General features: G+C 37.5%; 72 protein-coding genes and 4 pseudogenes (1 of these 76 only partly in view). 39 read left to right on the top strand and 37 right to left on the bottom strand.

Annotation, left to right across the window (positions count from 1 at the left end; all coding sequences use genetic code 11):
- A protein-coding gene (locus VB797_RS03660) for an ABC transporter ATP-binding protein (RefSeq protein WP_323236270.1) crosses the window boundary here: on the top strand, positions 1-401 show its 3' portion. It extends 1,438 nt beyond the left edge of the window; 401 of the gene's 1,839 nt are visible here — the last part of the coding sequence; its start codon lies off the left edge, out of view; it ends in the stop codon at positions 399-401.
- Positions 402-403: 2 nt separating this feature from the next.
- Complete coding sequence (locus VB797_RS03655; protein WP_323236269.1) at positions 404-1,576, top strand: glycosyltransferase family 4 protein; 1,173 nt, start codon at positions 404-406, stop codon at positions 1,574-1,576.
- Here the strand turns inward: VB797_RS03655 and VB797_RS03650 are convergent.
- The 5 genes from VB797_RS03650 to VB797_RS03630 form a co-directional block, all read right to left on the bottom strand.
- Positions 1,538-1,930, bottom strand: coding sequence for a type II toxin-antitoxin system death-on-curing family toxin (locus VB797_RS03650; protein ID WP_323236268.1), 393 nt, complete (start codon positions 1,928-1,930; stop codon positions 1,538-1,540). The genes VB797_RS03655 and VB797_RS03650 overlap by 39 nt on opposite strands.
- Positions 1,927-2,157, bottom strand: coding sequence for an AbrB/MazE/SpoVT family DNA-binding domain-containing protein (locus VB797_RS03645; RefSeq protein WP_323236267.1), 231 nt, complete (start codon positions 2,155-2,157; stop codon positions 1,927-1,929). Before VB797_RS03645 ends, VB797_RS03650 begins: the two co-directional genes overlap by 4 nt.
- A 47-nt stretch (positions 2,158-2,204) precedes the next feature.
- Positions 2,205-2,651, bottom strand: coding sequence for a type II toxin-antitoxin system YhaV family toxin (locus tag VB797_RS03640; protein WP_323236266.1), 447 nt, complete (start codon positions 2,649-2,651; stop codon positions 2,205-2,207).
- A complete protein-coding gene (locus VB797_RS03635) occupies positions 2,644-2,979 on the bottom strand; it encodes a hypothetical protein (protein ID WP_323236264.1) in 336 nt (111 codons plus the stop codon). The genes VB797_RS03640 and VB797_RS03635 overlap by 8 nt, the downstream gene beginning before the upstream one ends.
- A gap of 201 nt (positions 2,980-3,180) precedes the next feature.
- A complete protein-coding gene (locus tag VB797_RS03630; protein ID WP_323236262.1) occupies positions 3,181-3,324 on the bottom strand; it encodes a hypothetical protein in 144 nt (47 codons plus the stop codon).
- Between the two features lie 212 nt (positions 3,325-3,536).
- On the opposite strand from VB797_RS03630, the gene VB797_RS03625 reads away from it, so the two are divergent.
- Positions 3,537-3,938 carry a PqqD family peptide modification chaperone gene (locus VB797_RS03625; protein ID WP_323236381.1) on the top strand — a complete coding sequence of 134 codons (402 nt, stop codon included), beginning with the start codon at positions 3,537-3,539 and terminating at the stop codon, positions 3,936-3,938.
- Here the strand turns inward: VB797_RS03625 and VB797_RS03620 are convergent.
- From VB797_RS03620 to VB797_RS03610, 3 genes are read right to left on the bottom strand one after another with little or no spacing between them, the layout of a single operon-like run.
- Complete coding sequence (locus tag VB797_RS03620) at positions 3,935-4,108, bottom strand: hypothetical protein (protein ID WP_323236260.1); 174 nt, start codon at positions 4,106-4,108, stop codon at positions 3,935-3,937. The genes VB797_RS03625 and VB797_RS03620 overlap by 4 nt on opposite strands.
- Before the next feature lie 33 nt (positions 4,109-4,141).
- Positions 4,142-4,549 (bottom strand): type II toxin-antitoxin system tRNA(fMet)-specific endonuclease VapC, encoded by a 408-nt coding sequence (gene vapC / locus VB797_RS03615; protein ID WP_323236258.1) that lies wholly within the window; start codon positions 4,547-4,549, stop codon positions 4,142-4,144.
- Positions 4,546-4,773 carry a hypothetical protein gene (locus VB797_RS03610; RefSeq protein WP_323236256.1) on the bottom strand — a complete coding sequence of 76 codons (228 nt, stop codon included), beginning with the start codon at positions 4,771-4,773 and terminating at the stop codon, positions 4,546-4,548. Before VB797_RS03610 ends, vapC begins: the two co-directional genes overlap by 4 nt.
- 197 nt (positions 4,774-4,970) lie before the next feature.
- Between VB797_RS03610 and VB797_RS03605 the strand changes: the two genes are divergently transcribed.
- From VB797_RS03605 to VB797_RS03590, 4 genes are all read left to right on the top strand, one after another.
- A complete protein-coding gene (locus VB797_RS03605) occupies positions 4,971-5,159 on the top strand; it encodes a hypothetical protein (RefSeq protein WP_323236255.1) in 189 nt (62 codons plus the stop codon).
- Between the two features lie 87 nt (positions 5,160-5,246).
- Positions 5,247-5,402, top strand: a complete 156-nt coding sequence (locus VB797_RS03600; protein WP_323236254.1) for a hypothetical protein — start codon at positions 5,247-5,249, stop codon at positions 5,400-5,402.
- Positions 5,403-5,640: 238 nt separating this feature from the next.
- Positions 5,641-6,114: a PIN domain-containing protein gene (locus VB797_RS03595; RefSeq protein WP_323236253.1), complete on the top strand. Its 474-nt coding sequence runs from the start codon at positions 5,641-5,643 to the stop codon at positions 6,112-6,114.
- Positions 6,107-6,334, top strand: coding sequence for a hypothetical protein (locus VB797_RS03590; protein ID WP_323236252.1), 228 nt, complete (start codon positions 6,107-6,109; stop codon positions 6,332-6,334). Before VB797_RS03595 ends, VB797_RS03590 begins: the two co-directional genes overlap by 8 nt.
- Before the next feature lie 350 nt (positions 6,335-6,684).
- Here the strand turns inward: VB797_RS03590 and VB797_RS03585 are convergent.
- The 4 genes and pseudogenes from VB797_RS03585 to VB797_RS03570 form a co-directional block, all read right to left on the bottom strand.
- Positions 6,685-7,563: pseudogene (locus VB797_RS03585) on the bottom strand (Rpn family recombination-promoting nuclease/putative transposase).
- A 278-nt stretch (positions 7,564-7,841) separates the two neighbouring features.
- Positions 7,842-8,177, bottom strand: a complete 336-nt coding sequence (locus VB797_RS03580; RefSeq protein WP_323236251.1) for a XisI protein — start codon at positions 8,175-8,177, stop codon at positions 7,842-7,844.
- Positions 8,165-8,584 carry an element excision factor XisH family protein gene (locus tag VB797_RS03575; RefSeq protein WP_323236250.1) on the bottom strand — a complete coding sequence of 140 codons (420 nt, stop codon included), beginning with the start codon at positions 8,582-8,584 and terminating at the stop codon, positions 8,165-8,167. Before VB797_RS03575 ends, VB797_RS03580 begins: the two co-directional genes overlap by 13 nt.
- A 55-nt stretch (positions 8,585-8,639) precedes the next feature.
- Positions 8,640-9,641 carry a serine/threonine protein kinase gene (locus VB797_RS03570; protein WP_323236249.1) on the bottom strand — a complete coding sequence of 334 codons (1,002 nt, stop codon included), beginning with the start codon at positions 9,639-9,641 and terminating at the stop codon, positions 8,640-8,642.
- A 454-nt stretch (positions 9,642-10,095) separates the two neighbouring features.
- On the opposite strand from VB797_RS03570, the gene VB797_RS03565 reads away from it, so the two are divergent.
- Positions 10,096-11,310, top strand: coding sequence for a 50S ribosomal protein L11 methyltransferase (locus VB797_RS03565; RefSeq protein ID WP_323236248.1), 1,215 nt, complete (start codon positions 10,096-10,098; stop codon positions 11,308-11,310).
- A gap of 444 nt (positions 11,311-11,754) precedes the next feature.
- Here the strand turns inward: VB797_RS03565 and VB797_RS03560 are convergent, their stop codons facing one another.
- A complete protein-coding gene (locus VB797_RS03560; protein ID WP_323236247.1) occupies positions 11,755-11,973 on the bottom strand; it encodes a hypothetical protein in 219 nt (72 codons plus the stop codon).
- A 42-nt stretch (positions 11,974-12,015) separates the two neighbouring features.
- Between VB797_RS03560 and VB797_RS03555 the strand changes: the two genes are divergently transcribed.
- Genes VB797_RS03555 through VB797_RS03545 form a run of 3 tightly spaced genes read left to right on the top strand, consistent with a single transcriptional unit; the run spans position 12,016 to position 12,636 of the window.
- Positions 12,016-12,246, top strand: a complete 231-nt coding sequence (locus VB797_RS03555) for a hypothetical protein (RefSeq protein WP_323236246.1) — start codon at positions 12,016-12,018, stop codon at positions 12,244-12,246.
- A complete protein-coding gene (locus VB797_RS03550; protein ID WP_323236244.1) occupies positions 12,234-12,425 on the top strand; it encodes a hypothetical protein in 192 nt (63 codons plus the stop codon). Before VB797_RS03555 ends, VB797_RS03550 begins: the two co-directional genes overlap by 13 nt.
- Positions 12,406-12,636 carry a PIN domain-containing protein gene (locus tag VB797_RS03545; protein WP_323236243.1) on the top strand — a complete coding sequence of 77 codons (231 nt, stop codon included), beginning with the start codon at positions 12,406-12,408 and terminating at the stop codon, positions 12,634-12,636. The genes VB797_RS03550 and VB797_RS03545 overlap by 20 nt, the downstream gene beginning before the upstream one ends.
- Before the next feature lie 108 nt (positions 12,637-12,744).
- Here the strand turns inward: VB797_RS03545 and VB797_RS03540 are convergent, their stop codons facing one another.
- From VB797_RS03540 to VB797_RS03530, 3 genes and pseudogenes are all read right to left on the bottom strand, one after another.
- Entirely contained in the window at positions 12,745-14,613 is a 1,869-nt protein-coding gene (locus VB797_RS03540; RefSeq protein ID WP_323236242.1) for an asparagine synthetase B family protein, read from the bottom strand.
- Positions 14,614-14,672: 59 nt separating this feature from the next.
- Positions 14,673-14,999 carry a PqqD family protein gene (locus VB797_RS03535; RefSeq protein WP_323236241.1) on the bottom strand — a complete coding sequence of 109 codons (327 nt, stop codon included), beginning with the start codon at positions 14,997-14,999 and terminating at the stop codon, positions 14,673-14,675.
- A 2,060-nt stretch (positions 15,000-17,059) separates the two neighbouring features.
- Positions 17,060-17,176 (bottom strand): annotated as a pseudogene (locus tag VB797_RS03530) (DUF4277 domain-containing protein); the annotation flags it as partial.
- 526 nt (positions 17,177-17,702) lie between these two features.
- Here VB797_RS03530 and VB797_RS03525 point away from each other — a divergent pair.
- From VB797_RS03525 to VB797_RS03515, 3 genes are all read left to right on the top strand, one after another.
- Positions 17,703-17,963 carry a hypothetical protein gene (locus tag VB797_RS03525; protein ID WP_323236240.1) on the top strand — a complete coding sequence of 87 codons (261 nt, stop codon included), beginning with the start codon at positions 17,703-17,705 and terminating at the stop codon, positions 17,961-17,963.
- 6 nt (positions 17,964-17,969) lie between these two features.
- Positions 17,970-18,170 carry a DEAD/DEAH box helicase gene (locus VB797_RS03520; protein WP_323236238.1) on the top strand — a complete coding sequence of 67 codons (201 nt, stop codon included), beginning with the start codon at positions 17,970-17,972 and terminating at the stop codon, positions 18,168-18,170.
- 489 nt (positions 18,171-18,659) lie between these two features.
- A complete protein-coding gene (locus tag VB797_RS03515) occupies positions 18,660-19,421 on the top strand; it encodes a hypothetical protein (RefSeq protein ID WP_323236237.1) in 762 nt (253 codons plus the stop codon).
- 325 nt (positions 19,422-19,746) lie between these two features.
- Here VB797_RS03515 and VB797_RS03510 read toward each other — a convergent pair whose 3' ends face one another.
- Positions 19,747-20,187 carry a carbamoyltransferase C-terminal domain-containing protein gene (locus VB797_RS03510; protein ID WP_323236236.1) on the bottom strand — a complete coding sequence of 147 codons (441 nt, stop codon included), beginning with the start codon at positions 20,185-20,187 and terminating at the stop codon, positions 19,747-19,749.
- A 91-nt stretch (positions 20,188-20,278) separates the two neighbouring features.
- Here VB797_RS03510 and VB797_RS03505 point away from each other — a divergent pair, with 91 nt between their 5' ends.
- Complete coding sequence (locus VB797_RS03505) at positions 20,279-20,521, top strand: hypothetical protein (protein WP_323236235.1); 243 nt, start codon at positions 20,279-20,281, stop codon at positions 20,519-20,521.
- On the top strand, positions 20,521-20,820 hold the full coding sequence (locus tag VB797_RS03500) for a nucleic acid-binding protein (RefSeq protein WP_323236234.1): 300 nt from the start codon (positions 20,521-20,523) through the stop codon (positions 20,818-20,820). Before VB797_RS03505 ends, VB797_RS03500 begins: the two co-directional genes overlap by 1 nt.
- A gap of 94 nt (positions 20,821-20,914) precedes the next feature.
- Here VB797_RS03500 and VB797_RS03495 read toward each other — a convergent pair whose 3' ends face one another.
- Both VB797_RS03495 and VB797_RS03490 read right to left on the bottom strand, forming a co-directional pair.
- Positions 20,915-21,607 carry a hypothetical protein gene (locus VB797_RS03495; RefSeq protein WP_323236233.1) on the bottom strand — a complete coding sequence of 231 codons (693 nt, stop codon included), beginning with the start codon at positions 21,605-21,607 and terminating at the stop codon, positions 20,915-20,917.
- Positions 21,597-22,058: a hypothetical protein gene (locus VB797_RS03490; protein ID WP_323236232.1), complete on the bottom strand. Its 462-nt coding sequence runs from the start codon at positions 22,056-22,058 to the stop codon at positions 21,597-21,599. Before VB797_RS03490 ends, VB797_RS03495 begins: the two co-directional genes overlap by 11 nt.
- 510 nt (positions 22,059-22,568) lie before the next feature.
- Between VB797_RS03490 and VB797_RS03485 the strand changes: the two genes are divergently transcribed.
- Entirely contained in the window at positions 22,569-23,399 is an 831-nt protein-coding gene (locus VB797_RS03485; protein ID WP_323236231.1) for a hypothetical protein, read from the top strand.
- A gap of 69 nt (positions 23,400-23,468) precedes the next feature.
- Here VB797_RS03485 and VB797_RS03480 read toward each other — a convergent pair whose 3' ends face one another.
- Positions 23,469-23,651 (bottom strand): hypothetical protein, encoded by a 183-nt coding sequence (locus VB797_RS03480; protein WP_323236230.1) that lies wholly within the window; start codon positions 23,649-23,651, stop codon positions 23,469-23,471.
- 219 nt (positions 23,652-23,870) lie between these two features.
- Here VB797_RS03480 and VB797_RS03475 point away from each other — a divergent pair, with 219 nt between their 5' ends.
- On the top strand, positions 23,871-24,269 hold the full coding sequence (locus tag VB797_RS03475) for a hypothetical protein (RefSeq protein ID WP_323236228.1): 399 nt from the start codon (positions 23,871-23,873) through the stop codon (positions 24,267-24,269).
- A 136-nt stretch (positions 24,270-24,405) separates the two neighbouring features.
- Here the strand turns inward: VB797_RS03475 and VB797_RS03470 are convergent, their stop codons facing one another.
- Positions 24,406-26,109, bottom strand: a complete 1,704-nt coding sequence (locus VB797_RS03470; RefSeq protein WP_323236227.1) for a lasso peptide biosynthesis B2 protein — start codon at positions 26,107-26,109, stop codon at positions 24,406-24,408.
- 179 nt (positions 26,110-26,288) lie between these two features.
- On the opposite strand from VB797_RS03470, the gene VB797_RS03465 reads away from it, so the two are divergent.
- Entirely contained in the window at positions 26,289-27,095 is an 807-nt protein-coding gene (locus VB797_RS03465; RefSeq protein WP_323236226.1) for a sulfotransferase domain-containing protein, read from the top strand.
- Positions 27,096-27,153: 58 nt separating this feature from the next.
- Here the strand turns inward: VB797_RS03465 and VB797_RS03460 are convergent, their stop codons facing one another.
- The 5 genes from VB797_RS03460 to VB797_RS03440 all read right to left on the bottom strand — a co-directional run bounded on the left by VB797_RS03460 (position 27,154) and on the right by VB797_RS03440 (position 29,535).
- Positions 27,154-27,420, bottom strand: a complete 267-nt coding sequence (locus VB797_RS03460) for a type II toxin-antitoxin system RelE/ParE family toxin (protein WP_323236225.1) — start codon at positions 27,418-27,420, stop codon at positions 27,154-27,156.
- Positions 27,417-27,626: a hypothetical protein gene (locus VB797_RS03455; protein WP_323236224.1), complete on the bottom strand. Its 210-nt coding sequence runs from the start codon at positions 27,624-27,626 to the stop codon at positions 27,417-27,419. Before VB797_RS03455 ends, VB797_RS03460 begins: the two co-directional genes overlap by 4 nt.
- Before the next feature lie 82 nt (positions 27,627-27,708).
- A complete protein-coding gene (locus tag VB797_RS03450; protein ID WP_323236223.1) occupies positions 27,709-28,743 on the bottom strand; it encodes a serine/threonine protein kinase in 1,035 nt (344 codons plus the stop codon).
- Positions 28,744-28,885: 142 nt separating this feature from the next.
- Positions 28,886-29,218: a type II toxin-antitoxin system HicB family antitoxin gene (locus VB797_RS03445; RefSeq protein WP_323236380.1), complete on the bottom strand. Its 333-nt coding sequence runs from the start codon at positions 29,216-29,218 to the stop codon at positions 28,886-28,888.
- 107 nt (positions 29,219-29,325) lie between these two features.
- Entirely contained in the window at positions 29,326-29,535 is a 210-nt protein-coding gene (locus VB797_RS03440; RefSeq protein ID WP_323236222.1) for a type II toxin-antitoxin system HicA family toxin, read from the bottom strand.
- A 199-nt stretch (positions 29,536-29,734) separates the two neighbouring features.
- Here VB797_RS03440 and VB797_RS03435 point away from each other — a divergent pair, with 199 nt between their 5' ends.
- The 4 genes from VB797_RS03435 (at position 29,735) to VB797_RS03420 (ending at position 31,737) form a co-directional block, all read left to right on the top strand.
- Positions 29,735-30,046 carry a PqqD family protein gene (locus VB797_RS03435; RefSeq protein ID WP_323236221.1) on the top strand — a complete coding sequence of 104 codons (312 nt, stop codon included), beginning with the start codon at positions 29,735-29,737 and terminating at the stop codon, positions 30,044-30,046.
- A 352-nt stretch (positions 30,047-30,398) separates the two neighbouring features.
- Entirely contained in the window at positions 30,399-30,824 is a 426-nt protein-coding gene (locus tag VB797_RS03430) for a hypothetical protein (protein WP_323236220.1), read from the top strand.
- Positions 30,825-31,070: 246 nt separating this feature from the next.
- A complete protein-coding gene (locus VB797_RS03425) occupies positions 31,071-31,271 on the top strand; it encodes a DEAD/DEAH box helicase (RefSeq protein WP_323236219.1) in 201 nt (66 codons plus the stop codon).
- A 160-nt stretch (positions 31,272-31,431) separates the two neighbouring features.
- Positions 31,432-31,737, top strand: a complete 306-nt coding sequence (locus VB797_RS03420) for a hypothetical protein (protein ID WP_323236218.1) — start codon at positions 31,432-31,434, stop codon at positions 31,735-31,737.
- Positions 31,738-32,309: 572 nt separating this feature from the next.
- On the opposite strand, the gene VB797_RS03415 is transcribed toward VB797_RS03420, so the two are convergent.
- The 3 genes from VB797_RS03415 to VB797_RS03405 form a co-directional block, all read right to left on the bottom strand.
- The gene (locus VB797_RS03415) at positions 32,310-32,579 is read right to left on the bottom strand and encodes a Txe/YoeB family addiction module toxin (RefSeq protein WP_323236217.1); all 270 of its coding nucleotides are present in this window, start codon (positions 32,577-32,579) and stop codon (positions 32,310-32,312) included.
- Positions 32,572-32,826, bottom strand: coding sequence for a type II toxin-antitoxin system prevent-host-death family antitoxin (locus VB797_RS03410; protein WP_323236216.1), 255 nt, complete (start codon positions 32,824-32,826; stop codon positions 32,572-32,574). The genes VB797_RS03415 and VB797_RS03410 overlap by 8 nt, the downstream gene beginning before the upstream one ends.
- A 234-nt stretch (positions 32,827-33,060) precedes the next feature.
- Positions 33,061-33,798, bottom strand: a complete 738-nt coding sequence (locus VB797_RS03405; RefSeq protein WP_323236215.1) for an Rpn family recombination-promoting nuclease/putative transposase — start codon at positions 33,796-33,798, stop codon at positions 33,061-33,063.
- Positions 33,799-34,413: 615 nt separating this feature from the next.
- On the opposite strand from VB797_RS03405, the gene VB797_RS03400 reads away from it, so the two are divergent.
- Together VB797_RS03400 and VB797_RS03395 are read left to right on the top strand one after the other, a co-directional pair.
- The gene (locus VB797_RS03400; RefSeq protein WP_323236214.1) at positions 34,414-34,608 is read left to right on the top strand and encodes a hypothetical protein; all 195 of its coding nucleotides are present in this window, start codon (positions 34,414-34,416) and stop codon (positions 34,606-34,608) included.
- A pseudogene (locus VB797_RS03395) lies at positions 34,599-34,814 on the top strand (PIN domain-containing protein); the annotation flags it as partial. The gene VB797_RS03400 and the pseudogene VB797_RS03395, both read left to right, overlap by 10 nt.
- A 260-nt stretch (positions 34,815-35,074) precedes the next feature.
- On the opposite strand, the gene VB797_RS03390 reads toward VB797_RS03395, so the two are convergent.
- Positions 35,075-36,538, bottom strand: a complete 1,464-nt coding sequence (locus VB797_RS03390) for an ISLre2 family transposase (RefSeq protein WP_323236213.1) — start codon at positions 36,536-36,538, stop codon at positions 35,075-35,077.
- A gap of 167 nt (positions 36,539-36,705) precedes the next feature.
- Between VB797_RS03390 and VB797_RS03385 the strand changes: the two genes are divergently transcribed.
- Positions 36,706-36,912: a hypothetical protein gene (locus VB797_RS03385; protein ID WP_323236212.1), complete on the top strand. Its 207-nt coding sequence runs from the start codon at positions 36,706-36,708 to the stop codon at positions 36,910-36,912.
- A gap of 336 nt (positions 36,913-37,248) precedes the next feature.
- Here the strand turns inward: VB797_RS03385 and VB797_RS03380 are convergent, their stop codons facing one another.
- From VB797_RS03380 to VB797_RS03370, 3 genes are all read right to left on the bottom strand, one after another.
- Positions 37,249-37,743 (bottom strand): PqqD family protein, encoded by a 495-nt coding sequence (locus VB797_RS03380; RefSeq protein WP_323236211.1) that lies wholly within the window; start codon positions 37,741-37,743, stop codon positions 37,249-37,251.
- A 52-nt stretch (positions 37,744-37,795) separates the two neighbouring features.
- Positions 37,796-40,042, bottom strand: coding sequence for a GumC family protein (locus VB797_RS03375; RefSeq protein ID WP_323236210.1), 2,247 nt, complete (start codon positions 40,040-40,042; stop codon positions 37,796-37,798).
- 245 nt (positions 40,043-40,287) lie between these two features.
- Positions 40,288-40,998 (bottom strand): metallophosphoesterase family protein, encoded by a 711-nt coding sequence (locus tag VB797_RS03370; RefSeq protein WP_323236209.1) that lies wholly within the window; start codon positions 40,996-40,998, stop codon positions 40,288-40,290.
- A gap of 214 nt (positions 40,999-41,212) precedes the next feature.
- Between VB797_RS03370 and VB797_RS03365 the strand changes: the two genes are divergently transcribed.
- The 4 genes from VB797_RS03365 (at position 41,213) to VB797_RS03350 (ending at position 46,232) form a co-directional block, all read left to right on the top strand.
- Positions 41,213-41,998 (top strand): class I SAM-dependent methyltransferase, encoded by a 786-nt coding sequence (locus VB797_RS03365; protein ID WP_323236208.1) that lies wholly within the window; start codon positions 41,213-41,215, stop codon positions 41,996-41,998.
- A gap of 5 nt (positions 41,999-42,003) precedes the next feature.
- Complete coding sequence (locus VB797_RS03360; RefSeq protein WP_323236207.1) at positions 42,004-43,461, top strand: hypothetical protein; 1,458 nt, start codon at positions 42,004-42,006, stop codon at positions 43,459-43,461.
- Between the two features lie 150 nt (positions 43,462-43,611).
- A complete protein-coding gene (locus VB797_RS03355; RefSeq protein WP_323236206.1) occupies positions 43,612-44,931 on the top strand; it encodes an O-antigen ligase family protein in 1,320 nt (439 codons plus the stop codon).
- 47 nt (positions 44,932-44,978) lie between these two features.
- A complete protein-coding gene (locus VB797_RS03350) occupies positions 44,979-46,232 on the top strand; it encodes a glycosyltransferase (protein ID WP_323236205.1) in 1,254 nt (417 codons plus the stop codon).
- A 55-nt stretch (positions 46,233-46,287) separates the two neighbouring features.
- Here the strand turns inward: VB797_RS03350 and VB797_RS03345 are convergent, their stop codons facing one another.
- Positions 46,288-46,410 (bottom strand): hypothetical protein, encoded by a 123-nt coding sequence (locus VB797_RS03345; protein WP_323236204.1) that lies wholly within the window; start codon positions 46,408-46,410, stop codon positions 46,288-46,290.
- A 291-nt stretch (positions 46,411-46,701) separates the two neighbouring features.
- Between VB797_RS03345 and VB797_RS03340 the strand changes: the two genes are divergently transcribed.
- The 4 genes and pseudogenes from VB797_RS03340 to VB797_RS03325 all read left to right on the top strand — a co-directional run bounded on the left by VB797_RS03340 (position 46,702) and on the right by VB797_RS03325 (position 48,300).
- Positions 46,702-46,953, top strand: coding sequence for a transposase family protein (locus VB797_RS03340; protein ID WP_323236203.1), 252 nt, complete (start codon positions 46,702-46,704; stop codon positions 46,951-46,953).
- Positions 46,916-47,362: pseudogene (locus tag VB797_RS03335) on the top strand (transposase family protein). The gene VB797_RS03340 and the pseudogene VB797_RS03335 overlap by 38 nt, the downstream one beginning before the upstream one ends.
- A gap of 84 nt (positions 47,363-47,446) precedes the next feature.
- A complete protein-coding gene (locus tag VB797_RS03330; protein WP_323236202.1) occupies positions 47,447-47,644 on the top strand; it encodes a hypothetical protein in 198 nt (65 codons plus the stop codon).
- A 317-nt stretch (positions 47,645-47,961) separates the two neighbouring features.
- A complete protein-coding gene (locus VB797_RS03325; protein WP_323236201.1) occupies positions 47,962-48,300 on the top strand; it encodes a hypothetical protein in 339 nt (112 codons plus the stop codon).
- A gap of 456 nt (positions 48,301-48,756) precedes the next feature.
- Here VB797_RS03325 and purH read toward each other — a convergent pair whose 3' ends face one another.
- Entirely contained in the window at positions 48,757-50,295 is a 1,539-nt protein-coding gene (gene purH / locus VB797_RS03320; protein WP_323236200.1) for a bifunctional phosphoribosylaminoimidazolecarboxamide formyltransferase/IMP cyclohydrolase, read from the bottom strand.
- A gap of 288 nt (positions 50,296-50,583) precedes the next feature.
- Here purH and VB797_RS03315 point away from each other — a divergent pair, with 288 nt between their 5' ends.
- From VB797_RS03315 to VB797_RS03295, 5 genes are all read left to right on the top strand, one after another.
- Complete coding sequence (locus tag VB797_RS03315) at positions 50,584-51,219, top strand: alpha/beta hydrolase (protein WP_323236199.1); 636 nt, start codon at positions 50,584-50,586, stop codon at positions 51,217-51,219.
- A gap of 153 nt (positions 51,220-51,372) precedes the next feature.
- A complete protein-coding gene (locus VB797_RS03310; RefSeq protein ID WP_323236198.1) occupies positions 51,373-51,585 on the top strand; it encodes a DUF2555 domain-containing protein in 213 nt (70 codons plus the stop codon).
- 177 nt (positions 51,586-51,762) lie between these two features.
- Complete coding sequence (coaBC, locus tag VB797_RS03305) at positions 51,763-52,962, top strand: bifunctional phosphopantothenoylcysteine decarboxylase/phosphopantothenate--cysteine ligase CoaBC (RefSeq protein WP_323236197.1); 1,200 nt, start codon at positions 51,763-51,765, stop codon at positions 52,960-52,962.
- A 185-nt stretch (positions 52,963-53,147) separates the two neighbouring features.
- Positions 53,148-53,327 carry a hypothetical protein gene (locus tag VB797_RS03300; protein WP_323236196.1) on the top strand — a complete coding sequence of 60 codons (180 nt, stop codon included), beginning with the start codon at positions 53,148-53,150 and terminating at the stop codon, positions 53,325-53,327.
- A complete protein-coding gene (locus VB797_RS03295) occupies positions 53,317-53,478 on the top strand; it encodes a type II toxin-antitoxin system HicB family antitoxin (RefSeq protein WP_323236195.1) in 162 nt (53 codons plus the stop codon). The genes VB797_RS03300 and VB797_RS03295 overlap by 11 nt, the downstream gene beginning before the upstream one ends.
- Positions 53,479-53,495: 17 nt before the next feature.
- On the opposite strand, the gene VB797_RS03290 is transcribed toward VB797_RS03295, so the two are convergent.
- Together VB797_RS03290 and VB797_RS03285 are read right to left on the bottom strand one after the other, a co-directional pair.
- On the bottom strand, positions 53,496-53,708 hold the full coding sequence (locus VB797_RS03290) for a type II toxin-antitoxin system HicB family antitoxin (protein ID WP_323236194.1): 213 nt from the start codon (positions 53,706-53,708) through the stop codon (positions 53,496-53,498).
- On the bottom strand, positions 53,665-53,988 hold a 324-nt coding region (locus tag VB797_RS03285; RefSeq protein ID WP_323236193.1), incomplete at its 5' end, for a type II toxin-antitoxin system HicA family toxin. The genes VB797_RS03285 and VB797_RS03290, both read right to left, overlap by 44 nt.

The raw sequence follows: 53,988 nt of genomic DNA, 5'->3' as shown, positions 1-53,988 counted from the left end.
CAGGAGCAGATATTACTATTCGGCAATTACCAGCAGGATATGACACTTTGCTGGGAAAACGCTTTGGTGGCACAGAACTGAGTGGAGGACAGTGGCAACGTTTGGCACTAGCTAGAACATGGTTGCGTTCTGCACCGATAGTTATTTTGGATGAACCAACCAGTGCAATGGATACCTGGGCAGAAAATAATTGGCTGGGAAGTTTGCGGCAATTAGCCCAGGGAAAGACGGTAGTAATAATTACTCATCGTTTGACTACAGCCCAGCACGCAGACACGATCCATGTAATGGCACAGGGAAAGATTGTCGAATCAGGAACCCATCAGCAGTTACTAGCTAAGGGTGGTAATTATACTCAATCTTGGCAGTTACAATTGGAAGCAGAAAAAGCGTTGAGTTAATTATGCCAAAAACCAAAGCAGTTATCCTCACAGAAATTATTTCCCCTTACCGCATTCCACCTTTTAATTACTTGGCTCAAGATGAAGAGATTGATTTAACAGTCTTCTTTTTCGCAGAAACGGAAAGCAGAAGAAGCTGGTTGGTAGAAAAAGAAAAAATACAGTTTAGTTATCAAGTCTTATGGGGTTTACAACTGGGTAAATCTTATCAAAGTGCGCCTGTTTTTCTCAATCCCGATGTCATTTATCAACTGTGGAAGCAGCAACCCGATGTCATCATCTGCGGGGGATGGCATCATTTTACTCATTGGTTGGCTTTGATGTATGCACAGATGACGAAAACTCCTTTATTAATTTGGAGTGAAAGTACGCTCAAAGATGAGCGAATACTTAGTAGTATTAAGTACAAACTAAAAGAATGGATTGTCAATCAAGCTGATGGATATATTATACCGGGCAAAGCCCAGAAAAATTACTTAGCTGAATTGGGAGCTAGGGAAGATAGAATTTGGACTGCTCCGAATGCCGTGGACAGCGTTTTCTTCGCGAACGAAGCCCAGTACTACCGTCAGCAAAAGGCAATTTTGAAAGAAAAATTAGACATTGCCGGATGTGTGATTCTATACGTTGGTCGATTAATTGATGAAAAAGGTATTCCCGAGCTACTTGAAGCATTTACAAAGCTCTCACCACAGAAGCAGGTAACATTAGTTATTGTTGGTGATGGTTCGCGATCGCAAAATTATCATTCATATACTCAGCAAAACCAACTTGATAATGTTGTGTTTGCAGGATTTCAACCCCAAACTGCTTTACCGCAGTATTACGGGATAGCGGATATTTTTGTTTTCCCCACCAGAAGCGATACCTGGGGGCTGGTGTTGAATGAAGCGATGGCTGCTGGTTTACCGATTGTCTGTTCCGATGCTGCGGGTGCTGCTCCTGATTTGGTTGTGAATGGGGAGAATGGCTATCTTATACCAGTGGGAGATGTTGAAAAGTTAAGTGAGAAGTTGCAGATATTGGTCGAAGATGAAAACTTGAGGGAAAAGATGGGTTTGCATTCCCAAGAGATTATTGCTAATTATACCCCCCAGAAGATGGCGCTGGGGTTGAAAGAGGCGATTTTGGGGTCATTACAGCACAACAGAATTACGAGTCAACCAAGATCCTAACTCATTTTGAGAGATATTTCCTTGTGCTAGGTTAATCATTATATCAACGGCTTCTAATTCAGTAGCGATTAGTTCATATCCATTTCTCAACAAGAAAACTGCCATCACCACAAAGCCTATTCGTTTATTTCCATCGACAAAACAATGATTTTTCACCAATCCATATCCATAGGCTGCTGCTAAATCGCAAATATTAGATAATGGTTCATAGTATGCTAATTGTTGAGGACGGTAGAGGGTTGATTCCAAAGCTCCCTCATCCAAGATACCAGAACATCCCCCATAGTCTTTGATGACTTCTATCTGGAGAGCAATAACTTCTTTTATCGCCAACCAGTAATAGGTTTCGGTCATTCATCTGCTAGGGTTTTTAAAGTATTGCGATATCGCTTTTTAACTTTTTTATAAGCTTCCATCGTTGCTGCAAAATCTGGATCGTAGGTCGTTAAAACGATTCGACCATCGGCTTCTTTGATGATAAAAACCTCATCTCCTGATTCTACACCTAAATGTTTGAGGTATTCTTGAGGGAAGGTTGCACCAACAGAGTTACCAATTTTTCGGAATTTTATGGTGTCCACTTTGGCAGTTGGGAGTATTGTAACTACATTATTATAACATCTTATTCCTATTCCTCATTCCCTATCAATTCATCCAAACTATCCGGAAAAGTTCCTCCTTCAACCATTTTTGTAAATACTTGATAGCAATCATTCTTTGCTCCTTCCTTACGGGGAAAACCCAACCATACAATCACAATAGCCTTTAATTCTGGAGTATCAAAAGTCCGAAAAAATAACCTATACCTTTGGGGTAAACCCATCTTCTTCACTCTTCCATAGCGTTTTAAGGCTCCTGTCAAAGCGAAATAGCTGGCAATTGGGTCATTTGGTATTTTAGTTTCAATTGCAACAGTAATCGCTGCAAATAGCTTCACAGTCGCATGGGTTTTAAACTCAGCTTCTGACAGCTTCTCGCGTAAATCGGCAACCCGATTTAATAATTCTTGATACTTAACTCCAAATAACTGGGGGTGAAAATAAATTTCCCAATTGTTGCTGACAAACTTAGCCATCTTCCTGGGAATCTGACTCTAGTTCCACACTCTCAATCAATTCGCGAGCAGCTTTAGACATCTCGGCTGTATAAGGCACTAATGTATTATTTTTCAATGCTTCTGTCATCGCAAAATCGAGAAACAGTCGCATCATCAGCGAATCTTCCTCCGAATCATCATCATCAGATTCAGGAATAATTCTGAGAATCGCAGTATCGGGGGACAATACCTCTATCCAGCCCGAAGCATTAGTAAATTGGGGGTGTTCGCGGTAAAAATCCGCAGGTAGCCGAAATCCAGTACTATTACCAATTTTGGTACTGCGAATCCTGTAGGAGTTACTCATATTTATGTATGTACATTATGTAATTACATGATAGAACATATGAGGGAATAGGGAATGGGGAATAGTGTTTTGTTGAGTGTATAACGCGATTAAAAAAATTTGAACGTAGTAATAAGTTATTGCAGAATCACGCACTAACTCAAGCCAATTTACAAAGCTGATTAGCGTATAAAAACTAAAGCTTATAGCAAGTAAAAACACTCAATTATTTTTGACGAAAGCCATTTTATCGCGCAAAATATGAATAGTTATATCATGTCCGGTTGAATAGTTGTCATTATTCACTGCGCGATCGCGGAGTGAAGTAATCGCAAAATCCAGCGATGAGCCGCAGCTTCGTTTCACTCCCAATGACATATCGTAACTAATTTAGCGGACATGATATTAAAAGACGAAATTCTAACTCCAAAAATTCAGGAGTTGGCTTTTAGAATCGTCTTTAATATGTAGACACGTAAAACCCACAAGAGGATATTTCAATGAATCAAGCAACATCTATTCTTAACCAAAAACTAACTATCTCAGAAAACGCCCTCGCACAAGAAGTTAATGGATAAATAGTTATATTACATTTCGAGTCAGAATTTTATTACACCTTAAATGCTGTGGGAAGTAAGGTTTGGCAATTGTTAGCAGATTCGGAAAATGTAGAGACGATACTGAGGTGGATGGGTGAAAACCCCACCGAAGCTGAAGATGCGCTGAGTCTAGCAATGGTTAAGGCTTGGGAGAAGATACAACAATATGCAGGGAAGGTTAATAATTATAAAGGATGGTTGACACTAATTTTCGCAAAATCGTATACCCGTAAGGCTTATGATGAGAAGACAAAGGCTTTACACGGAGCGTATCACATTTCGGTAAGGCTCATGGGAGTATTGCGAAGCTTGCGCGACGTAAGTCGTTCGCATTTACTAATTAACACTTATAGCAGGAGTGCGATCGTATTTACTAATTAACACTTGTAGCGGAAGTGCGATCGCTCTATATAAACGCTTGTAACGGGAGTGCGATCGCTTGATATAAACACTTGTAGCGGGAGTGCGATCGCATTTATGGGGTTAGCAATTCCGTCGTCACTGTCTTGATGTTCGAGCGATCGCTCAAGAATTTGAGTTGTAAATCCCAACTCCTCACTGATAAAATTTTGGATATTTCCTAACTAATTATCTATCTCCCAATCTTCAATCAGTAAGTTATTAATACGCTGAAATTCTCTAGTATTATGGGTGACAAGGGTTAAATTATTTGTCAGTGCAATGGCAGCAATTTGCAAATCATACGCTCCAATCGGTGTGCCTAATACTTCTAGTCCAGAGCGAATAGTTCCAAATGTCATTGCGGCTAAATCATCAAAGGGTAGTGATATAAATTGAGATAAAAATTGTTGTTGTAAAGTAAGATTCCGTTCTGGGTTAGCACTTTTCATTGAGCCATAAAATAGTTCAGCTTTGACAATTGAGCAAACGGCAATATCTTTAGTAGCAGTAGATTCTAATTTTTGCTTTAAGGTTGTGTTTTTACCACGCATATAAATAATGCAAGTGTTAGTATCTAGCAGAAATTTCATAGAATCTCTTCTCTTTTTTGTTGTTCTCCTTGGGGATGTCGGAAAAATGTTTCGTCTTGGATACATCCATAGAATTGAGGCTGGGGATATTCTGGAGTTGAAGTGTCGGTTTCTGGTTCTACCGAATAGATGAGGGTTTTAAGCAATTCCCACCGCTCAACAGCAGGTAACTGCATCGCTAAATTTTTCACTTCTAGTAATGTAACGTTTGGGTTTGTTTGCATGGGCTTAGTTATGGCTATTTTTAGCCTAGTTTAACTCGTTTTTTAGCTATTAATAGTAGGGTGCGTGACAGCTACAAGAAATTATTAATCATAACGAAAATTGTTAACATTGCCGTCACGCGCCATTTTATTATTCTGGCGTTGCCTCAGCTATAATACCATTGGGCTTAACAGTATGTATTAACTATATTTGACTTATGCTGATCCAGAAAATTGTCCAAGAACTGCAAGATATCCCCGAAGATAAACTAGCAGAACTTTATGACATAATTCATTATTTTCGCTTAGGTTTAGGTCAGGAGGCTCCCCAACCCCGCACCCCTGGTTTATTGAAAGGACAACTGGGTGGTATCCGCTCAGTAAATCGGGGTGAAAAGAAAAAATAAGAAGTAACAAAGGTACAAGATGCGTCGTAGAATATGACACATGACGCAAAAACTACCAGCAGAGAAATTAGTGCATGGGACATTTTTATGTCTCTTGTTGACACTACTCGCAAGTTAAGTATCAGCTTTTTCGAGTATATGCATGACCGCATTTCTCAACTTGAAAATGTTCCACCTTTGGCGACGATTATTCAGAAGAAGTCTTCTTCCAATCCATTTGGCTGGTCATGGATGTCTCAATAACCTCCTACCCCTAAATTTTGAGGGGATACAGTTTATTTATATGAATTGGCGAAGTTAGTAGGTTGGGTTGAGCGTCCAATACTTTGCATTTCATATCTTGCACCATTCTCAACAACCATTGAGAAACCGGGTTTATGAATAAAAAATTAGGGTTTTGATGGGTAAACCTTTTCAATAAACCCGGTTTCTAACCCTGGCGAGTTTTTTAGCTTAACGATGATGTAGATAAATAAATGCTATGGCTCAATATAAGATATATCTTGATGTTTGTTGTTTAAATCGTCCTTTTGATGACCAAACGCAGCCACGCATTCGTTTAGAAAGTGAAGCAGTGATGACGATTATTAATCAATGTCAATCAGGAGATTGGAAAATGATTAATAGTAGTGCAATAATTGCAGAACTGAACCAAACACCGAATATAGAAAGATTGCAAAATATCAAAAAACTATTAGCAGTTGCTAAAATTAAAGTTAAAACTAGTTTATTTGTCGAAGAGCGAGCGGCTGAATTTAAAGAAATGGGATTCTCTAGCTATGACGCTACTCACATTGCTAGCGCAGAAAGAAGTCAAGCAGACGTATTCTTGACAACTGACGATAGATTGCTTAAAAAAGCTCGCAAAAATTCTCAATCAATTACCGTAAATATTAACAATCCCGTACAATGGCTGGCAGAAATTACACAAATGGAAGATAGAAACGATGACTAGAACACAACAAGAAATTATTATACAAGGTTATAAAGCTTTAGTAGATTCCTTGGGAGTTATTGATGCAATTAAATTTATTCAGTATTATAGCCCCGGCAAAGGTGATTATACCAAAGAGCGTCATCAATGGCTTGATAATAAATCTTTAGATGATGTATTTACAGAAATAAAAAAATTGCAAGACGACGATACGAATGAATACGAAGAAATTATTGAATAGTTAGCTGAAGTCTCTAATTCCACACCCTCAATTTTCTAGTAACTTGATGATATCTTCTTTACAAGTTTTCTTTGTTGTTCTCTCAATAGCTCATATTTCAATATTGCTTAATAAAGGCACTTTACTTTCCTCCTGATAATTAGTTACTTTCTCTTCAAAACTCGCATTTTTGTAGGGTGTGTGACGGCTAAGATAAATTATTAATAATATAGAAAAGAGACGCGTGAAAACCTTCAAATTTATCCTGATAGCAAAGCTGGGCGATCGCGCTAATTTAGAGTAGTGTTTTAGTTACGATCGCTATTCCCCATAATCGCTGTTTTAAAAGCCGAGCGATCGCTTCATACAAACTAAATATTTTCCTGATTTAACCAAGCTTGTAAATCAGCCATACTAGAAAAATCAAGTAACGCTTCCCCCAGATTTTCCAATTCTTCCAAAGGCAAAGCTTCAACCTGTTGACGAACATCCTCTGGTAATTCCCCCACCCGTCGATTTAGCAGACGGAGGATAAGCGAGTAAGCTTCGGCTTCTCTTCCCTGTTCTCTTCCCCGTTGTTCTCCTTCCTGTATCCCTTCTTCCTTAATTTCCCGGTAAACCCGCGTTTCTTTGAGTGTAATTCCTAACATTTCTTCTACCTCCCTTTGGCTCTTGTTTTCAAACTTGTACACCATTATCGTCGTGATTAACTCTATTATGGCGCGATTTCTTGGTTGAGTTTCTTCTTGCTGATTCCTGGTTAACAAATACCTTGCTTCTTGAGTTGCTTGCTCATCCTCCAAGGTAGTTAATACCATCAACCCTACCCATATAGGTAATTGGCGAATATCTCCCAACTCATCCAAATATATGCGATTTACCTGGGAACTATTGAGTAGATTGGAATAAGGAAGAATATCATTTTGTTCAAGATTACGGGATGGGTAAATTATCGCTACTTGGAAATTACAAAATCTGGCACGATTGCGGTAGAAATATAGGTAAGATTCCGCAAATACCCGTTCGTAAAGTAGTTCATCCTTCTGAAATTGTACCTCGCAGAAATAAACCACACCCGGATTCTCCGTTTCTGGTGGGAGAAATACCCCATCGATTTCAAATTTTGGTTCTTTAACAGCTACCGAATCAAATCTATATTCATCCGCATTTTATGGTGGATTTGTCAATAATTCAAATAATAAATTTGGGTATTGTTGAAATAGTTTATAAAAAATCGAATCTCGACGCATGGAAGTTTTTACTTGAGAGTTGATTGCACCTCATCAATTTTAAGCTTTTAGTATCTTGATTATCGAGCGATTGGGGTAATATTGATTGCGATATCCTTGCTAATCGATTCATGCGATCGCATTTACTAATTAACAGTTGTAGTGGGAGTGCGATCACCCTTCGTCTCGTTTGAGCAATTTCGTACTATTTTGATGATTGAGCGATCGCTTTTCTGGTTGTACCCAATAAAAATAATGTTAAAAGCTCTACCTTAATTTTCGTTTTTTTATACAAGTAATTAAGCTACACCAAAATCCGTATATTGACGTACTTGGGGCGGATGAAAAGCTAAGATAATATCCTCCTTGGGAACCCCAGCTTCTAAGAATTCCTCAGCAACCGGACGATTTGTACCATCATGTTGAATCCAAATTTTTCCTTGGATAATATCAATATGTACAACGCAACCATGTATCCGACGTTGCCCATCCCAACCTACGTGCATCACTTCATAATGGTCTGTTTCTGGGTTAATAATTGCTTCTGTTTCAATTTCACCGTGAGAAGGTTTATACTTCGCATAATCGTAGATTAAATCACTGACTATTTGGCGATAGCGTTCTAAGGTATCCATTGGATAATTCTCCTTTGTTCATCATCAAATACTAAGAGTTTAATTTTTAAGCTTTTGAGGATTAATTGCCCTAATTTTTCTGTAAAAATACTTTCGTAAGAACGTTTGGGAACAGCGAGGTAAAGTATTCGTTCGGTGTCTGTTTCGGCAAGAATACTTTTATAAACACCATATTTTCCGGCAGCTTCTTCTAAGTCCTTGACTGGGGAAGGTTTTAAAAAACTTTTAATTTCAACTGCTATTTTAAGATTATCTTTTTGAGCGGCTATTGTGGTTTTTTCTGCACCCAAATCAACATAAAGTTCTCTACCACCATAGGATAAAATCAAAGGGTCATCAGTTATTTCCCAGCCATCATGAATTAAGGCTTCAACGACAGTATCATGATAAAAATCCTTGGCGGGCATGGTAAAGCGGTAGTTTAAGTTTTCCTTTTATAGTTTTTATTTTATCGGATTTTTATCAACTAGCCCCTAAAAAAACACCCTTCAATTCAGCAACATCCTCCAAAATTACATCACAAATCTCAGATAACTCAGCCAAACTATCCCCTCGGTGCAAATGTCGCATTGGTACAGCAGCAGCTAAACGTCCCAATAGTGCAAATTCCCGTCTTTGCATATCTCGCTGTAACTTCAAAGATTGGGGATATCTATGGGTAATTAGCTGCATTAAACCCAGTTGGGGAATAATTGTTTCTATACTCGGTGCTACCAACGACTGCTGACGCTCTCCCAAAACATAAATTGCAGCTAGGGGTAAAGGTTGGCTGTGAAAACTCCATGTTGATGCGGTATTTTGATTTAATTCGACAAAATGCTTATCAGTTTGACTAAATACTCGCGGTAATCCCTTTTCATCACCGTAAAGTTGATTTACCGCAGATTTCCACAACCGCAAACGGGGATAACCAGGTTTAACTAAGAAGGAGTCGCCACAATCGCTAAGAACAGCAATATCATCAGCTAAGATAGGGTAGCCGCGTTTTGCTAGTGCTGCTGCTGTGGTTGATTTACCCGCACCCTTTGCACCGATAATCGCGATAGCGCAATTATCTACTTTAATAACACTGCTGTGGAGACATAGTTTTCCTTGTAATCGTAAAGCTGTACCGATAATGCAACCGAGTAAAATCGCTGTTACTTCTTCTAATGGCACGTTTGCCCAAGTAATCCAGATTTGCTTTCCAGTTGGGGTAATTTCCACATCTAATGTTTCGCTGCTACAACCAAGAGAGAGGCAATGATAAATGCCATCAGCTTTTTGTTGTGTGTACCAACCAGAGCGATACTTATCTTCTTCTTTATCTTGATGTGATAGTGGGGATAAGTTGCATTCTACTATATTAACTTTTACATCTGCTGTTGCAGTGGTTGAGGTGGGAATTAAAATTGGTAGTGGTTGGTTAGTGCGTAAAGTTAAACCATAGACTTGATAGTATAATGCCTGGGAACAAAGGTACATTTATATATTTCCTGAATTTGATTCGGGTGTACTAAATTTATGGGTTTAGTTTTGTCATTTTTAGCACTTGATGCTTTTTGCGTTCTCAAATGTAACTAATTGTCTATTGTATATAGTCATCTTTATGTTTGTTAAGTTTTGACATATATATTGTGATTTATTAAGAAAATATATGCAAAATCAATTTGCCATAAACCAGTAAATATACTCTTGCAAAATAATAAATATTAGCTATGTTTACGTAAATATGCTGAACCATCAACTTGCCTGATGGGTTTATAGTGAGTTAGCAAGCTGATAGGCTTAAATTAATTAACTTAAGGCGAATGAGTCTTATGGAGAAATTAACTGTGGCAGAAGATATAAAAACATTACGTACCTTACTTGATGGGAAGAATGCACTCGGGAATCTTACTTAGAGGGTAACCAGTTAAAAGCAATAGTACCAAGATTGATGAATCAACTTTCTCCCCATACCCTACTGCAACGAATTCCCGAAGTTCAAGTAAGGATCGATTCTAGCAATTACGCCCAGATTATCACAAAGGATAGAGTTATTGCTTGCGGCACGCACGGGTTAGCCGTTCTGAATATTTTTGCCCAACCGATTTCTATGAAGCAAGCCTTGTCCAAGTTAAAGGAGCTAATTCTTGGGGCGCAGGATTGGATGAATTTAACCAGTACAATTTTGCAGCTATATCGGGCGGGAATTTTGGTAGAAGAAGGGCAAATATCACCTACGCTGAGAACAGAACCCTATGGATTTGACGCTCTTGGTATTCATATTGCCATGTTAAACGATCGCCAGCGCACAGCCACTTATTTAGCAGCGATTCGGGAAGTTGTGCGTCCTGGAGATGTAGTGGTAGATTTGGGAACGGGGACGGGTGTATTAGCCATTGCTGCTGCTTGTGCGGGTGCAAGTCGCGTTTATGCTATAGAAGCAAGTAAGATTGGGTCTGCGGCTCAAGCAATCTTTGAGGCGAATGGCTTGGCAGATAAAATTACCCTAGTACAAGGTTGGTCTACCCAAGTTAGTTTACCAGAAAAGGCAGATGTGCTGATTAGTGAAATTATCGGTAACGAGCCGTTGGGAGAGCAAGTATTAGAATTCACCTTGGATGCTCGCCAGCGACTGCTCAAACCCAATGCCCGGTTGATACCCAGTCGATTAAAAGTTTACGGTTTGGCTGTCACCATTCCTGAAACCGAGTTGCAGAAGCGGAAAGTCAGCCGAAGCGCATTGTCAAATTGGCAGTCATGGTATGGAATTGATTTTAGTTTCTTAGAGACAGTTGCCCAAACTTCCCCCTATGCGTTTCATCTAAAACCCTATTTAGCTAAAAACTGGGAAACGTTAAGCGAACCTATAATGCTGGCTGAAATTGATTTGCAGCTTGTAAGTAATTTGGCAATTGATACCACCACAACTGTAACAGCTAGCGCTGACGGGCGATTGGATGGGATTCTGGTTTACTTTGAATTAGAACTAAGTCCCACAACTATTCTTTCAACGGCTCCCACTCAAGCAAGTGAAGATTGTCACTGGCGCAGTCCCGTTTGGTTATTAGCGCCATCGCGTAATCTCCATAAGGGAGAATTGTTTACCGTCAGTTATAGAAACAAGGTAGCTGGAAGTCCGAATCAAGTTAGTGTAGAGTTTCCATAGACATTTTAACTAATTGAAAAATAACGGTATATATCGGACAATATCTGTATAAACCAGACAGAATAAATAGTTGATATGTACTTGTTGCCCAAGGAAGCATCCGAAAAATAGTACTTATGGAATAATTACGGATTTTCAGTAAAAATACTTACATACAGCAAGTTGCTGGATTATAATAATCTTGTCAAAGGCTGATGATGCTAGTAGCTATGCTGATTTGGCACTAACTACCCAAGGTTAAGATTTGAATGCTCTAATCAGAATAATACATCTGGCGAAAGCTTTTCATGCATTCAATAAACTGTAAACCTTACGTACCTTGCTTGATGGCAAGAATGTACTCGCGAGTCTCAGAGACTTCCAAAAAATAAAATCACCAGTTAGCAATAATCATAATTATTACTATAAAAGATGAGTGATTAGCATTGGCGGTTGTACCGTTTTTTAGTAAATGGCGCGATTTTTATTAATTTTTTCTAATGAAAGAGCATATCCAATGTCCTTACCCAAGCTACCCCAGTTAATTAGATGCATTAACCTTATCTGTGGAGAAATTGGTTCGATACTAGCAGCTTCTTGTGTAGGCTGACGCTCTCCTAATATGTAGATAGCAGCGTCTTGAAAACGAGTTATTGAAAAGATTGTAATTTTACTTGATATCATTGATATAATAATACTCTTATTTTTAGACAAAAAATCAGGTAAATGCTAAAAAGTTATCAAGCGGTTTACGAAAATGGTCATGTAATATGGCTAACAGAACAGCCAGAGGTTAGTTCTGCTAACATTATTGTGACTATCCTGCCAGAACATATTGCCAATGCAACTCCTGTAAAGCGTCGAGTTCCTCCTGCTTCAATGGCTGGCAAAGTTAAAATTTTAGGTGATATTGTCAGCCCTATTGTGGATGAAGAAGACTGGCAATGTCTGAAATAATTGTACTTGACACTCATATTTGGCTGTGGTTTATTAATTCCAATCTAGACAAATTTCCCTCACACTGGCTTTCTCAAATAGAAGCTGCGAGCAGGGTTGGTATTTCTCCAGTATCTTGTTATGAGGTCGCTTTGGCTCATAGTCGCGGTCGAGAGCGAATTGTCATCTACACCTGCTGAATGGTTTCAAGGAGCCTTAACAACCGCAGGTATCGAGATATTTCCTGTGACTGAAGTGATTGCTGCACGTGCCGTTGACTTATCACCTGTTCATAAAGATCCTTTTGATCGTTTGATTATTGCAACAGCACTGGTTTATAGGGCAAAGCTAGCCAGTATTGATAGTTTGTTCCCTCAATATTTAGAACTTGATGGCTACTTGATGAGTTAACATACGCACACAAAGCTCCGGTACACCCATTCGAGTTGTTTACGCTTTTGACACAAGACGAGTAACGTAGGTCGTAAATAAATAACTAACTAAAATCCTGACCCTGATTTAGAGACGTGGTTGAATCAGTACTGCTTCAAGTTTTACTTTATTCGATGAAACAACTTGAGGATTCCGCAACCAATAAGCAACCGCCAAAGCTTTCTCTAATCCCATTAATTTCCCAGTATCAATCTCCTCAGATTCCAAACACTTCAATAACTCGCTAGTATTTACATATTCTTCAAAACCGGGTGTATTCTTCAACAAATCCCCAGCCCATAACCCCACGCTTTCTCGCATTCCCTGAATATATTCTTCGGGTGCTTGAAAGACAATTTTTCGCCGAGTGCGGATGGCTTCTGGTAATTTACCCTTCATCGAATCCCGCAGGATATTTTTATTAACTAACCAAGGGATGGGAGGAATTGACACCAGGAAGTTGACCAAGCGCAAATCGAAGAAGGGATAGTAATGTTTAGCAGCTACCCCGGTTGCACCTGGATCGAATTGTTCAAAGATGTTTGACCAAAATGGAGAATTAGCCATGCCGTAGCGAGCGACATAATCTATCGTTTCGGCGTTAATTTGTTCGTATCGTTGCTGTAAATCCAGTTGCTTAACGAAATCGGCATTAAACCAAGTCGGAAGTTCTAATTTCTCCTTGTTAATTTTGCGCCAATAAGCTCTACCTTGTCGTAAGTATAATTTCGGGGAGCGATGGGTTCGTAAATAATGTCCAAAGACCTGGAATATTTCTCTACGTAAACCGTGTTTCCACCACTCCAGCCAATAAAACTCGCCAAATCGCAAACCGGGGTCACCACCAAATCCTGTTAATACTACCCGCGCATGGTCTGCACAGCGTCTAGTAAAATCATTACCAGGATTGCGATCGCTAATGCCAATCGGTTCGGGTGATGGGGTTTGGGGGTTGACAGATGGTACGGCACACATATATCCTTCACAGTTCATCTCATTTAAGGGAATACCGATATAATGCGCTACCATGCTCGCATAGGAATCTTCCTCTGGCATCATCAAACGGTCTCTCATGGTAAATGCCTGAAAATCAAAGGGTTCTCCTCTTTCTAAGAGTACCTTTTGTGCCGTTGCAGCAATGCTGGTAGAATCCATCCCCCCACTAATATGAGTCGCAATGCGATTTGTCCTTAATCTGTCGCTAACTGCTTGCTCAAATAGTTCTACAAAATGCTCTACATATTCTTGGGGTTGCTTGTAGAATATTAATGGTCGAGTGCGGGGTAATTGCCAATACGAATGTATATTTAATTGCCCTGCTTGCCAAGTCAAAGTATGAGCAGGGGGAAGGCGATGAATATCATTAAAAATAGTCGTAGACCATTCCATATTCATCCCCCACACCAAGAAATCTGCCACCGCTAGGTCGTTCAACTTAGTTGATATGTGGGGATGCAAGCGGATGCAGTTGAGCGTATTGCTACAAATCAATGTATTGTTAACTTGAGCATAGTAAAACGGCACAATCCCATACTGGTCGCGCACGCAAAACAAGCGTTGCTGTCTAGAATCCCAAATAATAAAGACAAAATCTCCCATCAAATGGTCTACACAACTTGTATCCCAAACATGATAAGCGTGTAAAAGTAACTCTACATCGGGTGCATTTTCAGTAATTACCCTACCCCTTGCTTGCAAAGCCACAACTAAATCTTTACGTCCATCCAAGCGAACATCGGCAACAATCCATACCCGTTCATCTAAAGTCAAAGGTTGTCGTTCGCCTTCCTGTTCAGAAGTTGTTCGTAACAGAGTATGTCCCAACCCGATGTTATCTTGATGCCATGTTTGTTGAGCATCGGGTCCGCGAAACGCCATGTAATTGGTCATCGCGTGTAGAAGAGACTGATTGATGGGTTGATTATTGTGATTAATAATGCTAACTATACCGCTCATAAAACCTCTATTGTAGGAGACAGGGAATTTTATCAGTTCAAAGATAACTTTTTGGAGGATTAGGTCACGTCCTTAGTTAACAAATCTTCCTCTACTAACTCTTCAACCAATGCAGTTACATCCTGACGCAACTTTGTTTCATCTACAAAAAAAACTCGTAACAACTGCTTTATTGTCCCTTCCAAGTCTCCTGATTGAGTCAACATTTGCCACATCCGACTTCCCACAGCATTCAAACTATAGTAAGACTCCGAATCCATATGTAATAAAACTACTTCACTATTAATTTCTTGTGCAAGAACGCTTTCTGGTATCGAAAAATTAGATGAGAATATAGAAATAGTAGATTTAGCTTTATTGATAGTTGCTTGTTGTTTTTCAGACATTTTTGGTGATATGGAGAGAATTTTGTAATAGGTACGGCTAAGAGCTTGTATAAATTGTGACAATAGTGGACGGAATCCCAATAACTTCTACACGTTAGTAATCTCGCAACTTTTATAAGTGGGTATGCCTTCATTATTTGTGTCATTGCGAGCGACAGCGTGTGCGTAAGCGCAGGTTCGCGTAGCGTGTCCGTCAGGACTCAGCAATCTCAGAATCTTGCGATCAACCGCACTAACCCGGGTGAATGCGTCGTTTCACTCGCAATGACATTGTGTAATTAATTATGTTTAACTACTTATATAAATATGTAAGTTAATTTAAAATACAAATTTTTGCGTTGCTGATTTAATGTATGAACGCGATTATGGGTGATTTAAAAACCTTGTAGAGACGCGAACCCTTGCGTCTCTACATTTTCAATTCATACCATGATTCAGCAACGCCCAAATTTTCATGTCTAAAAATCAAGCCATAAATCTTGTAGATATAAGATATGTAACGACTACATAGTAGGCAATAAAATAATTAACTTTCTTCGCATTAGTGTTTAAAAATACAATACTTCTCGCTACATAATATGACCCGAAAATCAAAACGTCAATGTTTTTTCTCAGAAATTTAATTGCTTTTTAACTACACTCTTCGGGGAAATTGCCAAAAATGTGCCTGATGTGGAGTTAATTATATCTTCTATTACCTAGTAGCGAACCAAGTCATCCTATGTATGGGGATGCTTCAAATGCGATTAATATTCTTTTAAACCAAGGGGAACAGGTTTGCATCGTTCTTCAAAATTTGATTGAATTTTGGAATGTGTGTACCTGACCTATAGAAAAAACGGTTTAGGACGTACACCACTTGAAGCAGAGGCTGAAATAAATCGTTTGAAACAGCTTTTTGATTTTTTACCTGAGACTCCAACAATTTACCTAGTACTTGACCACATAAGTTATGAGGGGTAATGCATTCGTAGTGGGAGCGTCTCGCTCCCTGGTGGTAAGTAGCGAGCGGGACGCTCGCACTACCTCTACCCCTTAAAATTAATGTGGTGGACTACTAGAATGGGAACGGTTAGTAGTAGCTTATGGTGTCATTGGTGTCAAGGCATAGAGGAGCAATGGTATAGTCGTAGTTGATACTAATATTGTGGTACATCTGTTGACTTAATACGATGAATTACAGTACCAAAAGAGTCTAGAAATTTTTCAGACTCAGGACGTTTTGATACCTAATACAGTAATACTTGAATGACTTACAATTGCCAGTCGATATAATGCTAGTTTAAGCTTGGAGGACATTGAAGTTATGTTAAATTTAGATTCTTTGAAGAAAAGTCGAGTTTATGAAGAAGGTATTGAGGAGGGTGTTCTCAAAAATAAACTGGAAATGAATTCCAATCTTACAAGAGTTAGGGTTAACCATTGAGCAAATTGCGGAGCGTTTAAAGCTTGATGTAGAAACGGTGAGGAAAAACACTCAACAGTAAAAATAAATCTAAGCAAGTTGATAGGTTTAAGGTATTTAACTGAAGGGTAACGAATTCTTCGTCACTGTCTCAAAAATCGAGCGATCGCTTTTCTGGTTATATACAAAGCCACGCGATCGCTATTCAAGATGTGCGATCGCAATTTAGTACAAATTTAATTCCTCCAACCGCGATCCAAAATCCGGTGGGTACACTCTCAATACCACTCGGTTAAAGGGAAAAGGGAATTTAGGGGGATTAAAAGTTAACCCACAAATTCCTAAAATTACCATTAGATTAATTTTTAATCAATTTATATCAGTGATTTTGACAGGAATGGCCGCAATTGTCACAAGACTTGGGTGGTGCGTGACACTACAAACCTTATTACGGGAGCAACGCGATTTTGTGAAATGCTCAAACCTGGGACGTATATAGCTTGTTTCAGGATGCGATCGCCACTAAAAAACCTAGTTTTGTTGAGAATATAGGAGTGTAATTGAGAACTAAACCCCGATCTCACCAAATCGCGTTGCTCCCCCTTATTACTAGGTTGACAATTAATCAAAGTGTCACAGCACCCTACAAGAGAAATATGCCAATTCCTAATTTATAATTAATTGTTTCAAATATTCCTATTTCATCAATCAACTCAACTACTATTCCAAGGTGATCTATATTTTTTATTTGCGCTTTTGATGTTGGAGACAATTTTTTACCTATTGGGAAAATATACCCAAAATCAATTTAGCATAGATAAGCAAATATACTCTTACAAAGTAAATATATTTTCCTTTGATTTCAGTAAAAACACCGAACCGTCAAGCAAGTTGATAGGTTTAGGCTATTTAACTGAAGGGGTAGTGAGTCTTACCTATTGTTCGACACATACCCCAATAGCCAAGGTCAATTTACTCGCTTCTGGCAAAAAAGCTCCAAACTGTAGCAAGCTTTAAAAAAGTAACTACTTAAAAAACCTTTCTCAAGGTTATTGGAGCGCTTTTTGGCAATTGTGATACTTAAGATGCATTTCTGGACTTCCAAATAAACAAATATCCAAAATTTTTATATGGGATGAGCGTTCTTGCTCATCCCATATCAGTGGGCAGCCAAAATGGCCACCTCATAAGGTAGTTAATTTTTGGAAGTCCTTTGGTAGGACGACACGAAATCAAAATATTCTCGTAAATTTTCGCACTTAGCAACTTGTTTCCACTTATTAAAGGCAGATACAAAGATGCAAACAGCTACTCACACAGATCCTCCATTTAGCGCGAATAGGCTGCAAACTCCAAAAAACTTAGAAGAACAGCTATTATTAAAGCGTTTTTCTCAAGGTGAAAGCAGTGCTTTTTGGGAATTATGGCAGCGACACCTAGATTACTTGTATTATCGTTGTTTGGGTTGGATGGGTGGGAACCCTACTGATGCTGAAGATGCGCTGAGTCGGGCGATGCTCAAAGCTGAGAAGAAGTTGCCAATTTTGTCTCTCCACTAAATTACAATGGCTGACGCAATTATGGAATCTAATCAACCTGAAGAAGAAAATCAACCCGAAACTGAAAAGGCTGAAAATCTTGATAATCGTTTGCCCTACGAGACGCCTAAGTTACGCAAGCACGGCAAAGTAAATGATGCGACCAAGCTCATTCCGCGTCCTGGCTTTTTTGATGGCCCTTTTGGACCAAGGTTCGACATTTCGTAGCTTTATAACTAAAGAACATGAAGATAAGTGCTAATGCAATCCGAGTAAAAAAGCTCCTATCCGATAAGGTAGTAATTTAGTCGGATAGTGACTACTTCGGTCGCTTTCAGAACCATAATTAGGAGGAAAAATAAAATGCCACCGCTTTGTACTGTAGAGATTAATAGTATTAGGATTGATGGGTATCAGCGTGGAGAACTTCTTGGTAGTCTTATTGTATTAAACACACTCACCCAGAAGACTATACGACAGATCAATTTGCCCGCAATTCCAATGAGATTACGTCCTGTTGAGAACGACAATACACTAGTCCAATACAACACAGGATTAGATACCATTTGGCATAACGTGAATTTTATTACAGGCAACGTTATTGATTGAACTTAGATATGGTTTACTTTTCTCACAGATTTCAGTTAGAAAAACCATGAAAAAGAAACTTGGTTAAATCCTCAATATTGGAACACTTATTTCGGTAAGCAAGGATCAATGCTTCGTTGCTGTGTCAGTCTAATTGTAGTAGATGGCGTAGAGATAAGTTCCAATGATGAAAGGGGTTTATGTCCGGATTTTTTATCATTAAGTACCAATGACACAAGACAAAAACCTCTAAAGACTCTTATCAAAAACGGTCGGTTAGTGAAAATGGAAAGTCCATTAGGAAATCCGTTGATTCTGGGGGTCAACGTTTTAACAATACCCAGATGTCTAGGTTTTTCTACGATTTCAATTACAGACTCTTCTAAAGTATCCGAAGAATTAGAAAAAATCCTTAACTCAATGGATCTTATTCGTAAAATTGCGATTGCGGTTAAAAATAATACAGAAAATAAATTAATAAACCCTCAGTATTACTTAGAGAACGGTGAAATACAAAGAACTGATTTAGCCATCTACGGCAAAGAAGTAGGCTTTGTCGCTTCTCGTAAAACAGAGTATTCAAGTTTTGGTACCTGGGGAGTAGTGACTTATAAAATAGAAAACACAATTAAAAAACTTGCAATTATGTGGTCAGTCCCGTTCAACTATACTTCTTACGATAACTGGTTTAAGCTTGCTATTATTAACGCTGATATGCAGACAGATAAATATTTGCTATATGACATGTACTACAATAAAGGTATAACAAAAGGCGAAGTTAAAAAGGCTTCAACAGGATCTGAGATTTGGCAACAAGAAGATTATATTCTTCAAGGAATTATGGGAACAGGTGGAAGTACAACTTTAAATATGTCGATCCATTCACCTTGAATCAATAGTGCGAAGGGAAAATTCAACCTCTCTTCACTCTTAAAAGCGGAGAGTTTTCTCTTATTACAGTGACTTAGTACACATCACCATAAAATAAGGTATCTCACATATTGCGCCTCACCTTATAAACCCAGATAAGGTAAAAGTAGGCACATCTTCCTCTAGCATCATCAAGCGATCGCACATCGTAAACGCTTATCAAAGACCGTTACATACCTAAAAACAGAGTCCGGATTATAAGCAACGCAATTATTCTACCACACTACCATTTCATAACTCTAGGCACATCCTTCAAATCCGCTTGTCAAGAGCATTTGAGATGCGCTTACCCTGCGTTAGATATTTCATAATCAATATCTTTAGCTTTAGTATTTAATGACACAATAATTTTTTCTACATAATACGATCCCAAAACTAAAATATCCATATCGGTTCTTAGAAAACATGCGTTGGCGTTAGCCACTCTACGGAGTATCGCTTCGGATGGTGTACAAACAATAAGTTCGTTTTCATTAAACGAAGTATTCAGCAGCATCGGAATACCCGTGCGTTGTCCAAAAGTATTAATCAAATCCCAATACAACGGATTCGTCTCGCGGCTGAGTGTCTGCAAGCGACCAGTACCATCAACATGGGTGACTGCGGGAATGCGCGATCGCTTTTCTGGACGAATGGTAAATACAAAGCCGGACGACGATAAATTAATAAAGAATGCAGCTGCACCCTTATATGCATCTTCATATAAAAACGGTATAAGCAGCTTCACTACTGCTTTGTAATACCAGTTAAACGTTTTGCTATGCGATCGCTCTTCATGCTTTAGAATAAGAAAATTAGGGACACAGCAAGCGCAAGTTATGAATAAAAGGATAACGGCTGTATTTGATAGAAATGTTTTGCATCCAGACGCACCCTTGGATTTACCACCGAACACGCGCTATGTAATTACAATTCAAGAGTCGATTTCACCACCTGTAGCTGGTGATGCTTGGGATGTGTTGGAGGCGATGGCGGGAACAATAGAAGCACCGATAGACTGGTCTAGCGAACACGATCATTACTTGTATGGCACGCCCAAGGGCGAGACGGAAGGTACTTGATGAGTGATGAACGCTTATTTCTGGATACGGTGTTTATCCAGGCTTTATTAAATAAACGCGACCAGTATTATATTCAAGTTAGAGTGTTTCTGCCAAGAATGCGAGTAGCCGCATCCGTTTGGGTGACGGAGGCGGTATTGGTGGAAGTGGGTAATGCCTTGAGCGCTGTCAATCGCCCTGCGGCGGTACAGTTTATCCAGCAATGTTACAATACGGCTAATTTGCAGGTGGTAGCAGTGGATACGCTATTGCTCAACCGCGCGTTACAGCTTTACAGTGAGCGTCCTGATAAAACTTGAGGTGACTTCCCAGAGCTTACCGTCAAGGCAGTAATGGCTATGACTCGCAAGCAAAGCCGACAATAAAACTTCTCCTTAAACTTAGGAAAAACTGTTAAAATATTGAAGTTCTAATTTTCACTTCACTTTCTCCTGTTCTAGCCATTACTGTTTTTAGTAATGCTCCAAAAATACGCCAGCCAGTTAAGCCAAGACTTGCGTGACGAGTCGCTAGGTGCAAATCATTAAGGTGAATTTGTACAACTCCATCCAGTAATACCAAATTAGCAATTACATCTGTAGTATCAGATTTTAAGCGTGGTAAATACATTAATTTAGTTGATTTAAATCTTAATAACTCACTAATTGTAGATGCGGCACTCTTGTCATCATTATTGATTGGTTGTATACGAAATAATACTGCATTGTCTCTACGGTTTTCCACTAAATCACAAGTAGAACTAGCTATAATAAATTTCATTCCTAAAAGACGCTCACCAAAAAAATAAGCAGCATCTGTACTAATAATATCACCCTGCAATAAAGAAAAAGGGTCTTCATCTTGACTTATGAGACCCTTCTCAACTACTTCTTGATAAATAATGGGTGGTTCACGTAAAAGAACACCATCTGTACCAAAAAGTACCTGTTTATTTCGTGTTTTACCAAGACTTGTAGCAAATTCTTGGACAATTTTGATGGCAGTTTGGTCATGTGAATGGTGTTTAAGCTTTTCCTCAAGCTCGATTAATTTTTCCAGCATTGAATCTAAATTTATTCTTTTTACTGTTATTTTTTTATTGAGCAAGAGATTCAGATTTAATCAACCTTTCCAACTCAAGAGAGTCCATTATTACCTCATCATCTTCATCCAACTCACTAGTCTCAACCAATAAAGATTCAAACTTTTCGCGTGTTGGAAGTTCAGGTAAGCTGCCTAAGAAAGTTATACTTTGAAGTAATACTTCCATAGTATCTAAATTGTCCGGATCTTTTTTCAAAGCACGAGCAGCACTAACAACTATTCTTAATCCACCTTGCAAGCGATCTACATCACGAGCAAGACCATAAAGCTTTTGAAAATCTCTCTCTTCTAAAATACGATACTGTCCTGTTTTTGTATGAAGAATACCTACAATACCATCTTTGATAGATTCTAAAGCTTTGGCTCCACAGGCGCGGAACTTTTCAAAAGATCGCCAAGTTGGTCCAACTTTAAAGCCTAGTTCTTTATGTTCTTTCTTTGTCAGTGAATTCATAAATACTTTTATAGACTCCTTCATAGATATATTATATAATAACCAACGTTAAAACAACGTTAAAACAACGAAAATTTTTAAAACTAGGGGTATGACATTGGAACTTACTCGCGGGTAATCGCTTAAAAGTTCTATTACGTAGGGATTTTATTCAGACTTTTCACACATCAGTGAGTAAGCTGTTTCCCATCGAAATTTATATTCGCTGGTTTTCGATGCAGTTTTTGTACCTCTAGCAGAAAACCTAATTGTTTTTACTGATTTTGGCGAGCTTTTTATTAAACCAGTTATACCGAAGGTGCATGACGCTACAAGTCTTATTACTACGTTCAAGTTTGTTCTAAATTACACAACGGCACAGCAATAGTGGGGTTTGAAAATCTACACTATTCCATACTCCCTATCAAATAGTTGATGTTTCCGGATATTCGAGCCATAACTGTATAAGTTTAATTGTATATCTACGTGTGAGATATAAAGTTGTTCTGAAATAGCACAAATAAATTCACTGTGATTCCCATAAACCAACTAAATTATTTTTTACACTACCGGAAATTTTCTCTAATTCTTACGCTTGCTGTTACCGCATTTACCCAAATCAGTCCGGCTCAAGCTACATTTAGAGAAGATGCCAATACGCTAAAAACTCTGAAGTTAAATAACGTGAAGTCTGAAAGTATTAGCACTGATGCTTTATCTCAAAACAAAAAACCTCTGAAAAAAGAATTATCAGATATTGCCCAATTGGTAAATGATTCAGATTCTGAGGAATTATTCGATAATCTTCAACAAGCTAATCTGATTAAACGACTCAAAGCTAGTAAGCGGATTGCAAAATCTACCAAGAATTATTTTTCTGAGTTTACGAATCAAGCTCAAACCACAATTCCAGATTCTCGAAATATCTCAGAGCCGGAATTTTTAACAACAGAGAATCTTACAGACATTAACCGTGAAAATTCCGAAATAATCCAAACTGATAATAAGTTACTACAAGCACAGAACACATCGGAACAAGATGTAGAGAAGATAATCAACCAGCTAGATGCGGTAAAAGATATTGAAATTCCCTCATTCTTTTACTCACCGGGTTTTAGCATATATGTTCCCACTGGTTTTGGTGGCGATCGCAATACTGGTTTTGTCAGCGCTAGCTATCAAGAAAGAGGTCGTTTTTCTAACGATGATGATTTGGGTTTAGGTATTGGTGTTGGTTTGGGTGATTCGCGTAAATCAGTGGGTGTCGAACTTTCTTACACTTTGGCAAGTTTTGGACGCAACCGCGATTTTGGTAGCGGTGGCTTTAATGTTAAAGTGCATCGTCAGTTAGTTACCGGATGATTGGGGTGTCGCGGTTGGTTGGAATGGTTTTCTGAATATCGGGGATGAGAACAACTTTGAACAATCGCTCTACGGAGTAGCAACTAAAATTATCCGCACCCAGGAAAAACTCGACTCACCTTTTAGCCGGGTTGCAGTAACTCTTGGTATTGGTGGAGGACAGTTTCGCACTGAAGACGCGGTTTTTGATGGTGATAACGAAATTGGTGTATTCGGTAGCGTTGCAGTTCGAGCAGTTAAATCGGCTAGCATAATCGCGGAATGGACTGGACAAGATTTAGGTATAGGAGTCAGCGTTGCACCATTTCCGAATATTCCTTTAGTAATTACCCCAGCTTTACGAGATATAACTGGTGCTGGTGATGGTACCCGGTTTGTTATTGGTACTGGCTTTTCCTTTAAATTTTGAGGAAAATAAAAACACAGAGGATTCTGTAATAAATTAATAACGTTTAAAAGGATGATAATTTCATGAAAAAGAATATACTGCTTAATTTAGTTGCAGGTGTATCTGTAGTTATGAGTGGATTAATTGCTATTCCCGCTCATGCTCAAAATAATCAGTCAGATGTGACGGGAAATAATGTTTTTAACAATCCCGTTCCTTCATCCAATCAATCGGATGTTACTGGGAATAATGTTTTTAATAACAATCTACCTGGTTCATTTGAAGGGAATAAACTTAGTAAAGAAACCGTAGTCCAAGCGGAACAACTTTCACAAAAGTTAAAAGATGCTTATCGCAGTTGTAACGCTGGAGAAGGTTGTGTAGAGTTTAATAATTTGCTGCAAGAATCTAATACATTTTTGAGCAATCTTAACCAACAAGTAGAAGCAGTTGGAAATAGTCAAGGTAATCGGGCTTGGTAAAGCTGCAACTATTGTTTTTGACTGGTTCCTAGCCTCCGGCTGGGAACCGATTTCAGGAGGCTCTGCCTCCGGATTAGCCTGAAGGCAGAGCCTTCGAGAACTGCATTACAAGGCAGAGCCTTGTAACGAGATTAATCTACTCAACTTCAACACTCAACGAGGTTGAATTTATTTTTAGTTCCGGATTCAAAAACTTCAAACCCAAACGTATCGGTCTAATTAAATAATATAAAATATACATAAACCGGGGTAGCGAAACGTATTCTAAATCATTTGAATTAGGTTTGAATATATAGCTAAATAAATGTCCAACTAAATATCTATTATGTTCTGCTAAAAACTTAGAATTATCCAGTAACATCAAAGCCCTTAAAATTAATCCATATAATCCCTGTATCAATCCCTGCTGAAAGATTCCAAATAAGTGATTTTGCTTACTCTGGCTAAATAACTGCTTGACAACCTGGTTTAAATACAATTTAACTATCAAATCATTTTCTATCTTCTGCTGTAATTCTTCTGGTATTTCTACTTGCAACAACCTCGAAGCTATAGCTAAACCGAATAACAATAATCTTTCACTACCCAAATCTCTAGCTCGTTGAATTACTAATTCCCAATTCAAATTATGATTATTTATAAGTTGAGCAATATCGTAGATTTGCTTGAGCTTTTCTTGTCGGTAGTGAGCATCTTTAACGATTTGCAGGCAGAGAATTAATAGCGAATCTTCAGCAGAAAGATTATTTACTTGTTGATTTAAAATTGATACGGTTTCGCAACGCTGCCAAAGTTGCTCAAAATCAACTCGGTAAGGGAAGCACGAAGGAGCTAGTTGCCAGTGAATATCAATATGAATGCTATCATCTCTATTGGTAAAAACTTGTCCCCAAGGTTGTAATTCGTGACGAGTTTGATAATCTTGAGAAATTAATATATCTTGAACTCTAGAAAAGTCTTCTTCTTGGATAATTAAATCAATATCGCAGAATTCCCGCTTCGTTAAATCCTGATAAGCCGAAGTAGCAAGAACAGCACCTTTGAAGGGAATTACTTTGATGTTATTGTTCTTAAATATTTGAAGAATTTGACAAAGTTTTTTGCTCAGAAAAAGATTGCGAGCAGTTTTAATTTTACAATATGTTTGTAGCTGGGGTTGGATATTTTTGGGAATGCTTTCGGGGTAATATTTAACCAGATTTTGATACAGCAGAAGAAAAACTCCGTGCTGACAAGCTTGTTGCAGTAAAGAATTCCAATCAATATCTTTTTGTAATAAATCTATGCGCTGGGGTTTAGCTGTATCGGTGTGGATGTTATTACAGCACAGCAATATTTGTATTTCTGTGGGAGGCTGAGTGGTAAGGTTGGAATTTAGATTCTCGAAGCTTGCAAAATGCTGTTTTACCATTTGGCGATCGCCAACTACAAATCCTTGATATTCCACCCAAGCATGAGCTTGAAACTCTTCTTTCTCAAACCTCGTACCAATTTGTAATTCTGTTACTATTCCCTGACGACGCAATAAAAACCATAGCGCTAGGGATTTTCTCAAGCAGGTTGCCCATTTGTAGTATTTCGCTGCTATTTTCACCATAGAGACTGTGGTGAACATTTGCGAAGAAATCAAATTCTCCCCATTCCCCATTCCCCATTCCCTATTCCCTATTCCCCATTCCCCATTCCCTAAAATAGAATAAGTGCGTTTGAATCCCAAAAGATTCAAGGATAAATGAATTAAAGGAAGTAATATCAAAGCTTGGAGAAGAAGATAACGTTCGTGGAGAGAAAATTTTCTCCAAGTGCGGGTTTTTTGAATTATTGAAGTTAATGCGGTCATTTGTATATTTTTGATTGTACTTGGGTATCTATTATGCGCTCTTTACCCTTCAAACTTTAACCACTAAAATTGAGCGTCAACAGGTTTTTTCGACTTGCTATGCTCTAAAATATTAGACACTCAGGGGTAAGGATTGTCATGTTACTAATTCAATGGCTATAGAAATTAATCCGCGTTAAATGAATATTATAATTAACAAGTCGGAATCATTAATGCGTTACTTAATGGTTCATCATTTATCTGAAGTGATACCTTTATATATCGTCAATGAGTATCCGAAGTCTGGTGGTACTTGGGTGAGTCAAATGCTAGCTAAAGCATTAAATGTACCATTTCCTCAAAATCGTTTTCCCTCACTTCGCTCATCAATAATGCAAGGACATTATCTGAACCCTTGGGGTATGAAAAATATTGTGGTTGTTTGGCGAGATGGACGAGATATTATGGTTTCTTGGTACTATCATTGTCTTTTCAAGCACGATTGTGGAAAAAATGCAGCTTTGGTAGATATAGTCAGCAATGACTTACAGTTCAAAAAACCAGAAGATATCCGCAATAATTTACCTATTTTTATTGAATACAGTTTTACAAAGCAAAGACATCCACGTTTTTCCTGGACAGATTTTGTGCATCAATGGTATCAGCATCCAGGAATTGTAAGTGTTCATTACGAATCTCTTCATGAAAATACTGTTATTCAATTACAAAGGGTTGTTTGGGAACTCACTGGTAAAGATTTGGAAGTAGAAAAAGCAGCAAAAATTGTTGAAGAATTTTCCTTTGTGAGACAATCTGGAAGAAAGCCAGGTGAGGTAAAAATAAACAGTTTTTTACGAAAAGGCGTAGTTGGAGATTGGCACAATCACTTTAGTCAAGAAGCTCGTGAAGTCTTTAATCATTTTGCAGGAAATGAGTTGATTATTCTTGGATATGAAAATGATACAACATGGGTTAATTCTGAAGAAATAACAATAGCTACAAAGTAATTTATTTAAAATTAACTACTATGAAAATTTTAATTTTTAATTCTATTATTCCCTATTATCAAGGAAAATATCTGTAAATATCTTTTCTTTGCAAAGCTCGGATAAAAATAATTACATCATCAACAATTGTCAATCCTATTCTATAATCCCCAACTCTAATACGATAATAGTCACCATCGGCTTTGAGTTTTTTTAGATTACTGATTTCTCCGATATTTTCAGCATTTTCAACTTCTTCTATCGCTGCTTGTATTCTTTGCAGCAAAGTTTCATCTCTAATTTTTCTCAAATCTTTTTCAAAACTCTTCCTGAATTCAACATTCATGCTTTATTTTTGAAAATATTAAAAATTGTTTCTCTACTAACCGGCTCTGTATTTTCACCTTCTTTAATAGCTTTTTCTAAAGCAATATCTTCAATAATTTCTGCAAATAAGTCAGAAAATACTTCTTGATTTTCTCGAATCACTTCAACCAATGCTGTTTTAAATATCTGTTTAATTGTATCTTCGTCAAGATTAAGTTCTGCCATTATACTTCTTGAATAGACTTTGAATTGATGTTAGCACGACTATTAGATTATCTACCAAAACCACTTCGGAATTATTCCCCGACTATTCTCCCTCCAAAATCACATCACAAATCTTTCCCAACTCAGCCAAATTATCCCCTCGGTGTAAATGTCGCATTGGTACAATTTCCGCTAAACGTCCTAATATCGCTAATTCACGAAGAAACATATCGCGCTCTAACTGCAAAGATTGGGGATATCTATGGGTTATTAACTGCATTACACCCATTTGGGGAATAATTGTTTCTATACTAGGTGCTGAAGCAGACTGTTGACGCTCTCCCAAAACATAAATTGCAGCTAGAGGTAAAGGTTGATTGTGAAAACCCCAAGCCGAGACTTTATCTTGATTTAACTCTAAAAAATGCTTATCAGTTTGGCTAAACACCCGCGATAATTCTTTTTCGTCACCGTAAAGTTGATTTACCGCAGACTTCCACAATCGCAGACGGGGATAACCAGGTTGAACTAAAAAGGAGTCACCACAGTCGGTAAGAACTGCAATATCATCAGCTAAAATCGGATAACCTTGTTTTGCAAGTGCTGCTGCGGTAGTTGACTTACCCGCACCCTTTGCACCGATAATGGCAATGGCACAATTATCTACTTTAATAACGCTGCTGTGGAGACAGATTTTTCCTTGCAACCGTAAAGCTGTACCGATAATGCAACCAATTAGCATCGCGGTTACTTCAGCGATTGGTAAATTTACCCAGTTTATCCAGATTTGCTTACCATCCGGAGCAATCTCTACATCTAATTTTTCCTTGATTCCACCGAGAGATAAACAATAATAAATTCCATCAACTTTGGGTTTTTGATACCAACCCTTAGTATGTACTCTTTTATCTGAATTGGATAAATTACCTTCTGTGAGGTGAACTTTTATATCTGTTGTAGTGGTTGTGGAAGCGGGGGTTAAAATTGGTAGCGGTTGGTTGCTACTTAAAGTGATACCGTAGATTTGGTATTGGGATGTTTTGGTTAGTAACTGCATGAGAGGTAGTAAAATTTCAAATTCTGGAACTTGCTGCGTGAGAACTCCGATAAACGCACCCACAATGATAACTTTACACAATTTATAAAGCTCGTCAGAGTATAAAAAATAAATATTATAGCAAGTAAAAACACTCGATTATTTTTGACTAAAGCCATTTTATCGCGCAAAATATGAATTGACAGGTTTTTCCAATGCCCCATGCTCTATTCCCAATTCCCTACTAATTTATTGCTTTATCTGCTGCAATACTTAACACTTCATCCATCCAAGCATTGATACTTTTACCAGCTTTAGAAGCTGCTATAAAAATTTTGCGGTGATGCTCTGGTGTTGTGCGAAAAGGAAGTTTTCCAGAAAAAGGTTTATCAGGTTCTTCCCCTAAATCTTCACAAAAAGCAAGATAATCATCTACCGATTTATGAAATTCTTGACGTGCTTCCTCGACTGTTTTACCAATAAACGTGACTACATCATTAATATCTAATACGCGCCCAAAAATAGTACCAGCTTCTACATCAACTTCTAAATTTGCACTATAACCTTTATAAGTCATCATAGTTTTAATTTTAAAATTTACTCATCATTTAAAAATGTTTCTAATTCAAATATCTTTGGTTCAATACCTGTCTTGAGCAAAAATTCTCGTACCGATTTTACTGCTCATTTATCAGTTTCCTTTTCCGGATGTGGTTCATGAAATACAGCTTTGACATCGTTTAATTTTACCCTCACCCGCGAACCTTGACCTTGACTTATATCAGCACCCAAAGCTACAAACAGTTTTTTAATATCCCGCCAAAGAATATTTGCAGGAATCGGATTTGTAAAAATAGATGACAAAACCTGGCGCTGTTTGTTATTTAAATCCATCTACTTGTAGCAGTTTGCAATACATACATTTCCCAACGAATTAAACCACATATTGATTAATGATATCACAAAATGATATCGCTGACTTAACTTTCTTTTATCAGTAATAGTTGAACCAAAAGTTTTTGACGATACTCTATTTATCGCGCAAAATATGAATTGTCTTATATATTTCCACTATTCCCCATTCCCTATATTCATGAACTCAACAACCTCTATTCTTAACCAAAAACTATCTATTTCAGAAAATGCCCTCGCACAAGAAGTTAACGGGGAAATAGTGATATTACATTTCGAGTCGGAATCTTACTACACTTTAGATGCTGTGGGAACTAAGTTTTGGCAGTTGTTTACTGATTCAGACAGCGTAGAGACGGTAATGCAGCAATTGGTTGAAATTTATACAGTAGATGAAGTTGCGCTGCGTCGTGATGTAACTAAGTTTGTTGAAGAATTAGTAGAAGAAGGGTTGTTAATTAATGGCGATCGCGCTTTAACAACAGCGATTTAAGTTAGTCTCTGTTTTGCTTTAGAGGATGGAAAGGAAAGTCATAAGTAAAGCCACAAACCTTGAGATCCCCCTAAATCCCCCTTTTCAAAGGGGGACTTTAACCCCCCTTTTTAAGGGGGGAAGGGGGGATAATCCGATAATTGAGCAAAAAATTATACTTTTTAAACATTTTCTCACTTTGCAGGTGCATCAATTTACGAGACAAAATTCTAAATTACCTATATCAAGCAAATCATTACTAAATATTAACTATTTACAAACCTTGTAATCACTTAAGTAATTACACTGATGATGTACCGATAAAACATCAGCCATCATAAGAGTGTAGATTAGATAAGGAAAATGAAGAACGATGAAAACTCTTATAGAAGCTAATAAGTTAGCAGAAACCACTTTATTGGTTTTATCAATGACAGGCAAGATCAACAATGGTGTAGGTAAGAACAAAGAGGATGTTTTAGGTTTTGATTATGTGGTTAAATCTGAGAAGAATCAATGCTTAAAATATTATGCTGCTAATCCACCGCTAATAGGTCTGACCAAACCTGAACCTGTGCCATGCCCTCTGGGAATTCGAGTTATCAAAGATTACAAGGTTAATTATGAAAAGGCAATTGAAATTTTCCACACTATGAACTGTGGCGATGCTTTTACAGATATTGCTTTGTCTTGGCCATTAACCCCAGAAGTAAGTGAACCTGTATGGCATATTCATACTAATTTGGGCAGTGTTGTAGTTATTGGTGCTGATTCGGGCAAAGCTAGCTGCGAGAAATAATTCAACTTTGCTTATCATGTATGATTGCTGCTCTTTGCTTTGAGTATAATCAGGCGATCGCCCGTAGCAGAATCTAACCTTGACAGTGCGATTAGCTTTGGTAATAGTGCTACTGCGCTAATCGCACTTTTTTATTAATTCAATTGGTGCATTTATTTGAAAAAAAGCACCTAACTCAAAAAATCCAGAAATTACACTTTGGAATCGTCTTGAAAGTGTAAAAGCTCAAAAACGGAGGAATTAACTATGGAAGAAGAAACCAAAGATAAATGTGAATCTCAAGAAGAGAATCAATCTGAAAAGGAAGATAACCGCCTTCCTTACGAACCACCAAAATTACGCAAGCATGGCAAAGTAAATGATACTACTACTTTGGGTCAGTTCTATAACGGATTGCCTGATAATCCCTTTTTCCTAGAGAGTGATTTCAGTTTTGCTTTGCTATAGCGTGTATCAGTTAGTTAGAAAATAAGGTTCTAACTCAAAAAATTCAGGAATTGACGACCCAAATCGTCTTAAATATGTAGAGACGAAAGACTGAGCTTAAATGTCAGTTTGTTCGGCTTCTACAAAACTTTTTGAACTACTCAATTCAAAGGAGAAAATTATGTCAGAAGCAACTCTAGAAAAAGGAATATCCGGAGGATGGACTTCTTTTAGTTGTGAAATAACTAAACAAGCATCTGAAGTATTTGAAGCAGCTTTTAAAGGTTTTGTTGGTGTATCATACAGCCCAGTAGCATTTGCCACTCAGGTTGTTGCGGGAAGGAACTATAGCTTTTTTTGTAATGCAAAAGCTGCATATCCTAATGCCCCCAATCAAGCAGCTATAGTTGATATATATCAGCCATTAGATGGATCTGCTCATATCACTGGAATCAGAATGATTAATGATGGGACTTCCAAAAGATAAACTATCCCATACATAATCACATTTAGTAGGTTGGGTTGAGCGTCGAATACTTTGCTTCATCATTGGAAATATGCGGTAAAGCTCAACCCAACAAACTCTTCGGAAAGACTAATCTGTATCAAAATGCAAAACGTATTTTGTAGAGTGCGTGACGGCAACGATAAATTATTAATCATAACGAAAAATGTTAATATTGCCGTCACGCACCATTTTATTATTCCGAATTATTCAAAAAATAAAACTAATTAAATCAACCATTTTCCGGTGATTGAGAATCAATAAGTCGTTGAAATTCTTCCGGAGAATTAACGCGCTATTGTTTCCACAACCAAATTTTCCAAAACCGCCACATCATCAATTTTATTAATATTTTATACTAAACTTTCCCGAAGTTTACCAAAACGTTTTTGGGTAATTAGTAGGTTGGATTACGACATACAATAAACTGTAAACTCAACTAACAATCTCCAATGCGTCATCACCCAACACCTACCTTAAATTACCTTTCAAGCACTCTTGGCGCGGGAGCTGCGGACACAAAGCCAGTTTGCTCGCACCACTTAGTACACTCACTACGGCTGATAATGATAGCGACAAGAAATAATTGTGAAGTAATCATCATCTACAGCATAGACAAGACGATGGGTGTCATCGATACGACGCGACCAAAACCCGGATAAATTTTCTTTCAAAGGTTCAGGTTTTCCAATTCCCTCGAAAGGGAGGTTTTTAGCTTCTTTTATCAGTTTATTAATTCTTTTTAAAGTCTTTTTATCTTGACTTTGCCAATAGATATAATCTTTCCAAGCCTCATCAGTCCAGGCTAATTTGCGATTACTCATCTAGTAGGCTTTTCTCTACTACCTCACCTTGCTTGTACTGAGCAATGGAACGCTCCAAATGAGCTGCATTCGCCGGAGACTTCAATAAATAAACTGTTTCAAGCAAGCTATTAAAATACTCAAGAGACATAACCACAGCGTCGTCGGCATCTCGCCTAGTAATTATAGTGTAGTCCGCGTCATTTACAACTTGATCTAATATGGCTTTGAGTTTGTTTCTTGCTTCGCTAAAGGTTACTACTCTCATTTGCGCTTACCTGTCCGCTTACTTGTACAAGTATAGCACGGTAAGATGTGTTAGTTAGAGCAAATTCTATTAGGAATTGCCGCAACTGGCACATTTTTCCGGTTCTGGGTGTGTGACTAGTTCGTAGGGTGCGTGACGGCTACGAGAAATTATCAACAATAACAAAAATTGTTAATATTGCCGTCACGCACCATTCTTTTATTCCGAATTATTCAAAAAATAAAATCAATTTAATCAACCATTATCCGATGATTGAGAATCAATAAGTCGTTGAAAATCTTCCAGCGATTTTTCTCTTTGTTTTCCTTCCTGTATCCCCTCTTCCTTAATTTCCCGGTAAACTCTTGTTTCCTTAAGTGTAATTCCTAACATTTCTTCTACCTCCCGTTGGCTCTTGTTTTCAAACTTGTAAACCATTATCGTGGTAATTAACTCTATTATGGCGCGATTTGCTGGTTGAGTTTCTTCTTGCTGATTCCTCTCTAACAAATACCTTGCTTCTTGAGTTGCTTGTTCATCCTCTAGGGTAGTCAACACCATCAACGCTACCCATACAGGTAATTGGCGAATATCACCCAATTCATCCAAATAAATGCGATTTACCTGCGAACTATTGAGTAGATTGGAATAAGGAAGAATATCACTTTGCTCAAGATTTCGGGATGGGTAAATTATCGCTACTTGGAAATTACTAAATCTGGCACGATTGCGGTAGAAATATAGGTAAGATTCCGCAAATACCCGCTCATAAAGCACCTCGTCTTTTTGAAACTGCACCTCGCAAAAGTAAACAACCCCAGGATTTTCACTTTCAGGTGGGAGAAATACCCCATCAATCTCAAATTTTGGTTCTTTAACAGCTACCGAATCAAATCTATATTCATCTGCATTTTCTGGTGGGTTTGTCAACAATTCAAACAATAAATTTGGGTATTGTTGAAATAGTTTATAAAAAATTGAATCTCGACGCATAGAGGTTTTTACTTGTAGACGCACTTAGTACAGTTTCTCAAGCGAGAAGATTGCACCATCTTAATTTTAACTAGTAGGGTGCGTGACGGCTAAGATAAATTATCAACAATAACGAAAAATGTTAATATTGCCGTCACGCACCATTTTATTATCCTGAATTATTCAAAAAATAAAACTAATTAAATCAACTATTTTCTAATGATTGAGAATCAATAAGTTAGTAGGTTGGGTTGTTAGCGTCAGCGTTGCGAAGAAATACGGATTGTAAGCGTTACTCAACCTACCTACAAGTTGGAGGAATATTCCCAGATATTATATCAAGCAAAGTTTATCGAACTTGCGATCGCTAAGGATTTTGAAATCAAACGAAATAATTTTCATACCTTCGATAGGCAACGCCTATATTATGATGTAATAGTAGACTAATTTATTTAAAATTGAGTTAATATGCATCAAGTCGATATATCTCAAGCTACAAATTCTCCTGAAACTTTCTAAGCTTACTATCGAGCGGTCAATGCTGATGTGACGCTTGCGTAAGTCGAATAGAAGTTTCACGATTATAGCAATTTAAGTAATAATAGGTTTGTGAAGTAAACATGACCCAGTAGTATTATGACTTTGGTTACTATTCCTAAGCGTTATCTTGTTTCTGAAGATGAGGAATCGATTGTACTAGATTTACCGGAGTCAATTCTAGTATCATTGCAACGGGATTATGAAAAGGTAAAAAAAGCTAAGGGAATTCTTAAGCATCAGAAAGAGGCAATGTTAGCTCATCTAGATGCGGTGCGTGGGGAATGGGAATAAACTATTTCTACGATACAAATATTTTTATTTATTATTTGGCGGGAGACGAGACGGCTTCTGAGTTATTTACTAGTACTTTTCTCAGTAATAATCATGTCGTGACATCGCCGATTGTGCGGATTGAGCTACTTTCTTTTTCTAGTTTGTCAGATCGAGAGGCAGAAGTTATTGAAGATTTATTAAGTCAGTTTGATTCGATTCCAATTTCTAGAAAAGTTGAAAACAAAACAATTGCTTTAAAGGGAGCAACGCGATTTTGTGAAAACCAGTGCGATCGCCAATTAAAAAAATTCAGTAATATCAAAAAAACATACAGACAAACAAGTAAATATACATATTTATTTAAAAGAGATGTGCCGCAGAGCGGCACATCTCTAAAGGTTATAGATATAAAGCCAGCAAAAAATACACCTTTTAAGGGTGCTTATGATTACATAATATATAAAAAAAGAATGTTTGGTATAATTTATCCAATCTGTATCGGCTTAAGGAGTGCAGTTAAAATAGAATCGCAGAATTTATTCCAACAACCAGCAATCCATTGGCAACGAGCGTGTAACATAATTTCAGCATTATTTTTGAGCCAAAACTTGCTGTTTCCTTTCATTCGCAAATTAACAGCTTGTCGGATTAAACTTTCAACTGCACCGCTACCAATAGGTAATTTAAGAGATGAGATTTTATGGTAGTTAAAGCGCCCTTCTTTATTACCTTTAATAAAATAATTGATTTCTCTATCTAAATTTTTACGACGCTCACCGCTAAATTCCAAACTTAGCTTATTCATGTCTTGAATAATGGAGTTTATCTTACCTTTTTTTAATGCAGAACGAGTTTGTTTAAACCATTTTTTGCGCTCTGCCTCTTGAGAAAAACTATTATCTGCGAATACTTGTAAATGTTCTGTGGCATGATAAAAATCTAACAATTGATAAGTTTCTAGTGGGCAATTTAATTTTTTAAGAAGTGGAGGAATGTGTTTCCATATCCACTCGGCTCCATCCGCAATTAATAATACTTGCTGTGCTTGATTTATTCCTAAACTAACAAGATACATTTCAAGGATTTTTAAAAATCCTTGATAATCTTCATAAGTCCCATCGTTTATAATTGGAATCTCACCATTTTTTATTTTTTTGCCTTTTTTATCAACTGTGTAAATAGTCAAAACCTTTGGCTCAATCCATTCTCCAGTAAAACCATGCCTATTTGTTTTAGAGTTTTTACGACCTTTTTTATCAATACGAATCCTAGTCCTTCCGCCATCAGCAGCTATCACTACTCGTTGGTCTTTTAATATATTGCCTGGTATCAAATTGCCAATTTTAAGATTAAATATTTTTGATTCACGTAAGCTCAATCCTATTTTACCAAAACAATAAGTTAATCGTTCTATACGTTTTAAACTAATATTAATGCCCCAATCTATTAATGTTTGATGTGCAGCTTCAAATGATGAACTTATTGCACCGTATTTAGCAATATTTGACCAAACTAAAGGAGTAATTCCTTCTTCCATTCCTAACCATCTTAAAAAAGGACAAAACCCTTGATTAACAGCCCTACTTGTTTTACTATTCTTATTATTACGTTCTACAACATAAGGCAATGTGAGATTCAACTCTACATTCCCTATAGTTAGTATTTGGCGAGTTTTATATCCATGATTTTTAGTTTTTGCACGCCACCATGCTTGTGTTTTCTTATTTGATGTATTGATAGCAGTTGTATTATGAGAAAGATTATATAACAGAATTGCTATACATTGCCCTGCTAAAATTAAAGCAATATTCCTTATTTTTTCTTCTTTCTCTTTTATATTTACTCCATCCCAATTTTCAACATCAGTCAATTCTAAAATTTTCGTAACATTATCTTTGAATTCTTTCACAGATTTGTTTAAATCTAAAGTTGCATATATTTTATTCATTTTGGTAAGTACTCCCTAACGAGGGGTTTTGAACAGAAAACCCCGTTCCAATAGGGAATCTTACCTTTTTTTGTTCTTAAAGAATAAGGAGTTGCAGCTTCGCTGCAACTCCTTATTCCTAATGCTTATGTATTTATACATAATATAAACGTATTAATTATTGATTCTTGTTTAAGTATAGGTATGGCGATCGCACTGGTTTTCACAATATCGCGTTGCTCCCTGCTTTAAAGCGGTTCGGCAAAATCAAGTTACCAGATGCGGTGATTGCTGCGACAACTCTATGTCAGGAAGCGGTTTTGGTAACTCGCAATGTTCGTGATTTTAAAGGTATTGCAGAACTAAAGTTAGAGAATCCTTTTGGTGATAATTGAAAAGTTTTGGCAACCAAAGTCAAATTGTAGCTATTTATGCTATTTATAGTACATTGCCACTATATCATCGTGATCCATACGATAGATTCTTATTGCACAAGCAATGATAGAAAAAGTTTCAATTATTAGTGCAGACGTTGCATTTGATAGCTACGAAGGTAAGTAGAATCTGGTAATCATTTGTCTCAAATTTATGCAAAATTAGCTACCATAAAAATTTTAATAGCAGAAACCTTGGTATTATTGGGTTATGTCCTAATGTCCTGACGGACACGCGCTCACCGCACGCTCCGCTAACACTAGCGTTCAACCCAACCTACTAACTAACTTGTCGAACTAAGATAAATCAGAAAAATCAAAAAAGCCATCGAAATTAGCAGGAGCCAAATAAGTCGAATTAGTCGCATCATTTACTTTGCCGTGCTTGCGTAACAATGGCGGTTCGTAAAGTAAACGATTATCAAGGTTTTCAGGCTTTTGTCGTTCGGGTTGATTAAATTTTTTAATTTCGTCAGCCGCAGTTAAAATTTTATGTTTTTTTAATACCGCTGCTGTCAGTAATCCTTCTTCTATTAATTCTTTAACTAGCACAGTTATATCCTGACGTAACTTAAAATCGTCTACCAGATAAATTTCTGATAGCTGCTTCATTACCGTCTCCACCTTTTCCTTGGCAGTTAACAACAGCCAAACCTTACTTCCTACAGGATTTAAAGTGTAGTAAGATTCTGAGTCTATATTTAATATAACCACCTCACCATTAACTTCTTGCGCGAAGACGTTTTCTGGGATGGATAATTTTTGATTAAGAATAGAAGTTACTTGATTCATAATATTTAGAAATTTGGTTTAGTTTGTAAAATAAGGAAATTTCGGGGGGTTTTTATTTCTCCTCCCTTCCTACACTCTGCTCTTTACTACTAACGGTCGCAATCAATTCATAACGATCGCTATCATCTTTACCCTTGTTATAGTAATAATCGTAATAACCGGAATAACTCGGCTTATAACCTTTGACACCGTTAGCTACAATTCCTAATAAATTAATATGGGAAAGCTCCAAGTCTTTTAACACCTGTCTGACTGCTGGTTTTTCTGTTTTATCCAAACCAACTACCATCATTAAACCATCTGCTTGACTTGCTAAATATTTAGCATCCGCGAAACCATGCAAAGGAGGAGTGTCAATAATTACTAAATCATATTTAGTTTGAAAATCTAGCAGCAAGTCTTTCATCTTACCAGAAGCCAGCAACCGCGCCGGATTGGGAGGTGTTTGTCCTGCTGTGAGGATAGATAAATTTTCTTCTTCGGGTAAAGTCTGAATTAAATCCTGAGCTTCTGCAACACCGGAAATAGCGTTAGATAAACCCCACGTATTCGTCAAATCAACATAGCGGTGAATGGTAGGATTACGCAAATCTGCATCTATGAGCAGAACTCGCTTACCCATCGCTGCTGCAATTTTAGCTAAGTATAAGGAAGTAGTAGATTTACCTTCTCCCGGTAAAGCCGAACTAATAACTAAAGATTTCAGCGGTTTGTCGGGTTCGAGAAAATCTAAATTCGTCTGTAGCGATATATAAGCTTCCCAATAAGCAGAATTAGCCAAAGTTCCATTACGAGATAGCTGAGTTGGGGCTGTTTTTAACTGTTTGTGATAAGGAATTGTCCCCAAAAAGGTTTGTCCCGTATCATTTTGCAGTTCTTCTGGGGAGTGGTATTTATTATCGAGTTTTCCTACAATAATCGCAACTCCTACTCCAGCTAACACACCAGCGATTCCACCTAAGAGCAAATCGCGGGGAAGATTGGGTGATATTGGTTTTCGTGGTGCTTCAATTAAAGAAATTACTTGCCAAGGAGAAACTTTTCTTGCTGTCTCAATTTGGAGGTTTTCTTTAGCGGTGAGAAATCGACCTAAACTTTCGTTAGCAATTTCTAAATTTCGACTCAAATCTGTATATTGACGAATAACTGCTGCAAACTGCTGTAAGTCCTTACGAGTCTGGTTTTCAATCGCAGCCAAATATTTTAGTCTGGTTTGCAATCCCTGTAATTGAGTCGCTGTTTCAATTAACTTCTGGGTAAGTAGTAAGCGACTCGATTGTTGAGCAGAAATTGCTGGAAGTTGCTTGAGTTCTGTAATATTAAGTTCTCTAAGAGTTTCAACACCCAAAACAGCTACAACTTCTTGTCTAATTAAAGATAATATCCGCTGTCTTTTTTCCAGTAAATCAGCAATAGCCGGATGTCCATTTGTTAACCTGGTTGATTCAGTTGCAAGTTTATTCTCAAGCTCTTGGAGTTGTTGTTGCAGAGCTAAATAACGAGGTGCATCACTTAAGATCGAGATTACCCGCGCTTGCTTGATATCTATCCCCAGTTCTTTTTGTAAGCTGTTAAAACTAGATTCAGTCTCCCCCAGAAGAGTCAAAGCTTCTTGTTTTTGCTGTAAAGCATTTGCCAAACGTTCGCTTAAAATTTGACTTTGCTGTTCGGGATCTACAAGATTATACTTACGTCGAAATATCTGTAGTTCTCCTTGGAGTCTGTCTACACGCTTTTTCAAATCGGGTAGTTGAGTGTCAACTAGCTTTTCAGCTTGAGTGGTGCTACTTTTTAATTTATTTAAGGAATAATTAGTATAAGCCTGTTTGAGTTGGTTTAAAATAAATTTGATTTTTTCTGGATCGGTATCTTGATAACTAACTTCTATAATTGCAGTTTCTTGTAAATGCTTCAGCTTCAACTTTTTAACCAGTTTGTCATAATCCAAATCAGCATAGCGGCTTTGAATTTCTGGTAACAGTGGAGATATTACCTTATAACTGGTCAACACCTCCATTTCCGTCTTAAAATCTCGAAACTGCGGTGGGATAAATGATGTCTGTCTTTGTTCCGAGAGCGGGTTGAAACCACCTTCGGCTGTTGAGTCCAGAAACAATTGGAATTTTTGGCTGTATATCGGTGTCTGTAACCATCCCCTGTACATCACCCCACCAGTTATAAAGACAGCAATGGGGATAATTAAAAACAAACGACGACGCAGCACCGAAACCAACTGACGAAGTTCCCAAGGGTCAACTCGTGATTGTTGTGAAGGAATTTTTTCTAAAGATTCAGTCATGCGATCGCACTTTTAAAATTACATTTAATTAAAGTTATGCTATAAGAGCATATTTATTCGTGATAGATGACTGTTCCCAGGTCAAGCGTAATTACGGAATCCAAATAGAGATAAATAGTCGGTATTAGTCTAAATAAAACGATTGCTTACAGGCTTCAGTGTTTGCACGTAAAAAAGAATTAACTTATTGAAAATTTAACGTAAAAATACTTATAAAAGGGAATAGGCTAATAAGACTGGGGAATTTAACCAATTTCTTCTACAATCTCTGACAAAGCTGAAACGCGAGTTTTTCTGCTAAATACGTTAGCTTGATAAACCTTCTTATTTGTCATATCTAAACCAGTTAACCAACCGCTTTTGCTGTCATAAGCACCCGTATCGATATCCAACCAACCTTTTCCTTGTACCAGTTTTCCCGGAACAACACCCCCGAATTTAAAAGTTGGTGTATGACCTGCAATAATTAACTTATTGGGAAAATATGGTTTACTCATGCTATAAAAAGGCTGACGAATCCAGCAAAATTCTTTTTGGGTTTGCTTATCTAAAGCAAGTTGAGGATTAACACCTGCATGAACCGCCCAAATGTCTCCCAAATCTAGATATAGTGGTAAATTAGAAAACCATTCCAGGTGAACGGGTAGCAAAGAGATGTCCGATTTAAGATAGCTATCTATGGTTTCTTTATAGGTACAAGAAGCTTTTTCAATAGTTTTGTTAATAACTTGTTTATCTTGGAAGTAATCTAAAAGCATTTGCTCGTGATTGCCCAATACGCAATAATACTGACTTTTTCGCACAAATTCTACTACTTGAGCGCTTTTGGGACCCCTGTTAATCAAATCTCCTAAAAAGTAAACTTGGTCGTTGCTTTGGGATGATATTACATTCAACAAAAGCATCAAACCGTCGTAGTGGCCGTGGACATCACCAATAAAAATTCGTCTACACATTGGTTAATCTTATCTTTTTTCTAAAGGAAACCACATCCATCGTAGTAGGGGTTTAGCAGTGCTAAACCCCTACATATGACTAATAAAAAAACTCTCAACGTATAATTACCAATATCTTTCCAAAAATGTTACAACAAAATAGATTATGAATGTAAAATAAATCACATAAAGGCTGTTGCCGTTGCTAACTTAGATTTTAAATCACAACAATTCTATGACTAACTTAATCCGCAATCGTTTAGAAATTAATCATGCTGTAGAAAGAATTATTCCGGAAGAGGAATTAGATGGTATTTTATCCATCCATCTTAAGCGTTATCAGTTTGCTGCTTATTACTGTCAAAATAAAAAGGTACTTGATGCTGCGACTGGGGTTGGTTATGGTGCAGACTATTTAACTCAAGCAGCTTCTCAGGTTATCGGGATTGACATTGACCCTGTTGCAATTTCTTACGGACAAAGTAAATATAGTAACAGTCGTCTCCAGCTTCAAGTTGCAGATGTCGCTAATACAGATTTTGCTGATTGCGAATTCGATGTAATTTGTTCTTTTGAAACCATCGAGCATTTACCCGATATTCCAGCTTACTTACAAGAAATGGTACGTTTGCTAGCTAATGACGGAATCTATATTGTCTCCACACCACAAGTACCTCAAACTAACCATAATCCTCAAAATCCTTATCACACCGTAGAATTGTGCCGTAATGATTTTGAAGCTTTACTCAAAAAGTATTTTGGAGAAATAGAGATATACGCTCAACGTCGTCGTCAGTCAGAATTGCACTACTGGTTGACGAAGATTGCAGATTTCACTGGTATTAGAAAACACTTAGCTAAATTAAGTAAATTGCGCCAGTCTACTAATAAAGTTTTAAAAACTACTACTTTCGAGGATATGTCCCTTGACGATATTTTAATAACTAAAGTAAAAATAGAACGGGCTGATGAAATAGTTGCTGTATGTAGATATCCATTGAAGAAGCAGGGAGACAAGTAAATTTAATGAATCAGAAAATCCAGGGTAGAAAAATCATTTTTTTTGAATTAAACGAAGTTCCTTGGCAGATAATTGATTACTATATTCAAAAGTATCCTGATTCAGCTTTAGCTCAAAAGCTACCTCAATGTTACCAATATGAAACTCATGCAGTAGATTATGTTCTTTCTCCTTGGATAACTTGGGCTACATTGCATCGAGGTGTTACATCTACTCATCACACGATTCACCATTTTAATCAGAATCTAACTAGAATTAATCAAGAGTTTCCCCCTATTTGGCAGATACTATCGAGTAATGGTTTTTGGACAGGGGTTTTCGGTTCTCTGCACAGCTACCCCCTACCTAATAATTTAGATAACTATGCTTTTTATGTGCCGGATAGTTTTGCTACTAACAGCGAATGCTTTCCAGAAAAACTTTCTGTCTTCCAAGAGTTCAATCTGGCAATGACAAGGAATTCCGCTCGTAATGTGTCTACTAAATTTCCCATAGAAGCTACATTTAAACTGTTAACTCATCTTCCTGCTCTTGGTTTGAGAATTCCAACGTTACTTGATACAGCAAATCAAATCTTAACAGAACAGTTTAAACCTTACAGGAAAAATCGCAGACGTACTTATCAAGCTGTTCTTGGTTTTGATTTATTTCTCAAACTACTTAAAACTACTAAACCCGATTTTACAACTTTTTTCACCAACCATATAGCTTCATCTATGCATCGTTACTGGGCAGCTGCATTTCCCCAAGATTACAAAAAATTTGGCTATAACAGTGAGTGGGTTTCTAGATATAAGGGTGAGATTGATTTTGTGATGAGTAAATTTGAGCAATCTTTTACTCAACTAATACGCTTTGTAGATAGTAATCCCGAATATACACTTTGGATAGCATCGAGTATGGGACAGAGTGCAACTACTGCATGGATGGTTAAAACTCAATTAAACTTAACCCATGCAGCAAAATTGATGTCTGCTTTAGATATTCCCGATGATGCTTGGTGTCAAACTCCTGCGATGTTCCCTGAATTTGGCATTGTTGTCAAAGAAGAATGGGTTGAGCAGTTTCGGAATCAGCTAGGTAAGTTATCTATCGAAGGAAGATTAGTAGAATTTGCTCAAAAAGAAGATGGTTTATTTGCTGTATTTTTTGGTCAGGTAAATTTACCTCAGAAAAGAATTACAAATGCGTTATTCAAAGGACGTTCGGTACCTTTGGAACAACTTGGTTTAGAAAATATTTTAATTGAAGATGAAACTAATACAAATGCTTATCATGTAAAAGAAGGTTCTCTATTGATTTATGACCCTCAAGACACTAAGCACAAGGAAACTAGAAAACAAATTTCTTGTTTAGAAATAGCTCCGATGATTTTGCATAATTTCTCTGTTAATATTCCTGATTATATGAGTCAATTACTAAAAATAAATAGTCATCGAGAAAACTATGTAAATGTAAGATAACTTGATTAATTACTTTTTTAAAATCAGAACATTAAGGATTGAAAAAACCTTACTAGACGCAGAGAACGCAGAGGGAAGAGAGCGGAAGGAAGTAATTTTTCAAAACAGTATTTAATTCATATCAATCCAAAATCCAAAATCTAAAATGTCGTGACTCAAACCTATCAACAAGTTCATAATCCAACTCAAACAAATCAATGGTTAACTTGGCTACCCACCTTTGGGTGGCTTCCTTTTGCTTTAGCAGTTAATAGTTTTATTATTCCCCCAGGAACAGCACTGGCTTATTGGGGAAGATGGACGGGATTAGCTATTTTAACTATTTACGGTTTCTTTAATGTATTTATTTCTGGAAAATGGCAGCGCAATCATTTTGACCGTTTCGCATTTTTGGTATTTACAGTAATTACAATTAGTACGGCTTATGCAGATTTGAATGGTGTACTCTATGCGGCAGATTTTTATGAAACGGGTATTTTTAAAGCTGTTTCTTTTCTACTAGCTTATTTATTCTTAACTTGGGGGGTACAAAGCGTACTTAATTCTTTTAACGATGCTACGGCAATTATTAAAAATTTAGTTTACAGTGCTACTGTTATTTATACAGTAGGATTAATCGGAAATGCACTTAGAATAATTCCTGTTTTGATGGGCGCTCCTAGCGGTATATTTTTTAATCCAAATGCCACCGCAGCCCTTGGTATTGTTATTTTACCTTTATCTATCTGGTTTTCATCCAAACAGAAACCTTGGGGAATATTTAGGTTTTTCCCAACACTAATTATATTTACTGCAATTATTATCAGTGGCGCAAGAACTCCTTTACTTGCCTTAAGTATATTATTTCTTTACTACCTGATATGCTGGTCTAGATATAAAGGCACAGAAATGTTAAGTATTTATGGTATTGGTACAATAGCTATTAGCGCTTTACTGATATTAAGTATAGATTTTTGGGAATCGTCTTTATTTAATCAATTATATGAAAGCCTGACTACTTCTACAGGTGCAGGTATTACTAGTTATCGTACTAATTTACTTTGGCCTTTGTTTATTGAAAATATTTTATCTTCGCCAGTTTCGATATTAATTGGTAATGGCTGGGGAAGCGAAGAAGCTTTATTGTTGCACAAGTCTTCACAAAGCATTTTCTTTGAACGTTTGTGGGTAGGAACCGCTCATAATGCTTATATTGGTTTAACATACCAAATTGGTTTAATTGGTAGTTTATTAACATTTGTTCCTCTATGGTCGATTGTTATTAATCAAATTAAAGAGAGTTCAAATTATAGTTCAAATTTTATAAATAAAGAGCATTTTGAATTTAGGTTAGCAGTTACAGCCGCTCTTTTAGCTGAATTATGTCTTTGCTTTTTTGAATCAGGATTTTATAATATCGGTTCTGCACATTCATTACCCGGTTGGCTGGTAGCTTATATAGCAGTAAGAACCGCCACATTTACAAATTGATTATAAGTATTAACGCCCCGCATATTTACTTTGTAATTCCCTATTTCATGAAAGTACTTCACGTTATTCCCTCACTCAGCCCATTTCTAGGTGGTCCCACTACTGTAGTAATCAATTTAGTCAAAGCTTTACTCAACAACGGAGTTGAAGCCCAAATAGTTACAACGAATCACAACGGTTCAAAACCACTTGATGTTCCTTTATACGAAAAAATCGAGTACGAACAGGTTCCTGTTTGGTTTTTACCTTACTTTTCACCACCCATGAAAGAGTTTATCTTTTCTCCTGCTTTGACTAAATGGCTGTGGCAAAATATCAAGAACTATGACATTCTCGATAACCACTATCTTTTCTCTTATGCTCCGAGTTGTGCTGCGGCGATCGCCAGGTCGCATAATATTCCCTATACGATTCGGACTCAAGGACAATTAGCACCTTGGGCATTAACTCAAAGTAAGCGAAAAAAGCAAATATATTCAATGCTGGTTGAACGTCACAATCTCAACAATGCAGCAGCTATACATTGCACTTCTGATACTGAAGCCCAGGATGTGCGTAAATATGGGATTAAATCAAGCATTGTTAAATTACCTTTGGGTGTAGAACAAGTGGATATTAATCCTCAAGCGGTGGGGCAACTTCATTCTGTATACTCCATCTCCCCTCATACTCCGATAATACTGTTCCTCTCTCGGCTCTGTCATAACAAATATCCGGATATGTTAATCAAAGCACTCAGTCTTATAAATGCTGATTCGCTTGACTTTCATCTGTTAATGGCAGGTACGGGAGAGCCGGATTATGTCAAATACTTGAAACAACTTGTAATATCTTTGAACTTAAGCGATCGCGTCACATTTACTGGTTTTGTGCAGAACGAGCAAAAGAATTTATTATTGCAAAGTGCAGATTTGTTTGTTTTGCCATCTGTTTCGGAAAATTTTAGTATAGCTACAGCAGAAGCAATGGCAGCAGGAATACCTGTAATTGTGACTCCTGGAGTACAGCTTGCTTCAGAAATCATCGCAGCTAATGCTGGGTATGTGGTAGAGCAAGATATTAATGCTTTGTTTCAAGGTATATCTGACTTACTTAACTCCCCCAAATTAAGAGAAGAATTGGGAGAAAACGGCTCTACTTGGGCAAGCAATCGTTACTGCCCCAATTATATTGCGACTAATCTTACCCGCATATATAAAGCCATTATTAACAAAAGTGGTTTCTGTGAATCTGAAGTTTCACAAGTTCAAGAATACGGAAGTATTAATAATTATTATAAAACTGAAATGCCAAGATATTGATTGCATTATGGTGTCTGGAGCAGGAAAAAAAGCTAATTTCTTAGAGAAAGAAGGATTAAAACTCATATTTTCTTCTACCAAGTGATACCTGTTTAGCCATAGCTTGGGCAATTTCTTTATAAAAATCATTAGAATTCATTTTGAGTAAACTTCTTGCTTGAGCTTTTGCATTAGACATCTCCGAAAAATAATTAAGCTCTGATAAAATAATATAAAAGGGTGTATCAGTAGAATCTTATGAGTACAGTATTGGAGTATATTGAAAAGAATCCTCACGAATCACAACGTTTACTTGGCTTGCAATATGATCAATTAAAGCGACTTTCAGAAAAAGCCATAGAACTACACAATTATAAACTTGAATTAGCTGAATCTAAAAAAGTAAGAATTATTCGAGGTGGAGGTGGTAGGAAAACAAAATTATCACCATCTGAGCAAGTAATATTAACACTAACATACGGCTCTACATTTGACAACATTTCAGTTACTCGGTATTCAATTTGGAGTTAGTGAAAGTACTGCAAATGATACATTTAATTATTGGTTTCCATTATTGAAAGAACTCCTACCCTCAAGTTTACTTGAAGAGGTAAAAAAAAACTCCAGCGATAGCGAGATTGTCAAAGAAGTTTTGACAGAATTTGAGTTAATAATTGATACCTATGAGCAGCCAATAGAAAGACCTGGAGACTACAAAAAACAAAAAAATATACTCAGGTAAGAAAGTAAATTATACTCTAAAAAGCCAATTAATCGTTTTACCAAACGGCAAAGATATCGTTGATGTAGTTGCAGGAAAACCGGGTCAAAAAAGCGATATTAGTATGTTTAGGGAAAGTCAAAAAGGTTTTGACCCACAACAAAAATTTCATGGAGATAAAGCATATCAAAGTGGAAAATCAATAAAAAAACCCAAGAAAAAACCTAAAAATAAATAATTAACTATTGAAGAAAAACAGAAAAACAAAGACCTAGCGTATGAACGAATTTTTGTCGAACATTTGATTCGTTTAGTAAAGATATTTAGAGCCGCTCAAGAAAGATTTAGATTAAACTCACGTAAATATGAACAGATAATTATGACTATTTGTGGACTTGTTAGATTGCGGATAGGTACATTTATTTTATAGTTATAAAAAAAGCAAATATGTCAACAATAAATTAGCTTACATAGATACTATTTTTCTGCTAGTGCTTGATAGCAAATATCTCAAATGCCTATTTTCACGTACAAAGCAACTACCTTTGCAATTCGGCGTTCTGCTTGCAGCAGCGCTGAACGCTATCGCAATCTAAAAAGTAGTGGTAGTAGGATTTTGGTTGTTTTCGGAGATGTCTATTGTCCAGGTTGGTACAAAAGAGTAATTAAGGTTGTTGCACAAGTACTAGCAAAGGTCTTATTATCAGGTTGAAAATTGATCCAAGTGTCACAGCACCCTACAAAAAAATATGCCAGTTGCGTAAGTCCTAAAAACGACTTTTGTTAGTTAATAAAGTTAAAATAATTGCAATTATAATCCAGATTAATGTAATTGGCATACAGTCACCACTAAGAAGCTGCCAGTAATATCTAAATATTAAAATATAAAGTTAGGATTCCCAAAAATTTGGGTGTTCTATCAGTTGATTAAATATTGCTATTCTAGACTAAAATGTAGATGTTTCGATTACGGGAATTCTCTAGCGGTAAGTTCTATCAAACGGTAAAAATTCACTGCGAAGAGTGGCAATGTCTAAAAATAATCACGAATCACTCCGAATTGAGGAACTGTACAAATTAAAGCCAGTACACTTTGCTGACTTGATTAGAACTGCACAATTAGTTTTTGACCCCAGTAAAGGAATTACTGGAATTGAAAGACAAATCGATTGGAACGATTTTGGTATTCCCGATAATATTGCGGAAAATCTACATTTACTCGGTGAAGAATTTCAATACTCATCTCCCCATGCACCTGTAGATGAAATTTGGAAGAAGTTAACGGAAGAAACTCGAATTTGGTTTGTTGAGAATAAGGATAGGCTCTGGTCTATTGATGAAGCTTTCCCGGCTTTGGATGAAGATTGAAATGGAGAGAAAAAGTCAGGACGGAAGTTATAAATTCAATATTGAAGAATTGTAGCTGTTACTGGTTTCTGACTATTGAAAAGACAAAAAGCGCTTGGGAGTGTTGCCGTGTTTCCACCCCAGGCGCTCTTTGCTTATCACTTACTCCTCACACACAAATATACATTAACACTAGTTTTTTCAATGTACAAGTATGTTGGGTGACAGTTTGAAAATTGATCCTGTTTCCTAATTATTAGCGATCGCAATAAAAGACTACGCTGCGAGCTTAATACTCAAAACTAATGACTGATAAAATTAAAAGCAAAAAGCGTTCGGGAGTGTTGCCGTGTTTCCACCCCAAACGCTTTTCACTTTGCTCCTCACACACACAAATATAGATTAGCACTAGTTTAATGAAATGAAAAGCATTTTAGAACACAATTTCAAAAATTCATTAACTTTTGTGGTATAATTTCAATGTAAAAAATGCCTGTTGCCGGTAAAGACCATTGTTAAGCCTAGTTCGTTAGCGGCTTTGATGGAGTCTTGGTCTCTTAAGCTTCCCCCCGGTTGAATAATCCCACTAATCCCCGCTGCGGCTGCGGTTCGGACTGAATCATCGAAAGGAAAGAATCCGTCGCTAGCCATAAATCCGCCTTTCGCGCTCTCTCCAGCTTGTTCTAGAGCGATTTTTACCGCACCGACGCGGTTCATTTGTCCCGCACCGACTCCTAAAGTAGTACGATCACAACTGATAACAATAGCGTTTGATTTGACGTGTTTGCAAACTTTCCAGGCAAATAATAATTCTTCTATCTCTTTTTGATTGGGTTTTTTCTCAGTAACTACTTGCAATTTATTGCTGTCAGTTAAAACATCGTCGGCTGCTTGCATCAGAAAACCACCAGCAATGACTTTAATGGTTTGTTTGGCTCCACTTTGTAAATCTGGTAGGATTAATACTCGCAATTTGGATTTAGCGGCGATAATTTGCTTTGCATCCTCTTCACAACCTGGTGCAACTACGCATTCTAAAAATGTTTTGGTTAATTCCGTTGCTGTAGCTGCATCAATTGGTTGATTTAAAGCGACAATTCCCCCAAAGGCAGAAATTGCATCGGCGTTAAAGGCTTTGTGATAAGCTTCTACCAGAGTATTTCCCAAAGCTACACCGCAAGGATTGGTATGTTTGAGAACTGCGGCTGCGGGAGTGTCGCTAAACTCCGTGATGATACGTCTAGCAGCTTCTAGATCGACTAAATTGTTATAACTTAGTTCTTTTCCTTGTAATTTAGTTGCAGCAGCCCATCCGCTCGGAGTCGTTCCAGTATAATACCAAGCAGCGTTTTGATGAGGATTTTCACCGTATCGTAGGGATTGTACTTGTTTTCCTGCAAGGCTGAATTGTTGAGGATCTTGATTCTCAGGAATTTGCTTACTTAAATAAGATGAAATTGCTTGGTCGTATTCAGAAGTATGTAAAAATCCTTTTAAAGCAGCCCGTTGACGGAATTCTAAAGACGCTTCACCGTTATTACGCAACTGCTCTAAATATTCCCCATACTGCGTCGGGTCGCATAACACTGTAAGATAAGCAAAATTCTTTGCAGAAGCTCTTAACATTGCCGGACCACCAATATCGATTTGTTCGATCGCTTCGGGTAAAGTAACTCCCTCTTTGGCGATCGTTTCTGTAAAAGGGTAGAGATTTACAACGACTAGATCGATCGCCCGAATTTGATTATCTTGCAAATCCTTAATATCTTGAGAATTATCTCGTCGTGCTAAAATACCCCCATGAATTCGCGGATGTAAAGTCTTTACCCGTCCACCCAAAATTTCCGGAGAACCTGTATAATCGGCAACTTTAGTAACAGTTAATCCGGCATCTTGTAAAACTTTTGCGGTACCTCCACTGCTGATAAATTCAAAGTTAAACTCTTGTTGTAAACTTCGAGCAAATTCTACTAAACCTGTTTTATTCGATACACTCAGCAGTGCGAGACGCGCCATAATTTATAACTTTCCTGGAATTTTAATTTATTAGCAAAGAATATTTTAAAACCAAGCAGGCACTTATAAATACTAAATTTTTTAGGGAGTAGGGAGTAGGGAGTAGGGAGTAGGGAGTAGAAAGTAGGGAGTAGGGAATTGGGAATTGGGAATGGGGAATGGGGAATGGGAATTGGGAGTAGGAGGAAAACCAATTTTTTTCTTCTCGTTACATAATTTGTATAGTGCAACTCGTTTTTTGCTATAGATTAATTTAGACCCACCCTACTATTGAGTGATTGATGACTGATGGTTAAGGCTTTGGATTTTATCGACGTACCGCCAAAAATTGGGGAAACTGCAACGGGATTAATTGTCATTTTACACGGATGGGGTGCAAATGCAGAAGATGTAGCATCTATAGTACCTTTTTTACAGTTGCCACAATATCATTTTGTGTTCCCTAATGCACCTTTTCCTCATCCTCATTCTCAAGAAGGCAGAGCATGGTACGACCTGAGTAGGGATAATATGTATGAAGGATTAGTAGAAAGTCGAAAATTGCTAATTGATTACCTGCAATCTTTAGAGAATAGTACCGGGATACCTTTAAAAAGAACAATTTTAAGTGGTTTTTCTCAGGGAGGAGCAATGACTTTGGATGTAGGATTAAAGTTGCCAGTAGCGGGATTAATTTCGATGAGTGGGTATTTACATTCAGATATCCAAAATATTGAAACTCCGGCTACAAATTTTCTAGCACCAGTGTTAATTATGCACGGGAAACAAGATCAAGTTGTACCTTTACAAGCTGCTCAAAAAGCACGAGATGCATTAGAATTAAAAGCAGTTCCCTTGGAATATCGTGAATTTGATGGAGGACATCAAATTAGTTCTCAAATGCTGGATGTCGCACGTACTTTCGTTCTTGGCAATCTTACCTAATTAAGGTTACAAAGACTTTACAAAGTACGGTAAATTTCCGGAAGAAAATTCACGTAATTTGCGTCTACTAATGAGTAATATAGATTGGGTGGCTGCGTCAAACGCAATTAAACCCAGACTGGATGGTGTTGCTACTTACGGGAGGGGCTAAAAATGAAGACTTTGACCATTTCTAAAACCGATATCGCCACCATGACCGAACAGGAAGTGGATATATTGGCTACACGTCTGGAACAAGATAACTACAGTAATGCTTTTGAAGGCTTGAACGATTGGCATTTACTAAGAGCGATCGCCTTTCAACGTCCCGAATTAGTAGAATCCTACATCCATCTTTTGGATTTGGAAGCCTACGACGAAGCATAGACAATTGTCAATTATCAATTATCAGTGAATGCTGAATAATTTTTCAGAAACACTTACTGCAAGGCTGATATGGCAAAAAATTGAGCTTTTAAGCAAAATGTTTCTTTTAGTTATTTAAGCATTTGTTCTCGTCCTCCGGGCGCTGATAATTGATAGTTGATAGTTGATAATTGATAAATGTCTAATCCAAACTTGAAACGGGTGTTGATTGGTGTTGGTGGAGGTATCGCTGCTTATAAGATTTGTGAAGTTGTTTCTACTCTGTTCAAATCCGGGATAGAAGTACGCACAATTCTAACTAATTCCGCACAACACTTTATCACACCCTTAACTTTTTCTACCCTTTCTCGTCACCCTGCTTACACAGATGAGAATTTTTGGCAACCAACTAATCGTCCCCTACATATAGAGTTGGGAGAATGGGCTGATACTATCTTAATTGCACCATTGACGGCGAATACTTTAGCAAAGTTAGCTTACGGAATGGCTGACAATCTTTTATTAAATACCGTTTTAGCTTCGACTTGTCCCATATTACTTGCACCAGCGATGAATACCGATATGTGGGAGCAGGAAACGGTACGGCAGAACTGGCAAAATATTTTGACTTTTAGCCGTTTTCATGGTATGGAAACGGCATCTGGGTTATTAGCCTGCGACAGAGTTGGTGCGGGAAGAATGGCAGAACCCCAGGAAATAATTACTTACGTACAGTCGTTGTTAGAAACTAAGGGAAAGCAAGATTTTACGGGCAAGCGAGTATTAATTAGTGCCGGGGGGACGCGAGAATATTTAGACCCCGTGCGATTTATTGGTAATCCAGCTACGGGAAAAATGGGGTTATCCTTGGCACAAGCGGCATTGCATCGCGGTGCGGATGTGACTTTAGTCTGCGGTGCGGTGAGTTGGGATATACCCTTGGGAGTGCGGGGTGTAAAGGTAGAGACATCAGAAGAAATGCGATCGCAAATGTTGCAGTATTGTAGTAACGCGGACGTAATAATTATGTCTGCGGCTGTCGCGGATGTGAAGCCCAGGGAATACAGTTTGGAGAAGTTAGCAAAAAAATCGCTTCCAGAAGCTTTACCTTTGGAAAGGGTAGGAGATATCATTGCGGAATTAGCGAATTGTAAACAGCAGCATCAAAAATTGATTGGTTTTGCAGCCCAAACCGGGGATATAGTGACTCCAGCGAAAGAGAAATTGCAAAGAAAGAATTTAGATGCAATTGTTGCGAACCCCATAGATCAAATTGGTAGCGGTTTTGGTAGTGATACAAATAAAGCGATATATATAGATAGGGAAGGGAAGGAAGTTGAAATTCCGATCTGTTCTAAGTTAGAAATGGCGCATCGGATATTAGATTTAGTTAATTAATTTCACTATTGGTACAGCTTCCCAAATATTGCACTTCGCAATCAACAAAAACGCCCTCACCCTCGAAGGGTGGGGCTACGGGAACAAAGCCCGTCTTCACGGGCTAAGATTATTATGATGTAGGGTGCGTTACAGATTAAGCGATCGCGCACCGCTAATAGTGAATATTTAATAATTGCAACCTAATGACAACTAACAAGTCATCGATAAAAAATAATAAGAATATTCCAATTCCCGGACATCCTTTAGCAAAAATTGCTGGTAAGTTTGGAGGGGAATTTTGGGAAAGCACTTTAAAGAATATTCAGGATTTTAGAGAGAGGGAAAAGCAAGAAATTAACGATTTTTTAGACAATGAAAATTAAAGCGGTAATTTGGCAAGAAGATGATGTGTGGTGCGCTTCTGTACCAGCTTTACCTGGGTGTCACACTTGGGGTAATAGTTACAACCATTTGTTAGAAATGCTCGAAGATGCTATCCAAGGTTGGTTTGAAGTTGCGAGTTTAACTGAGTAAATATATTAAAAATCGTATCAAGCCGACATCAAACCCCGCTTCGGTTGGGGAATAATACGTCCTAAATCTTGAGCAGTTTCAATCCACTCTTGCATAATAATTTCTACATTTTGCAAAGCTTCTTGATAAGTTTCGCCGTCAGCAGCACAACCAGGTAATTCTGGTACTTCTGCGATAAATGCTTGGTCATCTTGACTGTAATAGAGGATTATTTTGTAGCGAAGCGTCATTTTGTTCTCCTTCTCCTAACTGATACTTCAGAATCACTTCACGAACTTGTTTTACCTGATATACCTTCGCTTTTCCTTTTTTGGGTTGTAGATTTAAGATTTCTTCAACGTCTTCTCTTGTAAAAATGTGATGACTTCCACGGATGCGTTCATCAAAGCCTAAGTTTAGTAATAGTTGGCAAAGTTTTTCAAATGAAATATTTGCATCAGATGCACCTGATAGGATTTTAGCTAATAACTTATCTTGTTGTGTCACAAGTTTTGATATTCCCTGGTTTAA

Origin of the sequence: Rivularia sp. UHCC 0363 (assembly GCF_034931125.1) — a bacterium.
GTDB lineage: Bacteria > Cyanobacteriota > Cyanobacteriia > Cyanobacteriales > Nostocaceae > Rivularia.
This window is presented reverse-complemented; position numbering and strand designations above follow the sequence as displayed.

Excerpts from the sequence above, each read along its gene's own strand:
- VB797_RS03655 (WP_323236269.1), top strand. The coding sequence starts at position 404 with ATGCCAAAAACCAAAGCAGTTATCCTCACAGAAATTATTTCCCCTTAC.
- VB797_RS03650 (WP_323236268.1), bottom strand. The coding sequence starts at position 1,930 with ATGACCGAAACCTATTACTGGTTGGCGATAAAAGAAGTTATTGCTCTC.
- VB797_RS03640 (WP_323236266.1), bottom strand. The coding sequence starts at position 2,651 with ATGGCTAAGTTTGTCAGCAACAATTGGGAAATTTATTTTCACCCCCAG.
- VB797_RS03635 (WP_323236264.1), bottom strand. The coding sequence starts at position 2,979 with ATGAGTAACTCCTACAGGATTCGCAGTACCAAAATTGGTAATAGTACT.
- vapC (WP_323236258.1), bottom strand. The coding sequence starts at position 4,549 with ATGAAATTTCTGCTAGATACTAACACTTGCATTATTTATATGCGTGGT.
- VB797_RS03610 (WP_323236256.1), bottom strand. The coding sequence starts at position 4,773 with ATGCAAACAAACCCAAACGTTACATTACTAGAAGTGAAAAATTTAGCG.
- VB797_RS03605 (WP_323236255.1), top strand. The coding sequence starts at position 4,971 with ATGCTGATCCAGAAAATTGTCCAAGAACTGCAAGATATCCCCGAAGAT.
- VB797_RS03600 (WP_323236254.1), top strand. The coding sequence starts at position 5,247 with ATGTCTCTTGTTGACACTACTCGCAAGTTAAGTATCAGCTTTTTCGAG.
- VB797_RS03595 (WP_323236253.1), top strand. The coding sequence starts at position 5,641 with ATGGCTCAATATAAGATATATCTTGATGTTTGTTGTTTAAATCGTCCT.
- VB797_RS03590 (WP_323236252.1), top strand. The coding sequence starts at position 6,107 with ATGACTAGAACACAACAAGAAATTATTATACAAGGTTATAAAGCTTTA.
- VB797_RS03580 (WP_323236251.1), bottom strand. The coding sequence starts at position 8,177 with ATGGATACCTTAGAACGCTATCGCCAAATAGTCAGTGATTTAATCTAC.
- VB797_RS03575 (WP_323236250.1), bottom strand. The coding sequence starts at position 8,584 with ATGCCCGCCAAGGATTTTTATCATGATACTGTCGTTGAAGCCTTAATT.
- VB797_RS03570 (WP_323236249.1), bottom strand. The coding sequence starts at position 9,641 with ATGTACCTTTGTTCCCAGGCATTATACTATCAAGTCTATGGTTTAACT.
- VB797_RS03565 (WP_323236248.1), top strand. The coding sequence starts at position 10,096 with ATGAATCAACTTTCTCCCCATACCCTACTGCAACGAATTCCCGAAGTT.
- VB797_RS03560 (WP_323236247.1), bottom strand. The coding sequence starts at position 11,973 with ATGATATCAAGTAAAATTACAATCTTTTCAATAACTCGTTTTCAAGAC.
- VB797_RS03555 (WP_323236246.1), top strand. The coding sequence starts at position 12,016 with ATGCTAAAAAGTTATCAAGCGGTTTACGAAAATGGTCATGTAATATGG.
- VB797_RS03550 (WP_323236244.1), top strand. The coding sequence starts at position 12,234 with ATGTCTGAAATAATTGTACTTGACACTCATATTTGGCTGTGGTTTATT.
- VB797_RS03540 (WP_323236242.1), bottom strand. The coding sequence starts at position 14,613 with ATGAGCGGTATAGTTAGCATTATTAATCACAATAATCAACCCATCAAT.
- VB797_RS03535 (WP_323236241.1), bottom strand. The coding sequence starts at position 14,999 with ATGTCTGAAAAACAACAAGCAACTATCAATAAAGCTAAATCTACTATT.
- VB797_RS03525 (WP_323236240.1), top strand. The coding sequence starts at position 17,703 with ATGCAAACAGCTACTCACACAGATCCTCCATTTAGCGCGAATAGGCTG.
- VB797_RS03520 (WP_323236238.1), top strand. The coding sequence starts at position 17,970 with ATGGCTGACGCAATTATGGAATCTAATCAACCTGAAGAAGAAAATCAA.
- VB797_RS03515 (WP_323236237.1), top strand. The coding sequence starts at position 18,660 with ATGCTTCGTTGCTGTGTCAGTCTAATTGTAGTAGATGGCGTAGAGATA.
- VB797_RS03505 (WP_323236235.1), top strand. The coding sequence starts at position 20,279 with ATGAATAAAAGGATAACGGCTGTATTTGATAGAAATGTTTTGCATCCA.
- VB797_RS03500 (WP_323236234.1), top strand. The coding sequence starts at position 20,521 with ATGAGTGATGAACGCTTATTTCTGGATACGGTGTTTATCCAGGCTTTA.
- VB797_RS03490 (WP_323236232.1), bottom strand. The coding sequence starts at position 22,058 with ATGAATTCACTGACAAAGAAAGAACATAAAGAACTAGGCTTTAAAGTT.
- VB797_RS03480 (WP_323236230.1), bottom strand. The coding sequence starts at position 23,651 with ATGCTAGCCGATTTAACTGCTCGAACTGCAACGCTACCGAATACACCA.
- VB797_RS03475 (WP_323236228.1), top strand. The coding sequence starts at position 23,871 with ATGAAAAAGAATATACTGCTTAATTTAGTTGCAGGTGTATCTGTAGTT.
- VB797_RS03470 (WP_323236227.1), bottom strand. The coding sequence starts at position 26,109 with ATGACCGCATTAACTTCAATAATTCAAAAAACCCGCACTTGGAGAAAA.
- VB797_RS03465 (WP_323236226.1), top strand. The coding sequence starts at position 26,289 with ATGAATATTATAATTAACAAGTCGGAATCATTAATGCGTTACTTAATG.
- VB797_RS03460 (WP_323236225.1), bottom strand. The coding sequence starts at position 27,420 with ATGAATGTTGAATTCAGGAAGAGTTTTGAAAAAGATTTGAGAAAAATT.
- VB797_RS03455 (WP_323236224.1), bottom strand. The coding sequence starts at position 27,626 with ATGGCAGAACTTAATCTTGACGAAGATACAATTAAACAGATATTTAAA.
- VB797_RS03445 (WP_323236380.1), bottom strand. The coding sequence starts at position 29,218 with ATGACTTATAAAGGTTATAGTGCAAATTTAGAAGTTGATGTAGAAGCT.
- VB797_RS03440 (WP_323236222.1), bottom strand. The coding sequence starts at position 29,535 with ATGGATTTAAATAACAAACAGCGCCAGGTTTTGTCATCTATTTTTACA.
- VB797_RS03435 (WP_323236221.1), top strand. The coding sequence starts at position 29,735 with ATGAACTCAACAACCTCTATTCTTAACCAAAAACTATCTATTTCAGAA.
- VB797_RS03430 (WP_323236220.1), top strand. The coding sequence starts at position 30,399 with ATGAAAACTCTTATAGAAGCTAATAAGTTAGCAGAAACCACTTTATTG.
- VB797_RS03425 (WP_323236219.1), top strand. The coding sequence starts at position 31,071 with ATGGAAGAAGAAACCAAAGATAAATGTGAATCTCAAGAAGAGAATCAA.
- VB797_RS03420 (WP_323236218.1), top strand. The coding sequence starts at position 31,432 with ATGTCAGAAGCAACTCTAGAAAAAGGAATATCCGGAGGATGGACTTCT.
- VB797_RS03415 (WP_323236217.1), bottom strand. The coding sequence starts at position 32,579 with ATGAGTAATCGCAAATTAGCCTGGACTGATGAGGCTTGGAAAGATTAT.
- VB797_RS03410 (WP_323236216.1), bottom strand. The coding sequence starts at position 32,826 with ATGAGAGTAGTAACCTTTAGCGAAGCAAGAAACAAACTCAAAGCCATA.
- VB797_RS03405 (WP_323236215.1), bottom strand. The coding sequence starts at position 33,798 with ATGCGTCGAGATTCAATTTTTTATAAACTATTTCAACAATACCCAAAT.
- VB797_RS03400 (WP_323236214.1), top strand. The coding sequence starts at position 34,414 with ATGACTTTGGTTACTATTCCTAAGCGTTATCTTGTTTCTGAAGATGAG.
- VB797_RS03390 (WP_323236213.1), bottom strand. The coding sequence starts at position 36,538 with ATGAATAAAATATATGCAACTTTAGATTTAAACAAATCTGTGAAAGAA.
- VB797_RS03380 (WP_323236211.1), bottom strand. The coding sequence starts at position 37,743 with ATGAATCAAGTAACTTCTATTCTTAATCAAAAATTATCCATCCCAGAA.
- VB797_RS03375 (WP_323236210.1), bottom strand. The coding sequence starts at position 40,042 with ATGACTGAATCTTTAGAAAAAATTCCTTCACAACAATCACGAGTTGAC.
- VB797_RS03370 (WP_323236209.1), bottom strand. The coding sequence starts at position 40,998 with ATGTGTAGACGAATTTTTATTGGTGATGTCCACGGCCACTACGACGGT.
- VB797_RS03365 (WP_323236208.1), top strand. The coding sequence starts at position 41,213 with ATGACTAACTTAATCCGCAATCGTTTAGAAATTAATCATGCTGTAGAA.
- VB797_RS03360 (WP_323236207.1), top strand. The coding sequence starts at position 42,004 with ATGAATCAGAAAATCCAGGGTAGAAAAATCATTTTTTTTGAATTAAAC.
- VB797_RS03350 (WP_323236205.1), top strand. The coding sequence starts at position 44,979 with ATGAAAGTACTTCACGTTATTCCCTCACTCAGCCCATTTCTAGGTGGT.
- VB797_RS03345 (WP_323236204.1), bottom strand. The coding sequence starts at position 46,410 with ATGTCTAATGCAAAAGCTCAAGCAAGAAGTTTACTCAAAATGAATTCT.
- VB797_RS03330 (WP_323236202.1), top strand. The coding sequence starts at position 47,447 with ATGCCTATTTTCACGTACAAAGCAACTACCTTTGCAATTCGGCGTTCT.
- VB797_RS03325 (WP_323236201.1), top strand. The coding sequence starts at position 47,962 with ATGTCTAAAAATAATCACGAATCACTCCGAATTGAGGAACTGTACAAA.
- purH (WP_323236200.1), bottom strand. The coding sequence starts at position 50,295 with ATGGCGCGTCTCGCACTGCTGAGTGTATCGAATAAAACAGGTTTAGTA.
- VB797_RS03315 (WP_323236199.1), top strand. The coding sequence starts at position 50,584 with ATGGTTAAGGCTTTGGATTTTATCGACGTACCGCCAAAAATTGGGGAA.
- VB797_RS03310 (WP_323236198.1), top strand. The coding sequence starts at position 51,373 with ATGAAGACTTTGACCATTTCTAAAACCGATATCGCCACCATGACCGAA.
- coaBC (WP_323236197.1), top strand. The coding sequence starts at position 51,763 with ATGTCTAATCCAAACTTGAAACGGGTGTTGATTGGTGTTGGTGGAGGT.
- VB797_RS03300 (WP_323236196.1), top strand. The coding sequence starts at position 53,148 with ATGACAACTAACAAGTCATCGATAAAAAATAATAAGAATATTCCAATT.
- VB797_RS03295 (WP_323236195.1), top strand. The coding sequence starts at position 53,317 with ATGAAAATTAAAGCGGTAATTTGGCAAGAAGATGATGTGTGGTGCGCT.
- VB797_RS03290 (WP_323236194.1), bottom strand. The coding sequence starts at position 53,708 with ATGACGCTTCGCTACAAAATAATCCTCTATTACAGTCAAGATGACCAA.